60 protein-coding genes and 4 pseudogenes (2 of these 64 cut by a window edge) are annotated in these 56325 nt (G+C 67.1%); 32 read left to right on the top strand and 32 right to left on the bottom strand.

The features are described from left to right. A protein-coding gene (locus PV796_RS07585; protein ID WP_274912151.1) for an ABC transporter ATP-binding protein crosses the window boundary here: on the top strand, positions 1–1387 show its 3' portion. It extends 473 nt beyond the left edge of the window; the window shows 1387 of its 1860 coding nt (coding positions 474–1860); the start codon falls outside the window, past its left edge; the stop codon is at positions 1385–1387. Between the two features lie 413 nt (positions 1388–1800). Here PV796_RS07585 and PV796_RS07580 read toward each other — a convergent pair whose 3' ends face one another. The 5 genes from PV796_RS07580 to PV796_RS07560 form a co-directional block, all read right to left on the bottom strand. Further along, positions 1801–2052 (bottom strand): hypothetical protein, encoded by a 252-nt coding sequence (locus PV796_RS07580; protein WP_274912150.1) that lies wholly within the window; start codon positions 2050–2052, stop codon positions 1801–1803. Positions 2053–2109: 57 nt separating this feature from the next. After that, entirely contained in the window at positions 2110–3159 is a 1050-nt protein-coding gene (gene cas1 / locus PV796_RS07575; protein ID WP_274912149.1) for a CRISPR-associated endonuclease Cas1, read from the bottom strand. A gap of 803 nt (positions 3160–3962) precedes the next feature. Further along, entirely contained in the window at positions 3963–4265 is a 303-nt protein-coding gene (locus PV796_RS07570) for a hypothetical protein (RefSeq protein ID WP_274912148.1), read from the bottom strand. Positions 4266–4857: 592 nt separating this feature from the next. Continuing rightward, on the bottom strand, positions 4858–5514 hold the full coding sequence (locus PV796_RS07565) for a hypothetical protein (RefSeq protein ID WP_274912147.1): 657 nt from the start codon (positions 5512–5514) through the stop codon (positions 4858–4860). Beyond that, the gene (locus tag PV796_RS07560; protein ID WP_274912146.1) at positions 5507–5812 is read right to left on the bottom strand and encodes a hypothetical protein; all 306 of its coding nucleotides are present in this window, start codon (positions 5810–5812) and stop codon (positions 5507–5509) included. The genes PV796_RS07565 and PV796_RS07560 overlap by 8 nt, the downstream gene beginning before the upstream one ends. A gap of 174 nt (positions 5813–5986) precedes the next feature. Between PV796_RS07560 and PV796_RS07555 the strand changes: the two genes are divergently transcribed. The 11 genes from PV796_RS07555 to PV796_RS07505 all read left to right on the top strand — a co-directional run bounded on the left by PV796_RS07555 (position 5987) and on the right by PV796_RS07505 (position 14967). Then, on the top strand, positions 5987–6412 hold the full coding sequence (locus tag PV796_RS07555; RefSeq protein WP_274912145.1) for a hypothetical protein: 426 nt from the start codon (positions 5987–5989) through the stop codon (positions 6410–6412). Continuing rightward, positions 6384–7097: an ATP-binding protein gene (locus PV796_RS07550; RefSeq protein WP_274918897.1), complete on the top strand. Its 714-nt coding sequence runs from the start codon at positions 6384–6386 to the stop codon at positions 7095–7097. Before PV796_RS07555 ends, PV796_RS07550 begins: the two co-directional genes overlap by 29 nt. Before the next feature lie 84 nt (positions 7098–7181). Further along, positions 7182–7334 (top strand): hypothetical protein, encoded by a 153-nt coding sequence (locus PV796_RS07545; protein WP_274912144.1) that lies wholly within the window; start codon positions 7182–7184, stop codon positions 7332–7334. Positions 7335–7347: 13 nt separating this feature from the next. Then, positions 7348–8466 (top strand): hypothetical protein, encoded by a 1119-nt coding sequence (locus tag PV796_RS07540; RefSeq protein ID WP_274912143.1) that lies wholly within the window; start codon positions 7348–7350, stop codon positions 8464–8466. A gap of 434 nt (positions 8467–8900) precedes the next feature. Next, positions 8901–9050 carry a hypothetical protein gene (locus tag PV796_RS07535; protein WP_274912142.1) on the top strand — a complete coding sequence of 50 codons (150 nt, stop codon included), beginning with the start codon at positions 8901–8903 and terminating at the stop codon, positions 9048–9050. Between the two features lie 217 nt (positions 9051–9267). Next, positions 9268–9714 carry a hypothetical protein gene (locus tag PV796_RS07530; RefSeq protein WP_274912141.1) on the top strand — a complete coding sequence of 149 codons (447 nt, stop codon included), beginning with the start codon at positions 9268–9270 and terminating at the stop codon, positions 9712–9714. Next, positions 9711–9869 carry a hypothetical protein gene (locus PV796_RS07525; protein WP_274912140.1) on the top strand — a complete coding sequence of 53 codons (159 nt, stop codon included), beginning with the start codon at positions 9711–9713 and terminating at the stop codon, positions 9867–9869. The genes PV796_RS07530 and PV796_RS07525 overlap by 4 nt, the downstream gene beginning before the upstream one ends. Before the next feature lie 486 nt (positions 9870–10355). Beyond that, positions 10356–10721 (top strand): hypothetical protein, encoded by a 366-nt coding sequence (locus PV796_RS07520; protein ID WP_274912139.1) that lies wholly within the window; start codon positions 10356–10358, stop codon positions 10719–10721. 202 nt (positions 10722–10923) lie between these two features. Beyond that, positions 10924–11409: a hypothetical protein gene (locus tag PV796_RS07515; RefSeq protein ID WP_274912138.1), complete on the top strand. Its 486-nt coding sequence runs from the start codon at positions 10924–10926 to the stop codon at positions 11407–11409. A 76-nt stretch (positions 11410–11485) separates the two neighbouring features. Next, the gene (locus PV796_RS07510) at positions 11486–11947 is read left to right on the top strand and encodes a hypothetical protein (RefSeq protein WP_274912137.1); all 462 of its coding nucleotides are present in this window, start codon (positions 11486–11488) and stop codon (positions 11945–11947) included. Between the two features lie 347 nt (positions 11948–12294). Further along, positions 12295–14967, top strand: a complete 2673-nt coding sequence (locus PV796_RS07505; protein ID WP_274912136.1) for a hypothetical protein — start codon at positions 12295–12297, stop codon at positions 14965–14967. Between the two features lie 360 nt (positions 14968–15327). On the opposite strand, the gene PV796_RS42295 is transcribed toward PV796_RS07505, so the two are convergent. From PV796_RS42295 to PV796_RS07495, 3 genes are read right to left on the bottom strand one after another with little or no spacing between them, the layout of a single operon-like run. Further along, positions 15328–15552, bottom strand: a complete 225-nt coding sequence (locus tag PV796_RS42295) for a DUF7848 domain-containing protein (protein WP_446750567.1) — start codon at positions 15550–15552, stop codon at positions 15328–15330. After that, a complete protein-coding gene (locus tag PV796_RS07500; protein WP_274912135.1) occupies positions 15549–15797 on the bottom strand; it encodes a hypothetical protein in 249 nt (82 codons plus the stop codon). The genes PV796_RS42295 and PV796_RS07500 overlap by 4 nt, the downstream gene beginning before the upstream one ends. Continuing rightward, entirely contained in the window at positions 15797–15988 is a 192-nt protein-coding gene (locus tag PV796_RS07495) for a hypothetical protein (protein ID WP_274912134.1), read from the bottom strand. The genes PV796_RS07500 and PV796_RS07495 overlap by 1 nt, the downstream gene beginning before the upstream one ends. Before the next feature lie 438 nt (positions 15989–16426). Between PV796_RS07495 and PV796_RS07490 the strand changes: the two genes are divergently transcribed. Further along, entirely contained in the window at positions 16427–17767 is a 1341-nt protein-coding gene (locus PV796_RS07490; protein WP_274912133.1) for a tetratricopeptide repeat protein, read from the top strand. A 429-nt stretch (positions 17768–18196) separates the two neighbouring features. Here the strand turns inward: PV796_RS07490 and PV796_RS07485 are convergent, their stop codons facing one another. Genes PV796_RS07485 through PV796_RS07475 form a run of 3 tightly spaced genes read right to left on the bottom strand, consistent with a single transcriptional unit; the run spans position 18197 to position 21122 of the window. Further along, the gene (locus PV796_RS07485) at positions 18197–18853 is read right to left on the bottom strand and encodes a LutC/YkgG family protein (protein WP_274912132.1); all 657 of its coding nucleotides are present in this window, start codon (positions 18851–18853) and stop codon (positions 18197–18199) included. Next, positions 18850–20343: a lactate utilization protein B gene (locus PV796_RS07480; protein ID WP_274912131.1), complete on the bottom strand. Its 1494-nt coding sequence runs from the start codon at positions 20341–20343 to the stop codon at positions 18850–18852. Before PV796_RS07480 ends, PV796_RS07485 begins: the two co-directional genes overlap by 4 nt. Further along, a complete protein-coding gene (locus PV796_RS07475) occupies positions 20340–21122 on the bottom strand; it encodes a (Fe-S)-binding protein (RefSeq protein WP_274912130.1) in 783 nt (260 codons plus the stop codon). Before PV796_RS07475 ends, PV796_RS07480 begins: the two co-directional genes overlap by 4 nt. A 266-nt stretch (positions 21123–21388) precedes the next feature. Here PV796_RS07475 and PV796_RS07470 point away from each other — a divergent pair, with 266 nt between their 5' ends. From PV796_RS07470 to PV796_RS07460, 3 genes are all read left to right on the top strand, one after another. Further along, positions 21389–22699, top strand: a complete 1311-nt coding sequence (locus PV796_RS07470) for an MFS transporter (RefSeq protein WP_274912129.1) — start codon at positions 21389–21391, stop codon at positions 22697–22699. 218 nt (positions 22700–22917) lie between these two features. Continuing rightward, positions 22918–23664 (top strand): GntR family transcriptional regulator, encoded by a 747-nt coding sequence (locus PV796_RS07465; protein WP_274912128.1) that lies wholly within the window; start codon positions 22918–22920, stop codon positions 23662–23664. An 89-nt stretch (positions 23665–23753) separates the two neighbouring features. Next, positions 23754–24926 (top strand): adenosine deaminase, encoded by a 1173-nt coding sequence (locus PV796_RS07460; protein WP_274912127.1) that lies wholly within the window; start codon positions 23754–23756, stop codon positions 24924–24926. On the opposite strand, the gene PV796_RS07455 is transcribed toward PV796_RS07460, so the two are convergent. The 6 genes from PV796_RS07455 to PV796_RS42010 all read right to left on the bottom strand — a co-directional run bounded on the left by PV796_RS07455 (position 24854) and on the right by PV796_RS42010 (position 30693). After that, positions 24854–26086 (bottom strand): NAD(P)-binding domain-containing protein, encoded by a 1233-nt coding sequence (locus tag PV796_RS07455; RefSeq protein WP_274912126.1) that lies wholly within the window; start codon positions 26084–26086, stop codon positions 24854–24856. The genes PV796_RS07460 and PV796_RS07455 overlap by 73 nt on opposite strands. Positions 26087–26152: 66 nt before the next feature. Then, on the bottom strand, positions 26153–27358 hold the full coding sequence (locus PV796_RS07450) for an LLM class flavin-dependent oxidoreductase (protein ID WP_274912125.1): 1206 nt from the start codon (positions 27356–27358) through the stop codon (positions 26153–26155). Position 27359: 1 nt separating this feature from the next. Further along, positions 27360–28472, bottom strand: a complete 1113-nt coding sequence (locus tag PV796_RS07445) for an ABC transporter substrate-binding protein (RefSeq protein ID WP_274912124.1) — start codon at positions 28470–28472, stop codon at positions 27360–27362. 118 nt (positions 28473–28590) lie between these two features. Next, positions 28591–29358: an ABC transporter ATP-binding protein gene (locus tag PV796_RS07440; RefSeq protein ID WP_274918896.1), complete on the bottom strand. Its 768-nt coding sequence runs from the start codon at positions 29356–29358 to the stop codon at positions 28591–28593. Between the two features lie 116 nt (positions 29359–29474). Then, positions 29475–30350, bottom strand: coding sequence for an ABC transporter permease (locus PV796_RS07435; protein WP_274912123.1), 876 nt, complete (start codon positions 30348–30350; stop codon positions 29475–29477). A gap of 247 nt (positions 30351–30597) precedes the next feature. Then, positions 30598–30693, bottom strand: coding sequence for a putative leader peptide (locus tag PV796_RS42010; protein WP_342456891.1), 96 nt, complete (start codon positions 30691–30693; stop codon positions 30598–30600). A gap of 303 nt (positions 30694–30996) precedes the next feature. Between PV796_RS42010 and PV796_RS07430 the strand changes: the two genes are divergently transcribed. Continuing rightward, positions 30997–31206, top strand: coding sequence for a hypothetical protein (locus PV796_RS07430; RefSeq protein ID WP_274912122.1), 210 nt, complete (start codon positions 30997–30999; stop codon positions 31204–31206). Between the two features lie 118 nt (positions 31207–31324). Beyond that, positions 31325–31769: pseudogene (locus tag PV796_RS07425) on the top strand (YjbQ family protein). A 133-nt stretch (positions 31770–31902) separates the two neighbouring features. Here the strand turns inward: PV796_RS07425 and PV796_RS42290 are convergent. The 3 genes and pseudogenes from PV796_RS42290 to PV796_RS07415 all read right to left on the bottom strand — a co-directional run bounded on the left by PV796_RS42290 (position 31903) and on the right by PV796_RS07415 (position 32718). Next, entirely contained in the window at positions 31903–32133 is a 231-nt protein-coding gene (locus PV796_RS42290; protein WP_446750678.1) for an integrase core domain-containing protein, read from the bottom strand. Positions 32134–32192: 59 nt separating this feature from the next. Next, positions 32193–32363, bottom strand: a pseudogene (locus PV796_RS42285) (DDE-type integrase/transposase/recombinase); the annotation flags it as partial. Between the two features lie 223 nt (positions 32364–32586). After that, positions 32587–32718, bottom strand: coding sequence for a hypothetical protein (locus PV796_RS07415; protein WP_274912120.1), 132 nt, complete (start codon positions 32716–32718; stop codon positions 32587–32589). A gap of 597 nt (positions 32719–33315) precedes the next feature. Between PV796_RS07415 and PV796_RS07410 the strand changes: the two genes are divergently transcribed. From PV796_RS07410 to PV796_RS07400, 3 genes are all read left to right on the top strand, one after another. Next, entirely contained in the window at positions 33316–33861 is a 546-nt protein-coding gene (locus tag PV796_RS07410) for a GNAT family N-acetyltransferase (protein WP_274912119.1), read from the top strand. Between the two features lie 727 nt (positions 33862–34588). Further along, the gene (locus PV796_RS07405) at positions 34589–34870 is read left to right on the top strand and encodes a hypothetical protein (RefSeq protein WP_274912118.1); all 282 of its coding nucleotides are present in this window, start codon (positions 34589–34591) and stop codon (positions 34868–34870) included. Positions 34871–35232: 362 nt separating this feature from the next. Then, on the top strand, positions 35233–35979 hold the full coding sequence (locus PV796_RS07400; protein ID WP_274912117.1) for a DUF5131 family protein: 747 nt from the start codon (positions 35233–35235) through the stop codon (positions 35977–35979). Between the two features lie 47 nt (positions 35980–36026). Here PV796_RS07400 and tcmP read toward each other — a convergent pair whose 3' ends face one another. From tcmP to PV796_RS07375, 5 genes and pseudogenes are all read right to left on the bottom strand, one after another. Then, the gene (gene tcmP / locus PV796_RS07395; protein ID WP_274912116.1) at positions 36027–37223 is read right to left on the bottom strand and encodes a three-Cys-motif partner protein TcmP; all 1197 of its coding nucleotides are present in this window, start codon (positions 37221–37223) and stop codon (positions 36027–36029) included. A 675-nt stretch (positions 37224–37898) separates the two neighbouring features. Next, the gene (locus PV796_RS07390; RefSeq protein ID WP_274912115.1) at positions 37899–38414 is read right to left on the bottom strand and encodes a hypothetical protein; all 516 of its coding nucleotides are present in this window, start codon (positions 38412–38414) and stop codon (positions 37899–37901) included. Positions 38415–38762: 348 nt separating this feature from the next. Next, positions 38763–39359 (bottom strand): HAAS signaling domain-containing protein, encoded by a 597-nt coding sequence (locus tag PV796_RS07385; RefSeq protein WP_274912114.1) that lies wholly within the window; start codon positions 39357–39359, stop codon positions 38763–38765. Next, positions 39356–39730, bottom strand: coding sequence for a PadR family transcriptional regulator (locus PV796_RS07380; RefSeq protein WP_274912113.1), 375 nt, complete (start codon positions 39728–39730; stop codon positions 39356–39358). Before PV796_RS07380 ends, PV796_RS07385 begins: the two co-directional genes overlap by 4 nt. Positions 39731–40128: 398 nt before the next feature. Further along, positions 40129–40640: pseudogene (locus tag PV796_RS07375) on the bottom strand (transposase); the annotation flags it as partial. Here PV796_RS07375 and PV796_RS07370 point away from each other — a divergent pair. The 4 genes from PV796_RS07370 to PV796_RS07355 all read left to right on the top strand — a co-directional run bounded on the left by PV796_RS07370 (position 40611) and on the right by PV796_RS07355 (position 42987). Continuing rightward, positions 40611–40772: a hypothetical protein gene (locus PV796_RS07370; protein WP_274919403.1), complete on the top strand. Its 162-nt coding sequence runs from the start codon at positions 40611–40613 to the stop codon at positions 40770–40772. The pseudogene PV796_RS07375 and the gene PV796_RS07370 sit on opposite strands and share 30 nt — an antisense overlap. A 244-nt stretch (positions 40773–41016) precedes the next feature. After that, on the top strand, positions 41017–41940 hold the full coding sequence (locus tag PV796_RS07365; RefSeq protein ID WP_274912112.1) for an alpha/beta hydrolase: 924 nt from the start codon (positions 41017–41019) through the stop codon (positions 41938–41940). A gap of 265 nt (positions 41941–42205) precedes the next feature. Continuing rightward, the gene (locus PV796_RS07360) at positions 42206–42850 is read left to right on the top strand and encodes a hypothetical protein (RefSeq protein ID WP_274912111.1); all 645 of its coding nucleotides are present in this window, start codon (positions 42206–42208) and stop codon (positions 42848–42850) included. A gap of 11 nt (positions 42851–42861) precedes the next feature. Continuing rightward, on the top strand, positions 42862–42987 hold the full coding sequence (locus tag PV796_RS07355; RefSeq protein WP_274912110.1) for a hypothetical protein: 126 nt from the start codon (positions 42862–42864) through the stop codon (positions 42985–42987). Positions 42988–43395: 408 nt separating this feature from the next. Here the strand turns inward: PV796_RS07355 and PV796_RS07350 are convergent, their stop codons facing one another. Next, on the bottom strand, positions 43396–43869 hold the full coding sequence (locus PV796_RS07350; protein WP_274912109.1) for a hypothetical protein: 474 nt from the start codon (positions 43867–43869) through the stop codon (positions 43396–43398). Positions 43870–44406: 537 nt separating this feature from the next. Beyond that, complete coding sequence (locus PV796_RS07345; RefSeq protein WP_274912108.1) at positions 44407–44985, bottom strand: HNH endonuclease family protein; 579 nt, start codon at positions 44983–44985, stop codon at positions 44407–44409. Between the two features lie 566 nt (positions 44986–45551). Between PV796_RS07345 and PV796_RS07340 the strand changes: the two genes are divergently transcribed. Next, positions 45552–46360, top strand: a protein-coding gene (locus tag PV796_RS07340) for an IS5 family transposase (protein WP_446750566.1) whose coding sequence is annotated in 2 segments (ribosomal slippage) — positions 45552–45894 and positions 45894–46360 — 810 coding nt in all. Because the reading frame shifts where the segments join, the coding sequence is not laid out codon by codon here. Between the two features lie 50 nt (positions 46361–46410). Beyond that, positions 46411–46614: a hypothetical protein gene (locus PV796_RS07335; RefSeq protein ID WP_274912106.1), complete on the top strand. Its 204-nt coding sequence runs from the start codon at positions 46411–46413 to the stop codon at positions 46612–46614. Between the two features lie 281 nt (positions 46615–46895). Here the strand turns inward: PV796_RS07335 and PV796_RS07330 are convergent, their stop codons facing one another. From PV796_RS07330 to PV796_RS07320, 3 genes are all read right to left on the bottom strand, one after another. After that, a complete protein-coding gene (locus PV796_RS07330) occupies positions 46896–47351 on the bottom strand; it encodes a hypothetical protein (protein ID WP_274912105.1) in 456 nt (151 codons plus the stop codon). Positions 47352–47457: 106 nt separating this feature from the next. Next, a complete protein-coding gene (locus PV796_RS07325; RefSeq protein ID WP_274912104.1) occupies positions 47458–48723 on the bottom strand; it encodes a VanZ family protein in 1266 nt (421 codons plus the stop codon). 241 nt (positions 48724–48964) lie between these two features. Continuing rightward, positions 48965–49405, bottom strand: coding sequence for a hypothetical protein (locus PV796_RS07320; protein WP_274912103.1), 441 nt, complete (start codon positions 49403–49405; stop codon positions 48965–48967). Positions 49406–50353: 948 nt separating this feature from the next. Between PV796_RS07320 and PV796_RS07315 the strand changes: the two genes are divergently transcribed. From PV796_RS07315 to PV796_RS07300, 4 genes and pseudogenes are all read left to right on the top strand, one after another. After that, positions 50354–50770, top strand: a complete 417-nt coding sequence (locus PV796_RS07315; protein WP_274912102.1) for a hypothetical protein — start codon at positions 50354–50356, stop codon at positions 50768–50770. 168 nt (positions 50771–50938) lie between these two features. Then, positions 50939–51019, top strand: a pseudogene (locus tag PV796_RS07310) (hypothetical protein); the annotation flags it as partial. A 59-nt stretch (positions 51020–51078) separates the two neighbouring features. Next, on the top strand, positions 51079–51570 hold the full coding sequence (locus PV796_RS07305) for a hypothetical protein (RefSeq protein ID WP_274919402.1): 492 nt from the start codon (positions 51079–51081) through the stop codon (positions 51568–51570). Between the two features lie 567 nt (positions 51571–52137). After that, positions 52138–53133 carry a hypothetical protein gene (locus PV796_RS07300; RefSeq protein ID WP_274912101.1) on the top strand — a complete coding sequence of 332 codons (996 nt, stop codon included), beginning with the start codon at positions 52138–52140 and terminating at the stop codon, positions 53131–53133. 521 nt (positions 53134–53654) lie between these two features. Here the strand turns inward: PV796_RS07300 and PV796_RS07295 are convergent. Beyond that, positions 53655–54629 carry a hypothetical protein gene (locus PV796_RS07295; protein ID WP_274912100.1) on the bottom strand — a complete coding sequence of 325 codons (975 nt, stop codon included), beginning with the start codon at positions 54627–54629 and terminating at the stop codon, positions 53655–53657. 88 nt (positions 54630–54717) lie between these two features. Continuing rightward, the gene (locus PV796_RS07290; RefSeq protein WP_274912099.1) at positions 54718–55944 is read right to left on the bottom strand and encodes a hypothetical protein; all 1227 of its coding nucleotides are present in this window, start codon (positions 55942–55944) and stop codon (positions 54718–54720) included. A gap of 261 nt (positions 55945–56205) precedes the next feature. On the opposite strand from PV796_RS07290, the gene PV796_RS07285 reads away from it, so the two are divergent. Beyond that, positions 56206–56325 carry the beginning of a hypothetical protein gene (locus PV796_RS07285; protein WP_274912098.1) on the top strand. 483 nt of this gene lie beyond the right edge of the window, so 120 of the gene's 603 nt are visible here — the first part of the coding sequence; the start codon lies at positions 56206–56208; its stop codon lies beyond the right edge, outside the window.

Raw genomic sequence — 56325 nt, 5'->3', positions numbered from 1 at the left:
CAACCTGACCTCCGTCGTCGCCACCGTCGTCGCCATGGTCGCCCTCGACTGGCGGCTGACCGTCGTCTCGCTGCTCCTGCTCCCGGTCTTCGTCTGGGTCAGCCGTCGGGTCGGCAACGAACGCAAGAAGATCACCACCAAGCGGCAGAAGCAGATGGCCACGATGTCCGCGATGGTCACCGAGTCGCTGTCGGTCAGCGGGGTGTTGCTCGGCCGCACCATGGGCCGGGCCGACTCCCTCACCAAGGACTTCGCCACCGAGTCCGAGCGCCTGGTCGACCTGGAGGTCCGCGCCAGCATGGCCGGCCGCTGGCGGATGGCCACCATCGGCATCGTCATGGCCGCCATGCCCGCGCTCATCTACTGGGCCGCCGGCCTGGTCCTCCAACTCGGCGGCCCCGCCTTCTCCCTGGGCACCCTGGTCGCCTTCGTCACCCTCCAGCAGGGCCTGCTGCGCCCCACCGTCTCCCTGCTGTCCACCGGCGTCGACATGCAGACCTCGCTCGCGCTCTTCCAGCGCATCTTCGAGTACCTCGACCTGCCGGTCACCATCACCGAACCCGCCGCGCCGGTCCAACTGCCCGCCCCGCGCGGCGAGATCCGCTTCGAGGGCGTCTCCTTCGGCTACGACCCGGAGGTCGCCCCCACCCTCGACGGCATCGACCTGACCGTCCCGGCCGGCAGCAGCCTCGCCGTCGTCGGCCCGACCGGCAGCGGCAAGACCACCCTGAGCTACCTCGTCCCGCGCCTGTACGACGTCACCGGCGGCCGGGTCACCCTCGACGGCACCGACGTCCGTGACCTCGACTTCGAGACCCTGGCCGGCGCGGTCGGCGTGGTCTCCCAAGAGACCTACCTCTTCCACGCCTCGGTCGCCGAGAACCTCCGCTTCGCCAAGCCGGACGCCACCGACGAGGAGATCGAACGGGCCGCCCGGACCGCCCAGATCCACGACCACATCGCGGCGCTCCCCAACGGCTACGACACCGTCGTCAGCGAACGCGGCTACCGCTTCTCCGGCGGCGAGAAGCAGCGCCTGGCCATCGCCCGCACCATCCTGCGCGACCCACCGGTCCTCGTCCTGGACGAGGCCACCAGCGCGCTGGACACCCGCACGGAACACGCCGTCCAGAAGGCCATCGACGCGCTCTCCGAGGGCCGCACCACCCTCACCATCGCGCACCGCCTCTCCACCGTCCGGGACGCCGACCAGATCGTCGTCCTCGACGACGGTCGGATCGCCGAACGCGGCACCCACGACGAGCTGTTGGCCGCGGATGGCCGCTATGCGGCATTGGTGCGCCGCGATGCCCATGGGTCGGCGCCGCACGTTGTCGGCTGTCCCGCCGTGGGGGTTGCTGTCCTTTGCGCCTGCAGCGCGGGCTGAGTTGTCCGCTGCGCGGGGCTGTCGGGGTGCGGTGACGGGCCTCCGGGGCAGGGCGTTCGGACTGCTTCGCTTTACGTCCGAACGCCCTGCCCCTCCGGCCCGTCCCCTCCCGTGGGATGGGTGAAAAAACGGTGGCTGGTGCCTCCTGCCAGTAGGTCAACTCGGGCCTCTGGGTTGAGTGGTGACCGTCAGGTGACGAGCAACGACCATCACCAGAATGACAGGTCCTGACGGTCAGAGGGCCACGATGGTTAGCCCCCACTCACCCGTCTTCCCACCCACTCACGGGAGGGGGAGTAGAGAGAGACCCCAGATTCTGTCCGATCGTTGCGTACGTCAACGACTCTGGCGCTCCGGGGCATGCGAACGGCCACCCTCTGTGAGGGTGGCCGTTCGGGGTGTGCCGCTTAGGTTCAGTCGTCGTACATGTCGCCCGAGAACAGATCCCGGGCCATGGCGGCGATCACGTCCCGGCGTGTCCAATCGTTGCCGATCGCGGCTTCCGGGTAGTCGGGCGGCAGGCCATCCTCCACCTTCCGAACGATGTCCTCGATTTGAAACGTAATTCCCGTGTCCACTGCGATGGGGGCAATCACGTCTACCGCTGCTTCGGTGCGTCGAATCAAGTCATGCACAAGGGTGTCGTAGTCATCCAAGGCGTTCATTCAAGTACCGTACCGAATCAGGGAGTTACCCGAAGCTGATACGCGTAACCTGCCCACTCAATGTGTAGCTTTGAGGGTCCGCCTTGTGAGGGGCGTCCGCTTTTTGATCTTAGTGTCACACGATTCCGCAAGTATGTGCGTAACGTCTTCAGCGGCTTCGGCTAGCGGCTCCTTGACCGCTTCTCGCGCCTGTTCGATGACTTCGCGATCAAGTGGGCTTCCCACCGTGCATTGACCCTCGTTGGTTTCGTGGAAGTCGCGACGAGTGAAGACTCGTTCTGTGACCAGATCAAGAACCATCTGGTCTACGTGAGGCCGGGCGACTTCCACTAGGTCCAGAGCCATGCTGTGTGACTTGTGTTCCTTGGGGCGGTGCAGCAGCCCTAGTTCCGTGTCGAGTCCTAAGGCGTGGCAGGCTAGCCGTGCTTCGGCGTAGCCAATCGAGTAGCCAAGGTTCAACAGTGCGTTGAACGGGGTTACAGCCTTACGTGGTGTCTTCCCTGCGTACTGCAATGCGGAGGAGCGTGTTTGGAATGTCGTCCAGTGTTCGGGCACGTCGCCACGGAACTTGACCTGGGTGCCCCTGATGCTGGCCCAGTAGTAGCGGCTGGTCTTGGCTTCGATCGCGGTAATTTCGGGGATGGTGTCTACGTCGTGTTGCAGCCGGATCAAGTGGTCTTTGATCCGGGGGTGTCCGCTGACCTCGTACTGTCCGGTGATTTTGCGATCCATGATGTACCGCACGGCTTCGATGCTGCCGAGTGCTTGTGCTCGGTGCAGCCGGCCTTCGTAGTAGGTGTCAGCCGGAGATGTCATAAGGACATCTCCGGCTGGATCGAGCATGATGACGCTGATTCCCACGTCTTTGCACCACTTCATCGCGTCGATGGTGAGGTAACCGTCAACGGCTTTGATGATGATGCGTTTCACTCTCCGTTCGATTCGGGAGAGTTGGTTGGTGCGGCGGTGGGGGCCGAAGCCATCGTGGATGGCCAACTGTCCGCGTTCCACGGTGAGTTTGGCTCCGAAGCCTTCTACGATGAGTGTGGGTCCGATGGTGCGGGGAGCGAAAATCTCGGCCAGTTCGGGGATTTCAGCATCCGTCATGCTCTAATTCTATCGACCATGTCCCCAATTCCGAAGAGTTTTACCCAACTTGGGGAAGCTTCTTTCCTCGCAATCGTCGCCACATGCGACGCAACCGCCCTGCCCTCACGGTAACTGTCTCGAAGTGAGCGTTGCCCTCCCCATCGATGTGCGCCACCAACTTCCCACCAGCGTCGTACACATGCAATGAGTCAAAGGCGCGTTGAGTCCCTTCGCCCCAGGGCATCAGATCAACCCCTCAAGTTCGGTGAAGAGCGTCGCCACGGGTGGATTCACGCCCGCGTCAGTGAGCCACACGAGGTAGAGGCGGGTACCCGGCGGGATGGAAACCTTGTGGTACGGCTCGAATTCTCGTGTGGTGGCGCTCGGCGCCCCGGAAATCATCACGGAGTCATTGCGGAGTTCAAGTGTGGTGTTCGGCGGGATGCCGCTAGGTGGGTTGATCGCTATCCGATAGAAGGACCTGGGCCGGTTGTCCGGCGGGAATTGGATCGCCCAGACCTGTTGTCCGGGTGCGCCGAATGCAGTCCCGTCTACTAGTGAGCCCTGTTCGGTGATTGGCGAAAGACTAGGCACGATATTCCCTCGTTATTGGTCCGGAAACGCGGAACGCCCCGACGCGGGGTCGGGGCGTTGGTGGCGCACGTACTTAACGGAGCATGGCGATTACCTGGGGGAGCATCGCGGCATACTGAGCGGGAATCGGTTGGCGCTCGGTTTTTCCTGTGACTGGATCGACGATTTCGACGCTGAACGTGTCGTCAGCTTCTCGGTACAGCTCTGCCCGCAGGATGAGGGTTGCCTCAACCATTGGACTCACCCATGTCGTGCTCGGCCTTGAACAGGACGCGGTGCCCTTCGGCGGTTTCGTCACGGCGCGTGGCGACGTGGTAGGCGAAGCGGGTGGAGCGGTTGACGTACTGGAGTAGCTTCGCGAGTTCTTCGGCCTGTTCGGCCGTCTCGAACTTTGCGGAGAGCCACGCACCCTTTTGGGCGCTGGCGGAGATGCTTTCCAGTAGCCAGGTGGGGAGGCTGGGGCCGGGGCGTCCCCGACCGGTGGGTACCTCGTTCTCCGGCACGGTTTCGATTGGAATTTCAGACAGCACGTGAATCCCCCATGTACTCGCATTTACTCGAACACGCGTCCAAGTCTAACCCGCCGGTAGCGGGATGTCGCTTAAATAAAACGTGGCCGGTTGACCATGAGTTGGTCAAGGGCCGGGGGCATATGACATTGGCGAACACTATGTTCCCATCCCGTATTCCCGGCCCGTCGTCACAGTTGCCATTCCCGCCCTACGGGTACCTCAGCCACGTGTACGAGCCCGGTGACGTGTCGGGCTTCGCCCAATCCAGTCACGATGAGCGGTTGTGTACCGAAGAGAATGACTTGGTTGTCTTGCCAGCGCATGACGTGTTCTGTCTCGTCACCCCGCTCTATTCCGACCAGCGAGGAGGTTTCGAGAGATTGTGTGAAGACTCGTAGGGGACTGTGTTCATCGAACGTGGCGGACAGGAGCCGCACTGACCAGACGTAGCCGCTTTCGGGGGCACCGACGGTTGCGGGGAGCGGTCCGGAGTAGGGGATGCGCTTGTATCGGACTCCACCCCGCCATGGGCCTAGTTGGTCGGTGAGTACCTGATTTAGTTCATCCTTCGTGAGGAAATCGACCTCTGCCCCTGCCTTGATTCTGAACTTCATAGGTTGTCCTTTGCGAAGAAAACCAGTCCGATGATGAAGAAGACGACACCCACCGCGATGAACGCGACTTTCATGCGATTGGTCCACCACCACGTAAGCAGCGTACCTATTTCCGCGAAAGGCTGTGCAATCATCGCGAACGGCACGGCAATCGCGGAAATGAGTCCGCCTATCCCGAAGTCGAAGAGCCCCGCGTTCTGCGCCGACGTGGCGCCAGGACCGCCCCCTCCTGGCGGTGCTCCGTCGGCGGGTGCGTGACCCCCCAGGGCTCCCACCGTGGCCCTCCAGGCCGCGTGCACGCTCTCGGCGCCCCGGCCGGAGTAGTAGGGCTCTGCGGGGGCTTCAGCAGCCACCGCAGCTTGCTCTGCGGCCCTCTCAGGGTTGGAGCGCCACAGGGACTCGGGCTGTGCTGCGGCTCCCCGCTGGTAGGCACTGAGCATGTACCGAGTCGCCCATGCGGGGTTCTGCGCTTGGGCGGCCGTGACGCCGGGGTGTGCGGGCAGGTGGATCTGGTAGGGCCCGAAGGACGTGCCGTTGTCGCCAACTGCGCCCGGATTCCAACTCGACTCCAGTCGAGAACCAAGCAGCATGGATTCCCGCACGTGGGGGTCTTTGGTGGCGTCAAGGATCGCTTGTACGACGGAGTCAGCCAAAGTAACGGCTCCTACTCGGCGCCTTCGGTTCCTTCTTCCGCTCGGGTTCCGCTTCGGCTTCGGCGGTTTCCTCGGGCGATTCCTTCGCAGTGTCTTCATTTTTCGGGGATTCTGGTACCGCGAAGCCGAAAGCCTTTTTGAACGCCGCCGCGTTTCCCCGGAAAACGATGATCTCCTCCGTTCCGGCATCGTCCACCTGGTCAGCAATCTCTTCGGGTTCGGCCTCGTTCTGTTCCTGTTCTGCTTCCTCCATCAATCGCTTAAGAAGTGCTTTTTCTTCGGCGCTCAAACGTGCCATGGGATTCCCTGCCTTTTCCGGACAGCCGTGGGGCCGTGAGGCACCCTGTGTTTTCTCCCTCTGACCAGCGGAAACGCGGACACCGGCATGGGTGGGTGGGAACACTCCTGCCGATTTCTCGAATTCGCTGGCATGCTTTGAGTGTAAGCACTCGCCGCCCGATCCGGGGGAGCCATGTCGATACCACAAATTGAGTTCGATGTTCTCGAATCAGAGCCGAAAGCAGCACCTAAAGAACCGAAGCCAGGAGAGAAGTCGAAGAAGGGGCGCGGTCGGCGGTCGAATGCGTCGATTGAGGCGGAGATTCGCGACCAATTGCAGGCGTTCATGCAACTCGCTGCTATCTTTTGGGGAACTCGTGACGACGTATGTGCCGGAGTTCTCGGGCAACAGGCGCCTTTGATCGCTGAAGATCTCGCGGCGCTGGCCATGAAAAGCGAATGGGCGCGGAAGTACCTCACGCGGACCGCCGACATGGGCAGGGTAATTCCACTGCTCATGCACGTCACACCGGTTCTTCAAGCGGTGCGGATGCACCACATCACCTCTCGCTTCGAGAACGGGGGTGACGATGCCGCCGGAACGAGTCCCGTGGTCTGAACTCGGGCCCGAGTTCATCGGCTCATGGGGGTGGCCGGGCGGGAAATGGGAGCCTGAACACTTGGCGATTCTCGGGCCGACGGGTTCCGGGAAATCCTTCTTCATGACGCACATCATCGACCAACGGGCCCGACGTAGCGGCGCGAACGCGGTGATTATCGCGACGAAGCCAGCGGATTCGACCATGACGCGACTCACGAGAAGCGGTGAGTGGAAAATGCGTCGCACATGGCCACCGTCCTACGGTGAAGAACGCGTCATATTCTGGCCCAAAGCAACGGGGCTCGCTGAAGGTGTTCAGCAGCAGCGCAAAGCAATCTACGAAGTTCTCGCGGAAACCTGGAAACCGGACGCGAATACCATCGTCGCTTTCGACGAAATCGCCTACGTCGAACAGGACCTACGCCTTCAACCCTTCATCACGAAGTATTGGCGAGAGGCGCGGTCCCTAGGAATCACGATTGTCGCGACAACACAGCGACCTCGGTACGTATCCCGCTACATGCATTCAGAGCCAACCTGGTCAGTCGCATTTCTGCCCAGTGATGAGGATGAAGCAAAGCGAGTTGCCGAGATTATCGGCGGGCGGCGTAAGTACACCGAAGTGTTGATGTCTCTTGAGCCCCGAGAATTCCTCATCATTCATCGCAGAAAAAGGCTTGCGTACATTTCTCGGATCGCGTAGTACCCTGGGCCGCGGGGCCTTCCCTAAAAGTATTTCCCCGGCATTCTTCCGGGCTTCTCTTCGTCATGCAGAACGGAGGTGAATATGCACACGCACTTCAGTGCCATGGCGGCACTCGGCGCCTTTCTCGGAATCGTCGTGGTGGGCACCCTTTGGCGACTCATCGCAGCTCATTTGACGGCGGCCAACAGTTCTTTCGCGAACCACCTCGGTAAGGCAATGGCTTTCCAGTATTGAAAGGATCATTCACATGCCCGCTGCCACTAATGGCGCCAATGGTGCGGCTCCTGGCGCCACGATGAGCGCTACCGGCGGTGTTCCGTTCGTCGTCGGCTCCAACCACTACAGTGAACAGAACTTCCAATTTTCACTGGTTCAGGACTCTTCCGCTCACGAATACGTCCACAACATCACGCCCGGCGGGTTCCTGCGGGGAATCCGCATTCAGGTTAGCAACTCGGGCGGGGCTGGTAGCGCCAAGTACCACGATGACGCGCCATGGTCGATTATCCAGAGTATTTCCCTGGAGAACATCGACGGGTCTCCGATCAAGTACCCGATGAACGGGTTTTCCTGGTATCTCCAGAACAAGTACTGCGCTCCGTGGCACGGCGACCCCGCACGAGGGCCCCGAGCACACAACATTGGGCACTCCGGCGGGAACTTCGGTTTCGAGCTGCGCATGTTCCCCGAGATTCGCGATACGGCCGGGGTCCTGGCGAATACGGATGCCCGTGCGCAGTATCGCATTCGTATCACCATGGCGCCCGCTTCTCAGGTCTACAGCACCGTTCCGGCGACCATGCCGATTACTACCGTCACCGGAGTAATGGAGGCGTGGGCTCAGACGGATACGGCGGACTTGCACGGCAATCCGATCCAGGCTCGGCCCGATGGGTTGGCGGTCGCTGCGATTACCCGGCACCAGATTCTGACGCTCAACGCGGCCGGGGCCGACAACACTTTTCAACTCACCAACACCGGTAACGAGGTACGGTGCCTCATCATTGTGGCGCGTGATTCGAAGGGGGTTCGGCAGGATTATCTGTCGTCCCCGGTACGGTTCCGCCTCGATGACCGTTCACTGTCGGTGTTCTCACCGACCACCATCGTCAACAAGATGACGGATTTCTATCCGTTCTTGTCCAATGGGACGAGTCATCGGGAGACCGGTGTCTACGTCATCCCGCGATTCCGGCGCCCTGGTGACCTTATTGGCGAATACTGGCTTGGCACGTCCAACGCAACTTATCTCGTGATCGAGTCCTCCACACCAAATGACGCCACCAATGTCCCCGGCACTGCTGAATTCATCTCGGATGAAGTCGTGCCTGTGGCACCGGTTCCGGTTGAACTTGAGGGGGTCTGAGAATGCAATACCGACTCGGCGTAGACCTCGGAGGGACTTCCGGAGATATCCCCAACAGTCAGCCGGTCAACAGCCCTAATTTCTCCCGAAAGGGCGGTGTCACGTCCTGGCACCCCACGACGGTCTATCTCGTTCTGCTGGTCCTGGCGGAGTTCGGAACCTATGCCTTTCTCCGTCATGTCTTCCGCAATGCTCACGGGGGTTGATACCGCATGAATAAGCATGTCGTCATCGCGTTCTTTGTCGGGTGGCTGGCCGCACTGCTGATCTCCCCGACCATTCTCATGGCCGGTTTCAAGGGGCTCCGCAGTGGAGTCTAGGTTCACGGCCGGTGTCGTGCTCGGGTCGGTCGCCTGCGCCCTCCTGGCGGAGTTCTTCCGCCAGTTCTCGGCACGCCTGCTGATTGCCGAAGCCACTGACCTTTGCCGCCGATCATGGGCGACGTAATCGGGCTGGTCCTCATGGGGGTGGGCGCCATGCTGATTTGGATCGGTGTGCACGGCCACGAAGGAACCATGGCGGAAATGCTCTCCCAGTTCTTCGGCAAGGTGCAGTCAACCGAAAAGGGGGGTGGCGGTGCCTAGCGAAAAGGTCCAACAAGCCGCCACGGTCGCCGCCAAAGTCGCACCGATTCCGACCGTCAAGGCTGGCGCCATGGTGGTTGCAGCGAAGGGAGCCAAAGACCAAGCAGGCGGAAAGCCGCAGGGAAAGGCAAAGGGCGCCGCGGTGCCGAAGGGGTAGGCGCAGGGTAAGAAGTCGCGTATTCCTCTTCCCAAGGCAACGGGGCGCTATCCGCAGGCAGTGAAAGCGGAGTTCCTTGCAGCCCTGATCATCGTCGCACTCTTTCCCCTGGTGGCGAAGAAATTTTCTCCGGTGACGTGGCTGAAACGTCTTGTCGCGGTATGGCTGACGTTCGTATTCCTGATGCTGGCCTCGAAATTCGGAGCCCGGACAGGAAAGGTCGCAGCGGGTCTTGGCGGGTTGATTGTGCTCGGGCTGTTGGTCTACGGAGGGTCGGCCCGGGAAGGGCTGTTGGTCTCCGGCGCCCTGGGGAAACTCGGACAGGCACTTCAATCCGGTGATGGCGGAGCGAATGCGAAGCAATCCAGCGACACCAGGGAGCAAACACTGTTCTCCGGCGTGACGTGGCCGACCAACACCAACAGCGGCTTCGGCACCGGAATGGGAACTCAAGGGAACGGAAGTCAGGGAAATGGAAATCAGGGAAACGGGAGCGTGAGCACGTGAACAAGATCATTGACATTCTTACCGGCGTGATCATCGTCGCCGGAATCATGGTCCTGGTGCGCCCGGGATCGCAGGGGCCCTCACTGGTCAACTCCGTTGGGTCCTCGTTCTCCTCGATGATCAAGGCCGCGACCGGCGGGGGGTCATGGTCGTGATGAGCCACCGCAGCAGCACCCCCTTGCCGTACACCCGGCCCCGCTACGACACGGCGACCCTGCGACGGGGCGACGCGTCCGGCGGACCGCCCGAGAGCGGCCGGATACGGCATGCCTGGGGGCCGATTGAGCGCGTCGGGGGTCCCGCGTTCGCCAACCCCTCAACGGCAACGGAGGAGCGACGCAGGGGGCCCTACTGGCGGGCCGGGAACTATCGCCCTGCTGCCGACCCCCTCAGGTGGACGGACTCGGGCCCGATCCGTGCCGAGCTGCACATGGATACCTTCACCTGGCGCCGTTGGTCGGGAGGGAGTCACCAGGACCGGACGGGGCTCCACACCGGTACCCCCGTCGCGATGAGGGCTGCCAGGACGGCCGGGAGCAACAAGCCCAAGGTGATGGTGCGGCCCCGCCGGAACCGGCTCACGGAGCAGCGCTACCGGGGGCAGACGTACTCGGCGACTACCCAGGTTATTGGGGGTCGTGATGGCTGAACCGATCGACCGCCAGTTCTTCGCTCGTGATCTCGGGCCGTGGCCGATGTGGGTGTGGATTCTCGGCGGGGTCGCAGCGATGTACCTGTGGGAGAGGTTCAAGGGCGGTTCGAAGAAACCTGCTGGTCAGAGCACGCCGGTCACGTCCGGCAAGCAGGGCCAGGACGTGAACCTCGGGGCCACTCCCACCGCCCAGGTCCCGGCGGTGTTCGTGCTCCCCCAGGGGGTCACCACGGATGACGCGATGCGGGTGCAGGGTGGTGGTACGGGCAACTCGGGCGCCAACTCCGGTAACCCGCCAGGTAGTTCGGGGGGTTCGGTCAAGGACCGGCCAGGTAGCGGGGCGACTTCTGCATGAAAAAGTATCTGTTTCTGTTGCGTATTCGCCTCGCAATCCGCATTCATTCGCATCGCAGGAAGGCCAATAGTGCCGGACTTCCGTTAGATTTCTCCGCTATCAATCCGATTTCTGCCATAGAAAAGACGAATAAGTAAACGCTGGCACGGGCCGTGGGCGTATGCCTACAGTTATCGCTCACCAGCAGCACACGGAGGTCAAATTGCCGCGTAAGGCGACGCAAAGCACCGACGTAACCACCGCCCCCGAATCAGGGGCGGCCCGTTTCACCGACGAAGAGATCACTCGAATCCAGGAAGCTGGATTCGAATCCGTCGCATCGCACGCCGCCGACTTCGATAAGTTCTCGGAGTCTTACTCCGTCATCAAGGACAAGCGGGAACTGATCGCGGTTCCGTTCGTCTCACTCGAATGGCAATTCAACGAGGGGGACAATGGAGAGTTTGTGTCAGCGGTCATCATGCGGCGGGATAACTCCCTTGCTGTCCTCAACGACGGCGGCACCGGGATATACCGTCAGTACAAGCAACTTACCGAAAGCATCGGACGCCAACGCGGGCCGATCATGCACAAGGACGGGTTGCGAACCTCCGAATACTGGTTCAACCCCGACACCGGGGCGATTTCCCGAAAGCGTCCGGACAGTGAGGGCGACTGGCGGAAGGCGACCACCTTCTACCTGACCTGATCTCGAAGAGCTGGTGGGGCACGCGTCATGGGGAACGTGTGCCCCACCTTTTTCGTAGCTGAAAGGGGGCGCTCAAGTGGCCAGTCGCCGTGAATGGTCCGCCCTCAGCGACGGATACCGCGCACGGCTCGAAAGGAAAGGCATCGACCGTGCAGCCTACGAATCCGGGGCGTCGCTCAAATCCGCACGTGGTCACCGCGAAACCCCTGAGCACCCACGCGACGCTGCCCGGCGGCCGGCCGACTTCACAGCCTACCGAGTACGCAACGCTAAGAGAATCAACGTTCTCACTGACGCGGGATTACGGCGGGTGCGGCTCGATAAAGCCGACCGGAGCAAAGTCGCTCAACACTGGAACGCGGCCAAGGTGTGGGCTAAGAAAGGTCAAGCCGACAAGATAAATGCGATGGAAGGTGTCACCGTCCAAGACGTGGACACCGGGGAGAACATCCCACTCGCCGAAGCCAGCATGCAGCTCTACCAACTGGCCATCACGGGGGAAATGAACGTCGAATCAATCTATACCCCCACCGCGTGAGGAGAGACGTGCGCTACGAAGAACACCACATAGCCGGACGCCGAAACTCCAACGCCACCATCCGACTATGCGTCGAATGCCACCGCCGCATCACAGCATGCCAGGGCGCACTAGGCGTTCCCCTTTCTGGGACAACCCAGGAAACCCAACGCACCGCCGCCATGGTTCTCGGACTGCTCATCATCGTGGAGACAATCGCGAATGCCTACACCCGACGCATCGCAGAACGCTACGGACTCCGACCCGACACCCGCACTGGATACCGAACCCCTCGCGCTGCCTAAGCCCGAAGACCTCATTCCGACTAAGCCGCGTGTCATCGACGTCATCATTCGGGGGCTCGAACCGTGAGGCACATTCTCGTTTTCGATACGGAAACCACCGCCGACACCGTACAGAACCTCAACTTCGGCGCGTTCCGCATCTACGAACTCAACCACGAAGGGCAGATACTCACCCTGATTGAGGAAGGCATCTTCTATCAGGACGACTTGCCGGAGCGCGATCCGGAAGGGTTCGCGACACTGCGGGAATACGCTGAATCCCACACTGCCCCGATCGACCATCGCATCCTGTCAATATCGATCGCTGATCGGAAGCTGCATTTCCTTTCGCGTTCCGAATTCGTTGAACACTACCTGTGGCGACGCGCCTACCGGTACCGCATGGGAGTAGTCGGCTTCAACCTCCCCTTCGACATTTCCCGAATCGCCGTAGACGTAGGAGCCGCGCGAGGTTTCTACGATGGCGGATTCTCCTTCAAACTCTGGGAGGACAACGACCATTGGCGCCCCAGGTTGCGAGTCAAGCATTTGGACTCGAAGAAGTCGTTCATAGGGTGGGGCACGACTCCCGAGCACAAATGGCGGGGTCTGTTCATCGACTGTCGCACGCTGGCCTTCGGACTGACCAGCACGCCTCACAGCCTCGAATCCGCCTGTCGGGCGTTCAGCGTTGAGGGTAAGAACCCTGTGGTGGAACACGGCGTCATCACCCCGGAGTACATCGACTACTGCCGTGAGGACGTAGCAGCGACCGCCCGCCTTTTCGACGCCATGCTGTCCGAGTTCTACAAGCACCCCATCCCCAAACTGGCCCACCAGGTCTACTCGCCCGCCACACTGGCGAAAGGCTATTTCGAATCCATGGGCATCACTCCGCACATGGGGCGTTCCTCAGTCCCGGACGACGTGTTGGGGTTCACCATGTCCACCTTCTTCGGCGGCCGGGCCGAAGCACGCATCCGACGCACCACGGCTCCCGTCAGCGTTCTCGACTTCACATCTATGTATCCCACCGTCGGTCACCTCATGGGCTTGTGGGACCTGATCACGTCCGCCGACATTCAAGCCGTGGAATTCGATCTCGACCTAAGCAGCGTCGATGTGGACTACTGCCTGAACCCCGATAACTGGCCTAGCTTCGTCGGCATAGCCCAAGTCATGCCGGATAAAGACGTGCTACCAGTCCGCGCGAAATACGGGCCGAACGAGACGCCAAACATCGGCGTCAATTACTTCAGCGCCACCGAACCCTTCTGGTACGCCATTCCCGACGTAATCGCCTCCACCCTCCTCACCGGAAAGGCCCCGAAGGTGCTCAAAGCGTACCGGTTCACGTCGGCCGGCCGCGCCCCCTCACTTCAACCGGTCTCACTCCTGGGACGCATCGAAGTATCCCCGGAAGAAGACTTCTTCAAATACGCAGTGGAGGAGCGCCAACGGGTCAAGAACTCCGACCCCCAATTGGCGGCGCTCCTTAAGACCGTGGTGAACTCCGGAAGTTACGGAATCTTCGCCCAGGTCAACCGCAAGAAATTCGCCCAACCGACACCGGGCAAACTGTTGCACCGTTCCGGAGTAACCCAACGTATCAGCACAGTCAAGGAAACACCAGGCGAGTATTGCTATCCGCCACTGGCGACCATGCCGACTTCCGGGGCGCGGCTCATGCTCGCACTCATGGAAAAAATCGTTCTGGACTCCGGCGGATATTACGCGTTCATGGACACAGATTCCTGTGCGGTAACCGGCACTGATCCCGACACCATCATTGAACGCTTCGACGCACTGAACCCCTATGACCGTGATCTCGTGCCCCACATGCTCAAACGAGAATTTGACGGATACGCCTACGTCGTCAGCGCTAAACGCTACGTACTCACCGATGCGGCCGGGAACATCGTCAAGAGTTCCGAGCATGGTCTCGGCTATCTCATGGCACCGAAGAAGGGAAAGCACAAAGATTGGATTGAGAAACTGTGGCGTGCCATCCTCGATGACGAAGAACCCGAATGGGGAACCCTCCCCGCCCTCATGCCGCACAGCGTTTCATCCTGGGGCCTCTACAACGCCTTCCGCACCCTCAATGCGAAAAAGCCCTACCCGCAGCAAATGAAGCCTTTTAACTTCATGATGATCGGGCAAGTGCAGCCCATGTACCGAGACCCGCAAGGGGGGCTGCTCATCGCGCCCTACGAGTCCGACAGCAGCAAATGGGACCGCGTGACATGGGTGGACAGAAACAACCCCGAGAAGCCCATCAAACGCCCGCCGCTCGTTGTCTTCCAAGACGTCATCGACGACTACGCCGTCCACCCAGAATGGAAATTCGAAGACCTAAGTGGCCAACCCTGCATGCCGCCAATGCGAGGAATACTACGGCGTCAGTGGATTCATGCTCCCAGTGCCACGACAGTAGGCAAGGAATCCAACAGTTTGGAGGGGACGGAACTACTCGACGCCGAAGGAATCGCGCCCATCCTTTTCGGAAAAACCTGGGACGATTGGCTACCACTCATCACGCCATTTGAGGCGCAATGCATAACCGATCGAATCGTCTCCGATCGACAAATGCGCCGCTACCGCAGGGGCGACGCACCCAAACCCAACAAAATGAAGTCAATCATCCAAGCCTGCGCACTCTACGCATGGCGAGATCTGAGAAAGGAACACGCGGATTCAATCCTGAATCTCGACCCGCTACACGTGCTGCAAACCTGGCACCACATCAAACGCTGACAGCAAAGGACCCGCCAGCCCCACGCTGACGGGTCCTTTCGTCGCCTGAATGCTCCGCCAGCCAGGCGACTACACTATAACCGATGATCTTCGCTAATGGCTTTGAGCGGTGGTGCCCCCGCAGTAAGTGCACCGGTACAAGAAAGGACCATCCGGCTGCATGTCGTGATCCCCGCTCGGGCTTTCAGGACACATGAACTGATCTCCTTCAGATTGATGATCATGATGTTGACTGTTCTCGCACTGACGATGACGAGAACGGATACCCCTCATGCGGGGTGATCCCGCCCTTCCCCGGAACCCCAGGAAAGGGCGGGACAACTGTGCGGGCGAGGCGACCAGCAGCGGCCCCGCCCTCGTCTACGTCGCCGGATGCTCCGCAAGTACGGCGACAAAGGACTCCTCCGCCGTTACGTCGAAGTCGGTGTGACCGGTGGCTCCCACGTGCTGAAGACACCAACTCCGGGCGTCATCCTTGGAAGGAGTACCAAGACTGAACTTCGTGCAGTCCCAGCACTTCCCCACGTACGTGGGTCCCGAATTCGCTTGGAGCGTCCATTGCAGGACCCTCCCCGCCCCCGTCATGACGCACCGCCCGGAGGTTCCGACGCTTCGCCGGCCGTGCCTTGTATGGCCTCGATGCAGTCAGCGAGACGCTGCTGCATCTCCTCCAACTCATCGTCAGTCAGGGCGTCCACCCACGCGGAACGGGCCTTGAAGTCGTCCCGCCAGGCGTCGAGTTGGCGGTACAGGTCTCGGTACCTGGCGTGGCGGTTCCACCACTCCTCGATCCACAACCAGGTTTTGACGATGCCGCGTATACCGGGCATCAGCTCTTCTTCTTCCGCTTGTGGACGTGCTTCTCCAACTCCAGCGTGCACATGGCGGCCAGTGCACGCTTCCCGTTCTTCCGGTGCTCGGCTCGTTGCTTCACCAACTCGGCGCACACGTCGCACCCTTCAACCGGCTTCGGTTCCGGGAACGGGTCCGCCAGGTGCACGGGGTCGCTCAGACTGGGCATTAGCCAGCCACCTCCACACCGTGAATCCAACGCGGCCCGGCATCGACTCCGACCGTCGCCAGCCACACCGCCCGCCGCCGGGAACGCTGCAACCGCCGCTCCTGCGGCGTGTCCGGGCGTTTGGTGGTGGGCGGTTGGTTGGTGGACCGGTGACGCCCTTGTGCGGGCAGTAAGACTTTCAAGACCAGTTCGATGATCCACGCGCTATGTTGGCGCATGTCGTCAACCTCCTAGCGGTTGGTGACCATGCCCCGGGGCCGTGCGGACGGTCGCCGGGGTGTCCCGTACCTGGGGCCCCACGTTGGGTGTGGGTGACGCTTTGACGGGTGGTCTGTGCTCGCTCTAGGCAACTCGACTGCCGTGCACAGCGGTACCGTGGCAACGGGAGTGGCTTTTAAGAGCTTTAAGTGCCCGACCAGTCCGAGGAGTTGAGCGCACGTGGGTACGCCTGAACCGAACAGAGGTCTTGAGCGACTGCACCGTGAGACTGGCTGGACGCTCCGTCAGTTCGCACAAGAGGTCAACCGCATCGGCACCGAACGGCGAACGCCCGTGAAGTACCGGGAGCCATCCGTTCACCAATGGCTCAAGGGCCACATGCCACGGGAGGGCACTCGAACACTGATCTTGGAAGCCCTGGCTCGGAGACTTGGTCGCCCTGTCACGCACAGTGAGGCAGGGTTTCCGTCACCCCCAAATCAATCGCATGTCAGTGCGAATTCCGTGGAAGGGCTTGTTGATTTGGGGAGGGAAGACATGGACCCTTCACGCCGCAGCGTTATTGAGGCTGGACTTTTCTCTGTCGCCCTCAACGTGCCAGGCTGGCCTGATGTTGTCGGTCGAATGGAGGCTGTGCAGACGGGCCAGACTCAGCGCGTAGGAATGCCTGAAGTTGAAATGGTCATCGCAATGACCGAGCGAATTTCCGACCTTGATGACCAGTTCGGCGGCCGTCATGCTCGGCCGATGGCGGCGGCGTTCCTCGTGAATACAGTCGCTCCGTACCTCAAGGCCGATGCCCCCGAATCAGTGCGTAAAGCGATGATGTCGGCTGCGTCCGACTTGTGTTACCTAACTGGGTACATGGCCGTTGACGAAGGGGTTCATGGGCTGGCCCAGCAGTATTACGTAAAGGCGCTGGAACTTGCCGGTGCGTCTGAGGATCATTTGACGTACTGCACAACTCTGCGGGGTATGAGTGTTCAAGCAGTAGACCTTGGACACGGGCGACAAGCCATGCGGTTGGCTGATGCCGCCGCGTCCGCATCACCAAATGCCGGCCCAAGGATGCGTGCCTTCCTTTCTGGTCAGCAGGCCCACGCCTCAGCTCAGATCGGTGACAGCGGTAACGCGTTGACGTATATCCGGGAAGCTGAGACAGCTATGGAAAAGGCGGAATCCCGAGCAAAGGCTTTCGGTTCTTACGATCCGTCGTCACTGCTCTACCACGTGAGTCAAGTTCGGTATGAACTCGGCGACACGGTTGGGTCAGTTAGCGCATTGGAGCAGTCGGACCGACAACGGCAGGGTGTGTATCGACGTGCACGTGTCCGCCACCGGTGCACCCTGGCCGAGCGTCAGCTAGAAATTGGACACCTTGAGGCAGCTTGCGAGACCTGGAATCTCGCCCTTGATGACTATCCGAGTGTTCAATCCGGCCGTGCGGACGACCGTATTCGATCTATGTATACGCGAATTCGCCCCCACCTCAAAAACCATGCTGCACGGGAACTTTACGAGCGGGCCCGATTGGTTACCCCATCTGCGTGGTTCGCTTGATGCTTGACGACCCGACGGCCACCCTCCTCACAGAGGGTGGCCGTTCGCATGCCCCGGAGCGCCAGAGTCGTTGACGTACGCAACGATCGGACAGAATCTGGGGTCTCTCTCTACTCCCCCACCCCGGAGGCCCGTCACCGCAGCCGACGGCCCCGCGCAGCGGCCCGGCCCGCCGCAGGCGCCATGGCGGGAAAGCCAGCAACGTGGGCAGCAAGCCCTGCGCAGCGGCCCGGCCCGCCGCAGGCGCCATGGTGGGAAAGTCGGCAGCGTGGGGAGCAAGCCCCGCGCAGCGGCCCGGCCCGCCGCAGGCGCCATGGCGGGAAAGTCGGCAGCGTGGGGAGCAAGCCCCGCGCAGCGGCCCGGCCCGCCGCAGGCGCCATGGCGGGAAAGTCGGCAGCGTGGGGAGCAAGCCCTGCGCAGCGGCCCGGCTCAGCCGGCCGCAGGGCCACTTGCCAAGACGACCTCCAGCGTTCGCGGGCCGTGCACCCCCTCCACCCGGTCCAGCTCGATGTCGCTGGTGGCGGACGGCCCGGAGATCCAGGTCAGCGGGCGCTCCGGGGAGAGCCGCGGCAGCGCCTCCGGGACCGACCCGACCACCTGGTCCGGAACGCACACGACACAGATGTGGTGGTCCGGGACGAGGGTGATCCGGCGCCGGCCCTGGTCCGGACCGCCGTCCAGCACCAGCGTGCCGGTCTCCGCGACGGCCAGCGCGCACCCGGTCACCACGCTGTCCACGGCGTCCAGTTCGCGCGCGGTGTCCGCGGCCCGGTCCGGGACCTGGGCCGCCTCGGCGACGGAGAGCCACCGCGGGTCCAGCCCCGGCGGCACCACCACCGTCCGCGCCCCGCGCTCGGCCAACAGCCGGCCGATGAGCGCCGGCAGGTCGTCGGCGGCGCAGCGGTGCACCACCGCCCGGTAGTCCGCCAGATGCTCCGCGAGCAGTTCCACGGTCTCCTCGGTCGTCCGCGACCCGTGCACCCGGTGGTAGTCGCGGGGGACCGGTGGATCGTAGGGCCCCTCGCCCCGCGGCACATCGGCCAGCGCCCGCCGTACCCGCGCCAACACCACGTCCCTGCTGCTCACTTGACGCCTCCTCGCCTCGACCGGTCGGCTCCGCCCCGGGTGCGTTGCCACCAGTCGCGGAACGACTCGGCGGGCACCGCCGGCAGCGCGCGGGTGTCGGACCAGGCCCGGCCCGGACCCGGCAGCCGCCCGGGATGCAGCCGCCGGGTCCGTGCGGCCAGCCGCATCCCGCCGCGCAGCGCCCCCGGATGATCGAACGCCCAGGCCGCGGCCCGCATCGCGGCCCGCTCCGCGGCGTGGCCCTTCGCCGGCTTGAGGACGACCCGCGCCCCGCGCCGGGTGACCGGGCCGCCCTCCACCACCCGCTCCCGCAGGTGCACCAGCACCTCGGGGATGTCGATGGCCACCGGACACACCTCGTAGCACGCCCCGCACAGCGACGACGCGTACGGCAGCGACTGTTCCAACGGGCCGGTGATGCCGCGTAGTTGGGGTGTGAGGATGGCCCCGATCGGCCCCGGATAGGGGGACCCGTACGCGTGCCCGCCGGCCCGCTCGTACACCGGGCAGACGTTCAGGCAGGCCGAGCAGCGGATGCAGCGCAGCGCCTGCCGGCCCACGGTGTCCGCCAGGGTGTCGGTCCGGCCGTTGTCGAGCAGCACGAGGTGGAAGGTCCGCGGCCCGTCGCCGTCGGTGGTCCCGGTCCAGGTGGTGGTGTACGGGTTCATCCGCTCGGCCGTCGAGGAGCGGGGCAGCAACTGGAGGAAGACCTCCAGGTCCTGCCAGGTCGGCACCACCTTCTCGATGCCGACGATGGAGATCAGGGTCTCCGGCAGGGTCAGGCACATCCGGCCGTTGCCCTCGGACTCCACGACCACCAGCGTGCCGCTCTCGGCGACCATGAAGTTGGCGCCGGAGATCCCCACCTTCGCGGTCAGGAACTTCTCCCGCAGATGCAGCCGGGCCGCCTCCGCCAGCTCGGCGGGGGAGTCGGACAACCCCTCGGGGGCCGGGCGGCCCCAACGGCCCATCTCCCGGCGGAAGATGTCGCGGATCTCCCCGCGGTTGCGGTGGATCGCCGGCACCAGGATGTGCGACGGCAGGTCGTCGCCGAGCTGCACGATCAGCTCCGCCAGATCCGTCTCGTAGGCCCGGATGCCCGCCTGCGCCAGCGCCTCGTTGAGCCCGATCTCCTGCGTCGCCATCGACTTGACCTTGACGACCTCACGTTCGCCGGTCTCCCGGACCAGCCGGGTCACGATCCGGTTGGCCTCGTCGGCGTCCGCCGCCCAGTGCACCCGGCCACCGGCGGCCGTCACCGACTCCTCCAACCGTTCCAGGTAGTGGTCGAGATGGCGGAGCGTGCGGTCCTTGATCGCGGCGCCCGCGGCCCGCAACTGTGCCCAGTCGTCCAACTCGGCCACCGCACCGGCCCGTTTGTCGCGGATGGTGTGGGTGGCGTGGGTGAGGTTGGCCCGCAGCCGGGTGTCCCGGGTGGAGAGTGCCGCGGCCCGCGGGAACGCCGGCATGCCGAGGAAGCTGCGGCTCATCGGACCCCCTCTTTCGCGGCCCCACTGCGCTGGGCATCGGCCTCCGTGCTGGCCAGGATCTCGGCCAGGTGCACCGGGCGGACCGGCGATCCCTGCCGGGTGAGCATGCCCCCGAGGTGCAGCAGACAGGAGTTGTCCACCGTGCACACCGCCTCCGCGCCGGTCCCGGTGACCGCCCGGACCTTGTCGGCGCCCATCGCGGCCGACACCGCCGGGTTCTTCACCGCGAACGTCCCGCCGAACCCGCAGCACTCCTCGGCGCCCGGCAACTCCTTGAGCGTCAGCCCCCGCACCCGCTCCAGCAGCCGTCGCGGCCGGTCGCCGAGCCCCAGCAACCGCAGCCCGTGGCAGGTCGGGTGGTAGGTGACGGTGTGCGGGTAGTACGCGCCGACGTCGGTCACCCCCAGCACGTCCACCAGGAACTCCGTCAGCTCGTAGGTCTTGGGCACCGCCCGCGCCGCGGCCCCGGCCAGCTCCCTGCCGCGCCCCTCCGCCGCGGCCCGCGCCGCGATCCGCGGGTAGTTGTCCCGCACCATCGCCGCACAGGAGCCGGACGGGGTCACCACGTACTCGTAGTCCGCGAACGCCCGGTCGAAGCGGCGCACCAGCGGCTCGGTGGCGTGCCGGTAGCCGGTGTTGAACTGCGGCTGGCCGCAACAGCTCTGCGCATCGGGGAAGTCGACCTCGACGCCCAGCCGCTCCAGCAGCGTCACCACCGCCTGCCCGGTCCGTGGTCGGAGCGTGTCGTTGATGCAGGTGACGAACAGTGCTACCCGCACGGTGTGCCTCCTCGCTCTCCTCCCGGCGGTCCCGCCGGCGGTCGGCCGGTACCGGGCCGCGGCGGGCGGGCCACCGCCTCGGGGGCGGCGCGGGCCGGGTGTTGCCGCCGCGTTGCCGCACCGTTGCCGGCGCCTTGCCACGGTATGACGGCCACGACGCCACCGCCGCACCCCTGGCGTACAGCCGCCTCGCCGGTACATGATCACCTTTCGGGCCATCCTGCCCCAGCAGCAGGCCGAGGAGAAGAACCGGGGGTTCACGGACCATGTCGAACGCACAGCCCATAGCGGAGGACCGGGCGCCCGGCGGTGCCCGCCCGCCGTCGCGCACACGGCAGTTGGCCGCCGCCTCCATCGGCAACGCCGTGGAGTGGTACGACTGGTACGCCTACTCCTTCCTGGCGGTCTACTTCGCCGACCAGGTCTTCCCCAAGGACGCCGGCAACTCCCTGGTGCCGCTGCTGTCCACCTTCGCGGTCTTCGCCGTCGGCTTCTTCATGCGCCCGGTCGGCGGGCTGCTGATGGGCGCGGTCGCCGACCGGCGCGGCCGGCGCACCGCCCTGACCCTCACCATCCTGCTGATGGGCGGCGGCAGTCTGCTGGTCGCGCTCACCCCCACCTACGCGGCGACCGGACTGCTCGCCCCGGTCGTGCTGGTCCTCGCGCGGCTGGTCCAAGGGCTTTCGGTGGGCGGCGAGTTCGCGGCCTCCACCACGTTCCTGGTCGAGTCCGCCGGGCCGGGCCGGCGCGGCCTGTTCTCCAGCTTCCAGTACATCTCCACCACCGTCGGCCAACTGCTCGCCTCCGGCGTCGGCGCGCTGCTCGCCGCGCTGCTCACCGACGACCAAATGGGCCGGTGGGGCTGGCGGATCGCCTTCCTCGGCGGTGCCCTGCTGAGCCTGCTCGGCCTGTGGATCCGGCGCGGCGCCCGGGAGACCCTCACCCCCGTCCAAGACGGGGAACCGGCCGACCGCCCCGGCCTCTTCGAGGCCCTGCGCCGCTACCCCCGGCAGTCGCTCCTCATCTGCGGCATCACCGCCGGCGCCACCCTCGCCTACTACACCTGGACCACCTACCTGCCCACCTACGCCCAGGTCAACGCCGGTTTCGACAAGGGCGACGCGCTCCTGGTCGGCACCCTGTCGCTGGCCTTCTTCGCGGTGCTGCAACCGCTCGGCGGCCTGCTCTCGGACCGCATCGGACGCAAGCCGCTGCTGCTCACCTTCGCGCTGGGCTTCGCCGTGCTGGCGGTGCCGCTGCTCCACCTGGTCACCGACGCGTTCGCCTCCCTGCTGCTGGTGCAGTGCGTCGGCATGGTGCTGCTCACCGGTTACACCTCGATCGCCGCCGCGGTGAACGCCGAGATCTTCCCGGCCCGGGTGCGCGCCGCCGGCATCGGCTTCCCGTACTCCGTCACCGTCGCCCTCTTCGGCGGCACCGCCCCCTACGTCGGCACGTGGTTCAAGCAGGCCGGCCACCCGGACCTCTTCCCCTGGTACGTCTCCGCGCTCTGCCTGGTGTCCTTCGTCGTCTACCTGATGCTCCCGGAGACCGCGCGGCGGCCGCTGGAGCGCTGAAGGGCCCGTCACACGCGGAGGGCGCCCGCGGCCTCGGACAATCTTGTCAGACAAGAAGCGTTGGAACGGGGCCGCGCGCACCGGGTCGGCGGGGCGCCAGCAGGGCACCGATCGATGCGAAACTCCTCTCGTGGCACGGGGCGTAGCCGTCCGGTGCGGCGCACGCGGACGGCCTGCGAGCTCGGCGGCCGGTCCGACCACGGATTCGGGAGAGGGATATGGCTGCCGGACAACCCCAGCGGCGACGGCCCGTCGTCGCGCTCTACGAGCGGATGGTCGAGGCCATCCGCGCCGGCACCTACCCGCCGGGCTCCACCCTGCCCACCGAGCCCCGGCTCGCCGCCGAACTGGGCGTCGGCCGGCCCGCGTTGCGCGAGGCGCTGATCCTGCTCCAGGAGGACGGCGTGATCACGGTGCGGCGCGGGGTGGGCCGCACGGTCAGCCGCCATCTGCCGCCGCGCGGCTTCGAGTTCCTCAAGCCGGTGGAGCAACTGCTGGGGGAGGGGCGGCAGACCGCGACCGTGCCGCTGGCCCGGACCCGCGAGGAGCCCACCGACTTCTCCACCCAGCACCTGGTCCTGCCGGCCCACGGCGAGGTGCGCTTCTGGGAGAGCGTGATCGAGGTCGACGGCGTGCCGGTCTGCCTGACCCAGGAGTGGGCCGCGGACGAGACCGTCGCGGAGCTGCTGCCGGACGCCGTCGCGGCGTTCGACGGGCCCGACGGGCGGACCTCGTCGATGCTGCGGCTGCTGCTGGACGCCGGGCGGGGGCTGCCGCTGACCGGCGGCAGCACCATCGTGGCCACCACCCTCGGCAGGCAGCGCGGCGCCCAGTTGGGCCGCCCCGCGGACACCCCCGGCGTCCTGGTCACCCAGGTCGTACGGCTCGACCGCACCCCGCTGCTGGCCGCCAAGCACATGGTGCCGCCGGGCGCCCCCGCGCTCCCGGTGTGGCAGGCGCGCTGACGCCCCGGAACCCCCGCAGCACGCCCGGCCCGTTCACCCGGCGATACCCGGTCGCCCGGTGGCGGCGGGACGTGTCATACTCGCGCCCCATGACGTTGTCTGACAAGTTGCTTGCCCCGCAGTCCACCGATGTGCTCGCCCCGGAGTGGATCCGCCGCGCCCCCAAGGTGCTGCTCCACGATCACCTCGACGGTGGCCTGCGTCCGGAGACGATCATCGAGCTGGCCGGCGCCCTCGGCTACCGGGCGCTGCCGAGCACCGATCCGGCCGAGCTGGCGGCCTGGTTCCGGGACGCCGCCGACTCCGGTTCCCTGGAGCGGTACTTGGAGACGTTCGCGCACACCTGCGCCGTGATGCAGACCGCCGAGGCGCTGTACCGGATCGCGGCGGAGTGTGCCGAGGACCTGGCCGCCGACGGCGTGGTCTACGCCGAGGTCCGGTACGCCCCCGAGCAGCACCTCACCGGCGGCCTGACCCTCGACGAGGTCGTCGAGGCGGTCAACGCCGGCTTCCGCGAGGGGGAGCGGCGCGCCGCGGCGACCGGCCGGCGGATCCGCGTCGGCACCCTGCTGTGCGCCATGCGGCACGCCGAGCGCGCGCGGGAGATCGCCGAACTCGCCGTCGCCCACCGCGACCGCGGGGTGGCCGGCTTCGACATCGCCGGCGGCGAGATCGGCAACCCCGCCGCCCGGCACGCCGACGCCTTCGACTACCTCCGCAGCCAGGGCGCCCGGGTGACCATCCACGCCGGCGAGGCGGTCGGCGCCGAGTCCATCCGCGAGGCGGTGCTGCGCTGCGGCGCCCACCGCATCGGCCACGGGGTCCGGATCACCGACGACATCGCGGTCGACGCCGACGGCAACGTCACCCTCGGACGCCTCGCCTCCTACGTCCGCGACCAGCGGATCGCGCTGGAGGTCTGCCCGACCTCCAACCTCCAGACCGGCGCCGCCACCAGCTACCCCGAGCACCCCATCGACCTGCTCCGCCGACTCGGCTTCCGGGTCTGCCTCAACACCGACAACCGCCTGGTCAGCGGCACCACCATGACGCGGGAGTTCCAGCACCTGCAACGGACCTTCGGCTACCGCGCCGCCGAACTGGAGGAGTTCACGCTCAACGCCGCCAAGGCCGCGTTCCTCCCCTTCGACGAGCGCACCGCCCTGATCAACGAGGTGATCCGCCCCGGCTACGCCAAGCTGCGGGCGGCCGAGCTCAGCCGCGTCCCGGTGGGGGAGTCGGCCGCCGCCCCGGCCGCGTAGCCGGCACCGCCTCCCCGAAGCGCGCGGGCCGGGCCGGGACCGGGGTCCTCCGGGCCCCAACTCCCCTGCCCGGGCCCCGGCGGCGCGGCCTCCGTCCCCGCAAGCAGCCGCCGAATCTCCCGGACCGCGGCCCGCCCCGCCCGGTTGGCGCCGATGGTGCTGGCCGAGGGCCCGTAGCCGACGAGGTGCACCCGGGGGTCGCGCTCCGCCCGCGTCCCGGCCAGCCGGATGCCGCCGCCCGCCTCGCGCAGCCGCAGCGGCGCCAGGTGGTCGAGGGCGGCCCGGAACCCGGTCGCGTAGAGCAGCGCGTCGGCCTCGACGGTGCGGCCGTCGTCCCAGGCCACCCCGTCGGGGGTGATCCGCGCGAAGAGCGGGAGCCGGTCCAGGACGCCGCCCTCGCGGGCCCGCCGGACCGTCTCGGTCATCGCCAGCCCGGTCACGCTCACCACGCTGCGCGGCGGCAGCCCCTGCCGGACCCGCTCCTCGACCAGTGCCACCGCGGCCCGCCCCTCGTCCGGCCCGAACGGCCCGCTGCGGAACACCGGCTCCCGCCGGGTCACCCAGGTCGTCGCCGCCGCGACCGGCGCGATCTCGATCAACTGCTGGACGGCGGAGGTGCCGCCCCCGACCACCACCACCCGGGCGCCGCGGAACTCCTCCGGCCCGCGGTACTGCGCGCTGTGCAACTGCCGCCCGCGGAAACCCTCCTGGCCCGGGAACCGCGGCCAGAACGGCCGGTCCCAGGTCCCGGTCGCGTTGATCACGGCCCGCGCCGCGTACGTCCCCCGCGAGGTCTCCACCCGGAGTCGGCCGTCGCCGGCGTCCCGCACCGCGGTGACGCTCACCGGCCGGTGCACCCGCAGCCCGAAGCGCCGCTCGTACTCCGCGAAGTACCCGGCGATCACCTCGGCCGACGGCCGCGCCGGATCGGCGTCGGTCAGCGCCATGCCGGGCAGCGCGTGCATGCCGTGCACCGTGTCGTAGGTGAGGGTGGGCCACCGGAACTGCCAGGCGCCGCCCGGCCGGGGGGAGTGGTCGAACACCACGACATCCCGGTCCGGGCGGTAGCCGCTGCGCCGCAGGTGGAAGGCGGCCGCCAGCCCCGCCTGCCCGGCGCCGATCACCACGACCTCGACCTCGCGCACCCCGATGTGGTTCATGTTTCTACTAACTCGCGGTGGGGCCGGGATCTTCCCGCTCGACCCCACCGCTCGCGCGGCGCCCGGTCAGCGTCCGCCCGACACCAGCAGCGGAGCGCCGCCCGGAGCCGACGCCGGCCGCCCGTTCGCCGCCGGCACCCCGGCCAGCGGCGACGGCCCGGCCTCCAGCAGCCCGCGCGCGGCGAGCTCCGGCCGGACCCCCTCCCCGAACCAGTACGCCTCCTCCAGATGCGGGTACCCGGACAGCACGAAGTGCTCGATGCCCAGCGCGTGGTACTCCTCGATCCGGTCCGCCACCTCGGCGTGACTGCCGACCAGCGCGGTGCCGGCGCCACCGCGCACCAGCCCCACCCCCGCCCACAGGTTCGGCGAGATCTCCAGCTCGTCCCGCGAGCCGCCGTGCAGCGCCAGCATCCGCTGCTGCCCCACCGACTCGCTCTTGCCCAGGGCCTGTTGGGCGGCCGCGATGGTCTCCGGATCGAGATCGTCCAGCAGCCGGTTCGCCGTCGCCCACGCCTCCTTCGACGAGTCCCGCGCGATGGTGTGCAGCCGGATCCCGAACCGGACCGTCCGCCCCTCCCGCTCCGCCAACCCGCGGATCCACTCGACCTTCTGCCGCACCTGCTCCGGCGGTTCGCCCCAGGTCAGATAGACATCGACGTTCCGCGCGGCCACCGGCCCGGCCGCCGGCGAGGACCCGCCGAAGAAGATCTCCGGCAGCGGGTCCGGCGGCAGCGCCGTCAGACCGCCCTCGACCTGGTAGTGCTCGCCCCGGAAGTCGAACGGCACCCCGCCCCACACCCCCCGCACGACCTGGAGGAACTCGTCGGTCCTGGCATACCGTTGATCGTGGTCGAGGCGGTCCCCGAACCGCCTCTGCTCGGTGGAGTCCCCGCCCGTCACCACGTTCAGCAGCAGCCGCCCCCGGGAGACCCGTTGGAACGTGGCCGCCATCTGCGCGGCCAGCACCGGCGAGATCACCCCCGGCCGGAACGCCACCAGGAACTTCAGCCGCTCGGTGACCTGGGACAGGGCCATCGTCGTCAGCCAGGCGTCCTCGCACCACGTACCGGTCGGGGTGAGCACCGCCTCGAACCCCAACTGCTCGGCGGCCTTGGCGATCTGCGCCAGATACTCCACGTCCGGGGCGCGCACCCCGCTGACCGGGGTGATCCGGTCCCGCCGGATGCCCCCGTCGGTGTACGCGTGCCGGTCGACGAGCGTCCGCCCGTCGCCGCCGGTCGGCAGGAACCAATGCAGGTGTACGGACATATCACTGGGCCTTTCCATAGCTACGCGGCGCCGTATCCGAAGGCGGCAGACCGCCGTTGAAGCGGGGATCGACCAACTCCCCGAAGTCGAAGGCGCGCGGGATCAGCTTCAACTGCGCGAAGGTGTCGACGATGTGTTGCTCGGAGGCGACCGCCCCCTTGTCCACGGCGACCGGAACCGCCGTTGCCCGGGTGCATCGGACCGCGTCCAGCGCCACCTTCTCCGGCAGCCCGGTCGCCGTCGCCCACGCCTTCGCCCAGGCCGACGGGTGCCTGAACACCCAGTCCTGGGCCCGCCGCAGCCGCGCCGTGTAGTCCTTCAGCGCCGCCGCCTTCGCCGTGTCGTCCAGCGCGGCGGGCGCCGCGACCTGGAAACTCAACCCGTTCACCAAGCCCTGACCAGTCGTCAGGACCCGCGCGTCCGCCTGGTCCAGCGCCTGCGCGGTGTACGGGTCCCAGATCGCCCAGGCATCGACCTTCCCCCGGGTGAACGCGGCCAACGCGTCGGCCGGTTGGAGGTAGTTGAGCGTGACGTCCTTGGGGGACAACCCCACCCGCTTCAGCGACGAGACCAACTGGAGGTGCGCGGAACTGCCCTGCGCCACCGCGATCGACTTCCCCTTCAACTGTGCGGGGGAGGTCAGCGGCGAACCCTTCTTCACCAGGATCGCCTCGCCGTCCGAGCGGCTGTGCGTCCCGGCGATCACCTTGATCTTCGAGTGCGCCGCGCCCGCGAAGACCGGCGGGGTGTTGCCGACCGCCCCGACGTCCACCGCCCCGGCGTTGACCGCCTCCAACAGTGGTGGCCCTGACGTGAACGTCGACCACTTGATCTTGTAGGGCAGGTCGGCCAGCTCGCCCGCGGCCCGCAGTATCGCCTCCGAACCCCCCTTCTGGTCACCGACGTTGAGCGTCAGCGACCCCTTGCCGTCGGTGTGTCCGCCGACCCCGTCGGCGTGCGTGGCACCCCCACAGGCGCTCAGCAACAGGGCGAGGGGGAGGGCGGCCAGGCCGAGGGCCCGTCGTCGGCGGCCCGGTGTCCGCCCGGTCGTCTGTCTGGTGGTCTGTCCGCTTGTCGGTCTTCCCGTCCGTCGGGTCGTCGGTGCCGGTGTCATGGGCGGTGTGGGTTTCATGGGGTGTGGGGTCCGTTCTGCCGTTCCGTGCAAGGGGGATGGGGGGCTGCGTTGGCGCTCGCGGTTCAGGCCGGGCCCGTGCCGCTGGGGGCCTGCGGGCTCAGACGACCGCCCGCTTCCGCGACTCCCGTGGCCCGCGCGGCGCCCCGTCCTGGGCCGCGCCCTCCGCCGGCGTCGGCGGCGCACCCGGCCCGTCGTTCTCGTCGGCCACGCCCAGCCGGCCCAGCAGCCGGGCGCGCAGCTCCGCGAACCGCGGGTCGGCGACCTCCCGCGCCCGAGGCAGCGACACCTCCGTCTCGTACGCGATCCGGCCCTCCTCCATCACCAGCACGCGATCGGCCAACAGGAGCGCCTCCTCCACGTCATGGGTGACCAGCAGCACCGCGCAGCCCCGTTCCCGCCACAGCTCGGCCACCAGCCGCTGCGCCGTGATCCGGGTCAGCGCGTCGAGCGCCCCGAACGGCTCGTCGAGCAACAGCAGATCGGGATCGCGCACCAACGCCCGCGCCAGCGAGGCCCGTTGCGCCTCACCCCCGGACAGCGTCTTCGGCCAGGCATCCGCCCGATGCCCGAGCCCGACCTCCTCCAGCGCCCGTACCGCAGCATCCCGTCGGGGTCGCCCGGGCAGCCCCAACAGCACGTTCCGCCAGACCCGCTTCCACGGCATCAACCGCGGTGCCTGGAACGCCACCGCCCGGCGCCGCGGCACCAGCACCTCGCCCCCGATCTCCCGGTCCAGCCCGGCCAACACCCGCAACAACGTCGACTTCCCGCACCCACTACGCCCCAGCAGCGCCACGAACTCACCGGCACCGATCTCCAACCCCAACCCATCGATCACCCGTCGCCGACCGAACTCCCTTACCAGTCCCCGTACATGGACCGCGGGACCGCGGGACCCCGAACGCCCCTCGGTACGGGCGACGGGGCTGCCGGGAGCGCCGGAGGTGTCGGGGGTGCTCGGAGTGCCGGGGAGGCGGGGACTCACTGCCCCGTGAACGTCGGTCGCCACTGCAACAACAACCTTTCGAGGGTGCGGACGAGGAAATCGGCGAGCAGCCCGAGGACCGCGTAGACCACCAGACAGACCACGATCACGTCGGTGCGGAAGAACTCACGTGCCTGGTTCATCAGAAAGCCCAGCCCGTCGTCGGCGTTGACCTGCTCACCGAAGACCAGCGCCAGCCAGGCGGTCGCCAACGAGTACCGCAACCCGGTCATCGCGCCCGGCAGCGCCCCGGGCAGCACCACGTGCCGGATCAGCCCCCACCGACCCAGCCCCAGCGAGGTCCCGGCCTCCACCAACTGCGCATCCACGCCCCGGATTCCGGCGTACACGTTCAGATACAGGTGGAACGCCACCCCGACCGAGATCAACGCGATCTTCGGGGCCTCCCCGATCCCCAGCCAGATGATGAAGAGCGGAATCACCCCCACCCACGGGATCGACCGCAGCATCTGCACCGTCGCGTCGACCAGGTCCTCACCCAGCCGCGACAGCCCCGACACCAACGCCAACGCGACCCCGACGACCCCGCCCAACACCAGTCCCACGACGACCCGTTGGAGCGACACCCCCATCGCCGACGGCAGCGTCCCGTCCGCGACCATCCCGCCGGCTGTCCGCGCGATGTCCACCGGCGACGCCAACATGTCGGCCGGCAGCGCCCCGCCGGAGCTCAACGCCTGCCACAACACGACCAGTCCGACCGGCCCCACGGCCCGCCGCACCCACCGCGGCACCCCACACCGCCGCGCGGACACCGGCACCACCCGGGACAACTCGACGGCACCGCCCGTCGCCCCCGACACCCCGACCGGAACCCGCCCGGCCACGGCGACCTGCCCATCACCGCTCATCGACAACCCACCCACTCACACGGGCGCCGGACCCACGCCGCACCGCACCGCGACACCACGCGCTCCCACGCAGCCATCACGCCCGGCACCAACGCACCCGACACCAAACGAAGGAACCCCAACGGACAGACACCCAGGGGGAGTTAACCCACCGGAAGCCCCCAGCCGGGACCCCCAACGACAGGCCCAACACCAGGAACCCCAACACCAGGAACCCCAACGCCAGGAACTCCGACAAGAACGAACGTCAGTAACAACAGTGGCCGCGGTGACGACACGCGGCGGACGCCACCCGCAGCAGGTCGATGTGACCGCGCGTGGTGAGCAGGGCTGACGTCAACATGCCGACGAACGTAGCCGGGTCCGCGAACCAGGGTCAAACCCCCGTCTCGCCTGCTGGACCTTTGTTTCCACGGCATTGCCGGCCCATTGCCCGCCCCGCCTCACAGTCAACTCCCGTACGTGACGCGCCTCTTCCACTTAAGGCCCCGGTGTGCACGGCGAGTGAAGAGACTGGCGATTCACGCCCCACGCCCCCCGCCACAGTGCAATCTGGACCATGACGGGGGTCATTCAAGGGATTCCCGTCGCACTGTGCGCCCTGCGCGGTGCCCTTCATCACCACAGGAAGAGGATGCTCGCCACCATGAGCAACACCCCCGGCATTGAGACCCGCGAAATTGCCGACGACGACCTCGACAACGTCGCGGGTGGTCTCTCCGTCAGCGGTTCGCTGGACGGCCTGACCGCCAAGTTCGCCCCGGGCCCCAACGGTGTGCCCGTCCTGACCGGCGGCTCCATAAAGTCCCTCAGCATCTCCGTCCAGGACATCCCGCTGGGCCCGATCGGCGGCTGAGAAACACCACCACACGTCGGCCTTCAGCACCCGTCAAGGGTCCTGAAGGCCGACGTTGTCGTATGCCCCGACACCCGTCGCGCCCTTTTCGGGAATCTTGACTTGAGAAGATCGCCCCATGCCCGAAAACTTCACGACACGAGAACTCGACATCCGAACCGGCTCACGGGAAACCGTCTACGACCTGACCCGCGCGTGCGAGTCCTTCCTCCGGGACGCCGCCCACGGACGGGACGGACTGCTCAACGTCTTCACCCCGCACGCCACCATGGGCGTGGCCCTCCTGGAAACCGGCGCCGGCAGCGACGAGGACCTCCTCTCCGCCCTCCACGACCTCCTCCCGGCCGACGACCGCTGGCAACACCGCCACGGCACCCCCGGCCACGGCCGCGACCACGTCCTCCCCGCCCTCGTCCCACCCCACGCCACCCTCCCCGTCCTCGCCGGCCATCTGGCAATTGATCTGCTTGGTCGAGTCGAGGGTTAGCAACTTGGACAAGTGTGGGGCACGCCTCCGAGGAACTCTGCTGGCGTCTTCGACGTGTATGTCGTATCAGAGCTGAAGAGTCTGGCGAAGCCGGATCCGGCGGTTACTGGCTTGTCCTAGAACGTATCGGGCTGCCCGCCAAGCGATAGGCCTTCGCGGACGATCAGGCGGTGAGCGCTCCGCTTTGGCGGACACGTTGGTCGTGTCGGTCAGGCCGTGATAGCGGCTTCGTATTCGGCGGGACTGCGGTAGCCGAGGCTGCCGTGCAGACGACGCGAGTTATACCAACCCTCGATGAAGTCGAAGACCGCCGTTCGGGCTGCGAGTGCACGGCTGGGCCATGGGTCCGTTCCGAGCAACTCCCGTTTGATGGTGGCGAAGAAGGATTCGGCGAGCGTGTTGTCCCAGCACTGGCCGGTGCGGCCGACCGAGAGCCGGATCCCGAACTGTGCACTGAGTAAGGCGAATTCGGCGCTTGTGTACAGCCCCGGTGGGAGCGAAAGGCCGCCCCACAGGCCGGACGACGCTGCCGATAGGCGGCCCTGAGGGCGTCGGAGACCAGCTCGGTCCGCAGGTCGTCGGCGGTGGCCCAGCCGATCATCCGCCGGGAGGTGATGTCGATGACCGTCGCCAGGTACAGCCAGCCCTCGTCGGTGGGGATGTAGCCCACCGGTGCGCGATCGGCCGCCGTTCACGGGTTCGTGCCGAATACGGCGGCAGCCGGGGTACGCACCAGCGCATCGACCGGAGAGTCGTAGAACAGCGCGAGCATCTGGCGCGCCATCACGCCAGGTGGCACGACGCCGGGTGGGGTGGCCTCGGCGAGAGCCGTCAGGGCAGCGTCGGCCCTGGCGGGGAGGGGCCCGATGCGCCACACCGCCTGTTCGACCTCATCAAGAGCGGGGGTAGATCGGCTCGGCGCGGATCAGCTGAAGGGCCAGGTGCGCGGCGCGGCGCCAGAACACCACCGCCCTCTCCGGGGCGTCGCACTGGTTCAGCGCCACAAGGCCTCCCAGGAGCGGCACCCACCAATCGAATGCGCCTGTCGGCCCGGGCCGACAGGTGATCGGCGCGGGCAGCGCGGACGTCGGTAGTGCCCGCCGCCCGGTGTCCTCCACCTGCCACCCGGCCGGCCACCCTGCTTCGGCGGCAGCGAACGCCACCACAGACCCCGATGATGCACGGCGGGCGCTCTTCGCGTACTGGACCCTGGAGTTGTCCGCCCTGCTACGGAGCGGCCCGTCCAGCCGTGCCGCGCTGGCCCGTCTCGTAGCGGCCGTCGACGGTGGCCTTGGGAGCGAACTCCGGGGCTGGGCGCTGCGGCAGACGAACACAGCCCGAGACTCCGGAACCGTGTTCGCCGTGTAGCGCGGAACTCAACATGCGTACGGCACCAGGCACCTTGACGGTGCGTCACATGCCGCGCAGGAGGACGGAACGCTCACATCCTGACCGCGCCAGGCCCGGCGACCGGGTGCGGGATCAGTGCCCCATATGACGAGGGACTCCGGCTGCTCATCAGCGAACGGAAGTCCCGAGCCCCGCACCGCGGTTCCCAGCGAAGTTCGGGTGGGCGCCCCTTGAGCGCCGTCAGGTGGGGCGTGTTTGCGACACTCGTCTTCATGATCAGTAGCAACGTCCCGGGGTTCACTCAGATCGTCAGCCCTCACAAGATCACTGGCGAGCTGAAGCAGGCCCTCGTGGATTGCTGGACCGAGGTGAGCAATGCGGGCGGGGCGGCCGGGTTTCCCTTCCCACCGGTGGACGTGGCCGAGGTCATCGCCGCACTCGACCGCATCATCGAGGATCTTGCCCCGACGACCAGCCGCCTGCTGATAACCCTGGCCGACGACACCGTTGCAGGCTGGCTGAACATCCGCCGCGACCCTCATCCGCTGATCACGCACTGGGGCACGCTTCACCACGTGCAGACCCGGCTCAGCATCCGGGGCCAGGGCGTAGGCGCGGCATTGATGCGTCGGGCCCATGAGGTCGCCCGTGACGAGATGGGTCTGGAGCAGCTGCACCTCGCCGCACGCGGTGGTGTCGGACTGGAAGGGTTCTACGGCCGGCTCGGCTGGAAGGAGATCGGCCGGTGGCCCGGCGCTCTACGGCTGGCCACCGGCGACGATCGCGACGAGGTCCTCATGGTCTTGTCGCCCCTGTGACACCCGCGCCGTACTGGCCCCAGTGCGCGCAGGGTTGTTCATGCCGCGAGGAGTTCGGGGCGTTCGACGTCCCTCATGTGCTCCCAGCTGCAGCGCGGTCAACCGGCGTGCACGCCGGTTGAGCGCACGTTGCTGTCTGGGCGGGGGCTACGGCACGTCCGTTGGTCACGTGGTTCGCCGCGGCGACGAGCCACGTGCGGAAGTCCAGGGCGAAGGCGCGGCGTTCAGAGTGCGAAGTCCGTCACGGAGAAGGGCGGAGAGGCCGCATCCCGGGGGGGGTGTGACGTTGGGTCAGGCTCAGATGCCGTCAGCGGGAGCTTTTCCTCTCCCCGCCTCCGGCACTGCATTCCGGGAGGCGGGGAGAACGCACCGGAGAAAATGCGTATGCCGCAAGCCTCGCCGTAGATGACGCGCTCGGCAACTTCGAGGGCTGCTCTTGTGGACCGTTCGAAGCAGGACGCACGCCGTGGCCGCTTTCGTAGCGTTGGCGGCCGGAAGGCTGACTGGCGAGGGAGCCCTCGGCCGGTGGTGCTCCGCACCGTCCTCTTGGAAGCGACGGACGGCTACCGAGCGGCAGTTGTACCCGGAGGTGACGGCCAGGGCGTGGGCACGCGAGCGGGAGTGGTAACGAGTCCGCGCTTGGCAAGCGGTCGTCGCAGCCCGCGCCGAAGCCGCGGCTGAGCGGTTCGAGGGCAACGTCTCGGTCGATCCTCCGCTGGCCCCGGTCGTGTTGCCCGCGCCCGCCCGCCGGCCCGGCCCCGTCGTGGAGCCGGAGTTCGAGGACATCGATGACGACCAGGAGATGGTTCTCAGGGACCTGACCTGCGAGCAGGTCCTGGACCGGCGCAACCGCACCGCCGCCGACCACCAGATCGTCCACGACCACATCGCTCGGTACGGCGAGCACTCAGCGCAGCGCCTGTTCACCAGGGCGTTCGTCGCAACCGTGCAGCGGCTGCCAGGCCTTGGCGACCTCGACCTTAGCTACACCCCGTGGGGGCAGGCATGAGCGGCGAAGCGATGTCCGGGGGCGGTCCGACCCACGGGTACGGCGCTCCGAGAGGGAGGTGGCGAGAAGAAGGGCAGCGGCCGGGAGGCACCCAGCGGCATCACCCGCGAGCCGGTTGTGCAGTGCGCCGGGAGGGGCGTGCACCGATGGTGCGGGCGGCGTATCGACCGTGGTCGACGGCAAGCACTAGGTTCCTGCATGGCTGAATGGAAGGTTGGAGACGTGAGGTTACGAGAGTCGATCGAGGGCGTGCGGATACCAGCACTGCTGGCGGGGTGTCCTGGCCTGAGGGGCATCGTTAGGCAGCGCACGGCGGCCGTTGTGGGGAGTGCGGCCGTGTACGTGAGTGTGGGAGGAGACCGGTGAGCGACCGCAGTTCGATCGAGTGGACCGAGGCGACCTGGAATCCGACGACCGGCTGCGACCGGGTCTCTTCCGGCTGCGACAACTGCTACGCCCTGACCCTGGCGAAGCGGCTGAGGGCGATGGGCGCGGCGAAGTACCAAAACGATGGTGACCCGCGTACGTCCGGGCCCGGGTTCGGAGTCACGCTGCACCCGGACGCCCTGGACGTCCCCTACAGGTGGAAGAGTCCGCGAACCGTGTTCGTGAACTCCATGTCCGACCTGTTCCACGCGAAGGTGCCGCTCAGCTTCGTCCGACAGGTCTTCCAGGTCATGGCCGACACTCCGCAGCACACCTACCAGGTCCTGACCAAGCGCGCCCGGCGCCTGCGGCAGGTCGCCCCGAGGCTGGAGTGGCCGGCCAACCTCTGGATGGGGGTGTCGGTGGAGACCGAGAAGGAACTGACGCGCGTCGATGATCTGCGCCAAGTTCCCGCGGCTGTGCGGTTCCTGTCCTGCGAGCCCCTGCTGGGCCCGCTGCCCGGCCTGCGCCTGGACGGCATCCACTGGGTCATCGCCGGCGGCGAGTCCGGTCCCGGGCACCGGCCTCTCGACGAGGCATGGGTAACCCAGATCCGCGACACCTGCCAGGACGCCGGCGTCGCGTTCTTCTTCAAACAGTGGGGTGGCCGCACCCCGAAGACCGGCGGTCGACTGCTGGAGGGGCGCACCTGGGACCAGATGCCGCTGCCGACGGCGGCCTGACCGACCACTTGTTCGTTGTGGCCGGCCGCAACAGGCCGGCCACACCCTCAAGCGGCGAGGTTCCCGGGGGAGACGGTGATCTCCCGAACCTTCTTCACACCCACCCCGTTGCTGGGCGTCCTGCCCTGCTCGTGCAGGAGCCGTACGGCCTGGCGCACCACCGGCTCGGTGACCTGCCCGTAGTAGGACCCGAAGACCTCCAGGGTGTGGTCGACCACCTTGATGGGGCGCCTGATCCGCGCCAGCAGCGTCGCCAGATTCTCAGCGATCGCCGGCACCGCCTTAGTCTCGACTTCCTTCGGATCCGGGCGAGTGACCGAGGCCACGGAGAACAGCGCACCATCATCGTCTTCACGGTCCTCGAGCGTCTGCCACCACGTGGTACGCGCCCGGGCCACGGTGTCACCGAAGACCCACAGGCCGTAGGGGCTGCGGGTGGCGAACACCAGCCGGTACACGGCCCGTTTGCGTGGCGAGTGCGACACCGGCACCGACTGCACGAGCATCCCGGTGCGCCGCGCCAACCGGCGGGCGTACTCGGCCGCCACGGCCTCGATGGCGTCTTCGGCCGCGCCGGCCTTGCCGCGGGCGGCCACGGCGTCGGCGAAGTACTCCCGCCACCAAGTCCCGCCACACACGTCGTCGAACCGTTGAAGGGACTTCTCGTTGCCCTTGGGGGAGCGAACGTGTCCGCCCAGGCGCCAGACGGCCATCATGCTGAAGTTCATCAACAGCTCGGTCGCCGGACGCTTCTGCGGGCGCTTGCGCGCCAAGACGTCGACGAGACGGTCCTGCGGCAGGACCAGCCCGCACGGGTCCAGGAACAGGAACAGCGGTTCCCTCACGGCGCGCGCGACGACCTGGTCGAGCACGCCGTCGACCTCACCACGATGAGCATGCGCCCTGACACCGCGAGCCAGGTAGTGCTGCACGACCGCTTGTAAGCGGTCGAACGAGCGTGCCTGGGGCTCGGAGAAGAAGCACTCCAGCGTGAGCCCAGGCCTGCCGCGCAGGTACGAGGCCACCCTCAGAGCGATCTCCGCGGACGCCGGCGCGCCGTTCTCGTAGCGGCCTTCTCCCGCGTACCCGTCGAGGTAGACCACGCGCTTGTCGTGGGACTGAGTACCCGTCATTCCCCCGAACTGCGGCAAGTACCGCTTGAGAAGATCGTGTTTGAACACGCTGGGCAGCGCTTTGTCCGCCCAGTAGCCCCCGCCCGTACCCGACGACATCGCAGCCCCCACCATCCAGCCGTATCGGTCTGATCACAGATGGTGAGTCACGATGCAACAGTCAGACAAGACCGCCGGCGACCAGAGGCAGCAGAATGCCTCCGGCTAGCTGGCGGCCAGATCCACCACACCACCAGCACTCCGGGTACGTGAGTCGCCGCTCGGGCCGAAGTGCCACCAGTGAGCCGCGAGTTGAGTTCGGACCTCGTCCCAACGCGGGTGGGAGGATCCGAAACCGACCGCCGGCTTTCAAGGACACCATCATCGAGGGCAGCACCGGCCAGCCGTGCCGCTCTCATTGGCTGATCGCCGTCTGGCTCCGAGCAGGCGGCTGCGGAACCCTGAGCATGGTCCGTAGCGATGGTTCTCGGGGGTGTGGTGGACTTCGAATTCGAGTGCGGGTGGTGCGGTACCGACTGCGTCGTCTACGGCGAGCCGACCGGGTTCTGGCGCGAGCTGTACAGAGTGCCGGACGAATGGGACTGCTGGAACTGCGACGGCACAAACATCACACCAGACCCGCCGTGGACACCAGCCGACTAGTAGCGAGCATTCCGCCTCCCTGCGCTCGGCGCGAGTTCGCGACATGGGATGCAACCTTGCGTTGGCCGGGAATCAGAGCGGGGTCCTCAGCCGTCGCCAGCAGATGACGGCACAGCCGAGGGTGATGCTCCGCGACGGCGCCTCCTACGAATCCCCGCCTGCCGCGGCGGTCAGCCGAACTCCGAGAGGATCCGCCAGCAGCACCACACGATCAACCACGGGGTCGAACCCGAGCACCGGGTTGCCCCGGTCGCCCTGTCCGGTCATCAGCACGGGCCTGCCCAGCCGGCGCCCGATCGTTCCGAGGAGGCCGCACAGGACATCCACTCCTTCCTGTCCCTGCAACTCCCGCAGGTCGACATCGAAGTCGACCTCACCGGCCGACATCGGCCAGAAGTTCACCTGCACATTCGTGACAGGCCATACCTTCAGCACGGCCGTGTCCGCGTCTGTGGGCCTCGACAACACCTCCTGCGCCGGAGGCAGGGGCATCCGAACGCAGCCTTCCGAGTACCCCCACGTCCATCCGCTCGACCGGACCAGGTCGAACACCGCCTGCCAGTCATCGACCGAGGCGTCGGTCACGGACACATCAGGCAGAGCACCCATCAGCTCAGGGTCGAAGAAGTCCCTGACGTCATCCCACAACAGATCCGGCATGCCGCCATGCTGCCCGTCCACCCGCCCAAACGCAGCTCAATTCCTTGACGAACCCCACAGCGGCCTCCCGAGCTCGAAGCAAGACCGGCGGCGTTCCTACTCTCCAAGGCCAGCAGCAGTTGTCTCAAGGCTGGCGGACCCGACCATCCGGCGGCCGTCGCCACGGAGTGCGAGGCCGAGGTCGCGCCCGGTCCGCCGGGGCGGGCGCGAGCCGCCGGGCCTCGGGTTGTGAAGGGCGCACTGGTCACGGGCCTCGTTGTGCGAGCAGACGCCGGCGAAGGCGGTGGCCACGCACAGTTGGGCGCCAGGTCGATGTACTGGTTGACCTTGATGTGCTGTCGGTCGCGCTCAGACGCGGCGGGCTCGCCAGAGCCATGCTGCCGTGCCGGCCATGAGGGCGAGCACTGCCAGGTTGGTCAGGAAGGCCGGGGTGCCGGCTGTTGGGCCGCCGCCGGAGAGGTTCGCGGTGGCGATGATGGCGGTCGGCACGACGGCGGCGAGCAGGACGCCGGTGGTCTTTTGGACGGCAGTCCAGTGCGCTGAGGTGCACAGGAATATCACGCCGGTGATGCGGAACAGGAAGCAGATCAGCGGGCCGGGTTGGGCGGGGAAGACCATGACGAAGGCCATCGTGAGGGGGAGCATCAGGAGCGGGACCAGGGGGTGCACCTTGCCGCGCCGGGCGGGTGCACCGTCACTGCGAGAGGTCGAGGCCGCGGCGGTCCCGTTCCCTGCCTCAGTCAGTGCCGTTGCCGCGATCGTGCGGGGGTCTCCCAGCTCCGCCAGGACCTTGCTGATCGTCGCATGGGGGCGTTCGGCGCGTGTCACCTCGATGTGTTCGGCGAGGTCGGCGAGGAGTTCTTGGCGGCGGTCGGCGGGCAGTGCGCAGGCTTCGCGCTCGACGGCGGAGAGGTAGTCGCGTACGGGGTCGGCGGGGGTCTTCACGTGGGATCTCCGGTGGGGGGATTGGGGTTGGTCAGGAAGGCGTCGACGGCGTTGCGGAATCCGGGCCAGAGGCGGGTGAACTCGTCGAGTGCGGCGCGGCCGTTGTCGGTGAGTGCGTAGTAGCGACGGGGCGGTCCGGAGGCGGACTCCTGCCAGGTCGTGGTGACCAGGTCGTCGCGGCGAAGCCGGGAGAGCAGCGGGTAGACCGTGCCCTGGCTGGTGGCCAGGGCGCCGGAGTCCTCCAGCGCGTGGAGGAGTTCCACGCCGTAGCGGGGGCGGTCCCGCATCAGGGCGAGTACGCAGTACTCCAGGACTCCCTTGCGCAGTTGGGCGGCTGCCCGGGCCTGCTTGGTCGAATCACCTGGTTCCATGCATTGCATGATACCTGGCGAGGCAAGTGGCTGGAGGGAGGGGATGTGGACACGCAACTGCCAGCGTCGGTCCGGGAATTGCACGGAGCCATGCTCGGAACCTGTGGAACGGGGAGAACGCGGAGGGCGTACCTTCCCGAGTGATTCCCTGATGGTCTCCGAGTAGGCCCACGTACGCACGGGTGGTGGAGGAGGCGTCGTCTGCCTGGGCATCGGCGTTGAGGAGACATGCCGTGCCGCACCGTGCACTGGCTCGCCCGACTACCCCGCACCGCCTCGTAACCCGTGCGCGGCGGCGTTCCTCGGAAACGGCGTCGCGTGCAGGTACATCCGACCCCCGCGGACGATGCGAGCGGGCCCGGACCAACCGGGACGCTGTTGGTTTATTCGGCTCTTGATCACTTCGCCCCGTCGAGCGTCAGCTCGACGGGGCGAAGTGCTGCGAAGTGACGGGTGCGGGTGCGGGCTCGGGGTGTGGCGGTGAGGTGGGCATCGATGCGGGCGAGGTTGATCGCGGCGCCGGCGAGCTGGTGCTGGAGGCTGGTCTTCGTCAGTCCGCGATAGCGGGATCTGCGCAGGCCGCAGCGCCCGACAGCCTGGGAGATGGTGCCCCGACGCCGGCACGGATCTTGTATCGCTCTTTCCAGGCGTCGGTTTGCTGCTCGGCTCGGGTAGCGCGGAGGGTGTCGTGGTCGGCCTGTTGCTGGCGGAGCATGAGCTCACGGCGGCGGCCGGTGGTCGAGGTGACGCATGAGCGCAGGTCAGGACAGGGACCGCAGCGGCTGACGGGGAACCTCACCTGGATGACCGCCAGCCCCTTGGAATCGGTGCGGGGATACCAGTTCGTGGCGGTGACATCGTTGGGGTAGGTGACCTGACCGTGTTTCCAGTCGATGGTGAACGCGTCCAGCTTCCCGACACCTTCGACAAGATCCCGGAGACCCTGAACACGGCGTCCAAGAAGGACATCGTCAGCCGCATCGAGCGAGCAACGACCGTGCGCGAGTGGGCGGAACGGATGGCTGCCGACGAAGACTCGTGACGCCCTTGGGTAGCGGGCAGCCTGCTGGACAGTCTGAGGAAATGACATCGATCCGAGACAGCCGCTGGCCGGCGCAGCAGGCGCTGGGGTGTGTCGGTACGGTCTGCCAGTTCTCCGATGCGCATGTGAGCGAACCTGCTGCGTCAGCGTTTGACCTTCACATTGATGTGAGTGTTCGAGGCTCGTGGTGTCCGTCGGCAGTCGGCACGAAGCCGCTGTTCGCCTGTGCGTGAGGAGGACCGTTGTGGTCTCGATACATGTTTCTGATTTCTACAAGGAGTGGGCGACCCGCAGTGGTGATGTCATCGACGCGGCTGCGGGGGAGGGGCCTGGCTCCCTTGAGGATGTCCGGCTCGCTTACCGGAAGTTCTTCCAGGACAGCTTTCCCGCGCCGGACGGGGTGGCGTTCCACGCGGTGGACGCCGACGGCGTCGCCGCCGAGCGCGCGATCACGGCAGGTGCGGTCAACGGCCGTTATGTGGTCTACCTCCACGGTGGCGCGTACCTCGCGGGCGACCCGCAGGGGTACCGCGGGCTGGTAGGCCACTTCGCCCGGCGCCTGCGCGCGCATGCACTCGTGCCGGACTACCGGCTGGCGCCCGAGGCTCCCTTTCCGGCCGCGGTCGAGGACGCGGTGACGGCCTACCGCTGGTTGCTGGAGCAGGGCGTGGAGCCGGAGAACGTGGTGTTCGCCGGTGACTCGGCCGGTGGCGCGCTGGCGGTCAGCGCCCTGGTCGCGGCCCGCGACCAGGGTCTTCCGATGCCGGCGGCCTCGATCGCGTTCTCGCCCTGGGCCAACCTGGAACACACCGGGGCCACGATGTTCACCCTCGACGGCGTCGACCCGTCCGTCGGCCGGGAGGGGCTGCGCCGCGCCGCGGGAATCGTCCTGGGGCGGGCTCCGGCGAACAGTCCGCTGGCCTCGCCGGTTTTCGCCGACACCCGCGGTCTGCCTCCGGTACTGATCCAGATCGGGGGACACGAGGTGATGCTCAGCGACGCCCTCCGGCTCGCCGCCAAGCTGGCGGAGGACTCCGTGCCCACGCGCCTGGACGTCGCCCCGGAGGCAGGGCATGTGTGGCATCTCCTCGTCGGGCATCTCCCCGCTGCGGACAAGGCCGTCTCCGACGCCGTCGCCTTCGCGCAGGAGCATCTGACGGCGGAGTGAGACGCGGACGGTGGGCCCGGGCTCCGAGCGGGCCCGGGCACACCGCCACGAAGCCGCCGCGCCGGAGCCTCGGCCGTGCCGTGACCACCAACGCGGTCGGCCGCCCGGTGCCGACCGGCCGCCTCAAGACCAGGCCCGTCTTGGTGATCCTGCTGTCGGCTGTGCTGCCGCTCTCTGCCGCCCTTGCCGTCCACCTGGCGCCACCGCCAACCCGCTGGCCGACCCCACCACCCGCGGGCTCCATCTCGGTTGCGGCGCGGCCCTGTTGAACCTCCGTGTCGCTTCGGCGCACGCCGGCCACCACACCGTCACCGCGTTGCTTCCGGCCCCGCACACCCCCATGCTCCTGGCCTCCCTGCGGTTCGACGTGCCGTACGGGCGCCTGGAGGCGGGTCTCTCCGGTCTCCACGACGCGATCCGCGTCCGGCACACCAGTCGCTACCCCTCCTCCGAGCGGCCCATCCCGGAGAGCCACCGCGCGGCCCTGGTCGAGGCCGCAGCCGGGGAAGGGGCCCGGCCGGCTTTCCTGACCACTCCCCACCGCGAGGCGGTGCCCGACCTCGTCCTGGACGCCGAGGGGCTACCACCGCATGGACGACGGCCGGGAGGCCGAACAGCGCGGCCGGACCCGCGACGCCCCCGTCGCATCACCCGCGGACGGGATCCCGGAGTACGCCTTCGGCCCCGCCAAACACGGCGGCGCCGCCCGATGCGGGACTTCGCCGGTCGCCGCCCGATCCCCGGACACCCCTACGCCGACTTCGAGAAGCGCCCGCAGCTCGCCTCCCTGGGCACCACCCACGACGGCCCGGCCGACTGGCTGCGCGCGGGCCAGGCACTCGAACGCGTCCTGCTCCGCGCCACCCGCCAGCGGCTCGCCACTCCCTTCGCCGCCCAGCCGCTGCAATGACCCGACCTGCATTGGCTGTTGCGCGACCCGCGCTCCGCGCCGGCCACGTCCAGATGATCCTGCACTTGGGCTACGGCCCCTACGGCCCGAGCACACCGCGCCGATCGGTGGACGAGGTCCTGACGATCACGCCGTGAGCGTCGGGACACCAACGCACGCCGGGCCGGCGGTAGTTCGACTCCACGGCCTGCGCCGCCGCCCCGGGCTCAGACTGGCGCGCACTGGTTCAGTCTCCTGTCGTGCCGGACCTGCACGATCCAGGTCGCCGCAAGTGCTCCTTGCGTCAGCGTCCACATGGGAACGCCTTCCGCGCCCGACCCCGTTCGGCGATGTCCCCGAGTTATGTTTTTCGTGGTCCTGCGAGAGGGCCGCTGGCCTCCAGGCCCAATATGCCTGTGTCCCCCTGTCGTTGGCACCGGCTGGGAACTGATCTCGATCGAGGCGGGAACTACAACGGTCGGCGTGGCGCATCGCTGCAGGCCAGCGAATTCCGTCGGTTGGCCTGCGCGGAGGTGTTGCCGGCCGGGCTCCAGCACGGGGGCACGTCACCAAGCAAGTCGGTATGAGTGGAAGCCGTCTTCGTCCTCGGCGGTCCTGGCGCTCAAGCGGGTGGCGAGGCCCTCGGCGAGGCCGGGCTCAGCCGGGCCCCACTCCATGGAGGTGTAGCCGGCCTGCCGGGCCTGCCGCGCTCCTGCGTCCGCGAGGGTGGTCAGGTCGTCCACGTCCGCTGCCGAGGCGGGTGAGGCGGTGATGTATCCCGTGGTGATCCGTTCACGTTCCTGCTTGGCCATGATCCACTGAAGGACCGCCCGGCCCTCGTCCTTGTTGCCGTTAGCGCTGCCCGCGAAGAACACCACCCATCCGACCAGTTGGCCGTCCCGCCGCCCGGCGAGGACTCCCGCCGGCGCCGGCCACGGCTCCGTACTCAGCTCCGGTACCGGCACGGACGTCGGCGCGTACAACTCCCGGTACAGCGCCGCCTCGCCTGCCCCCAGGGCAATTTCCTCCACAACCAGCACACAAACCTCCCAAACATCATGTATCCGGGTGGGGAGACGCCCCCGCGCCCAGCGAGGTTGAGTACAGCCCGCCGCTGAGCGCGAGCCGATGGGCCTCAAGGCCGCGATTGGCGCGCTGGTCACCGAGCGCGCGTCGGAACTCCCGGCCGCCGGCGCCTCGTTGCGCGAACGGTGGGCGGCCATCGCCCCCGAACTGGCCACACCGTCATCCAGTGCGGCGGGGGTTGGCGCCGACTCTGTGGCGGGTCGGTCGGGGGCCCGTCGACAGCCAGGACGAGGCCAACGTCGAAGTGACCGGCTCGCCCGGCGGCTGCATGAGCAGATGCGGCTCGGCAGTCCGATCGCGGACCCGGTGGACTGGCTGATCAGTCGGGTGCTGCCGCGCCGGCAGGACGGCGCTGAGCCGCGGTGCGCGGACCGGCAGCCCGACCGTCGTGCGCAGCACCGCGGCGGTCGCGGCCTCGTGACGGAACCAGGTCCAGCGGGGCAGGTCCCCTCATGGCGTGGTCCACGCCGTCACGAAGTGGCCAACCGAGCTCACGGCTTGAGCGCGACGCCGGGCGAGGATTCGGTCGGGAGTTGCTGGGCGGGGCACGCGGCCAGTGTCTTCATCGCGCTGCTCTCGGCTGCGGTGACCCACAGGTGGTACTTCTGCTTCACGGCGATCTGCCGGGCGACGTAGGTGCAGTTGAAGGCTTTGTTGGCTGGTAGCCAGGAGGCGGCGTCCTTGTCACCCTTGCCCATGTTCGCTGGGCCGTCGGCGGCGACGAGGTTGAGGGGGTCGTTGGCGAGGGCTTCGCGTTGGGCTTGGGGGAGGTGTTGGGCGCCGGTTTGCCAGGCGTCGGACAGGGCGACGAGGTGGTTGATCTGCACGGCGGAGGATTTCGGACCGCGGTGGAAGGCGATGGTCTTGCCGGTGTAGGGGTCGGCGAGGGTGCCGGAGGCGACCGTGCACTTCGAACCGCTCGTGAACTTCACGGCCGCCAGGTCGCGTTTGAGGATGTCGTCGCGGGTGTCGCAGTGGTTGTGTCCCCCTGAGGCTTCTGTGTTGTCCGTCCAGGCGGCTCCGAAGTTCTTGACATGGTCGTAGCCGGCCTTCGACGCCGCGGCTTTCACGGAAGTCCGGCCAACACGGCTGTGAGGGAACCGGCCTTGGCGTCCCCGGCCTGCGACGAGGCGGCTGAAGGGGACGACTTCGCATCAGAGGAATCGTCATGCCCTGAGCAGCCCGCCAGGGCGGCAACTAGCGCAATCGCAGTAGCAACAGCACGAGAAGCAGAGGCGATGCACCACTGGTACGGGAGAGATTTCACGAGGGCAGCTCTCCCCTCGGCCAGCCGCCTCCACGAGTTTCCGTCACCCGTAGGTGACGTTCCGCTTCACCAGTTCCACCCGTGGGCCTGGGAAAGAAGATCGCTCCTATGCCCTCTGCGGCGCACATTCGGTGATCGCGTAGGCGGGAGCGTAGCTCTGCTGGGAACAGAACGCCGGGTGCGATGGGGCCGGGCTGTCAGGCTGCACTCGTGGCCCTCGACGATGCCTGGACGCCGGTTGGGCCGAAACCACCTCCGAGCAGACCAGGGAGGCTGCCGTTTTCCGGTGCTGGCGGCCTCGGGACCGGCCCCATCCCACCGCACTCTAAGACGTCGTTTCTTTTGGGCTTATTGGTCGTTGGTCAGGCCATGACGGATCTGGTTGAGCGGTTGGTGCCGGAGGAGTTATGGGTGCTGTTCCGGCGCGTGGTGCCGCCGATGGAAGTGAAGCGTCCGCAGGGCGGGGGCCGGCGCCGGGCGGGTGACCGCGAGACTCTGGCCGCGATCGTCTTCGTGGCGACCTCGGGCTGCACGTGGCGGCAGTTGCCGCCGGTGTTCGGGCCGTGCTGGCAGACCGTCTATCGGCGCTTCGCCCGGTGGAGCAGGGACCGGGTCTGGGCCCGGCTCCACCGGGTCATCCTCGACGAGCTCGGAGCCCGCGGCGAGGTGGACTGGTCGCGCTGTGCGATCGACTCGGTCAGTGTCCGGGCGGCAAAAGGGGGCCACTGACAGGACCGAATCCGACCGATCGCGGCAAGAGCGGATCGAAAATCCACCTCATCACCGATCGCAACGGGCTGCCACTGTCGCTGGGTATCTCCGGGGCCAACATGCACGACAGCCAAGGGCTGGAGCCACTGGTCCGCGGCATCCCGCCAATCCGTTCCCGCCGCGGACCGCGCAGGCGCCGGCCGGCGAAGCTGCATGCCGACAAGGGCTACGACTACGACCACCTGCGCAGATGGCTCCGCAAGCGTGGCATCCGCCATCGCATCGCCCGCAGGGGCATAGAGTCCTCCACACGACTGGGCCGACATCGTTGGGTGGTCGAGCGAACCGTGTCCTGGCTGGCCGGCTGCCGTCGACTCCACCGCCGCTACGAACGCAAGGCCGAACACTTCCTCGCCTTCGTGGGCATAGCCGCAGTCCTCATCGGCTACCGCCAACTCACCAAGTGAAACAACATCTAAACCGCCTGTGGCACAGCACCCCCGCCTTCCGCCGATGGATGCAAGTGGCCAGTGCGGCCTGGGGGATTGCCTTCCTCATCGACGCCGTCGCGCGCGTGGTGATGGCCTCCGCTCTCCCCATCGACAGTGTGCCGTCGCTCGGTGTCGTGGTGCTGGCCGTCCTGCTCGGCAAGGCACAGACCCTCGTGACGGTGCACGGCCGCCGCAGCGGCGCCCTCGCCCTGTTACGCGACCGCGGCTGATACCACCGCGCACCTTCGCGAGCGCCACACACCGCCGGTGGCGGCGCATATTCGGTGGGGTAAGAGTGGCATTTCTTTGGATTCATAGCTGCGAATGGGCCTGTCAATTTACATAGTTGACAGGCCCATTTGCTGGTAATTCATACTCGCCGAGCGTGAGTTCACCCTGCAGTGTGTGGAATCTGCTTAGCCTCCGCGTGTGGATGCTTTGGGGGCTATCGCCAAGGATGTGCGGCGCTTGGTGAGCTCTTCCTCATGCCCGGCGGTCTGGATAGTCCGTGTTAGCAGCTGGCGACCGGGGTCTGGAACGTACCCTGGCCGTTTACCTTCAGCAGCCCAACGGTGGGTGCGCAGCGGAAGCTTGAGTCGTAGGACGTCCAGGAGCTGGTCTTGGTGGTTCCCGCGGACTGTGTGAAGGTGCTGCCCCAGTGGTTGGTGCCTCGGTTGCTGTACCCCAGCTGACCCGTGATCTTGCCGCCGCTGACCTTCTTGTAGCTCGTTTCGATTCTCACGTTGGCGCCGAGTATCTTGCTGTGGAAGACGGCACCGCTGCTCAGGGAGGTGCATGCGTTTCCGCCTCCGGGCCGTCCGTCGCCGGGGCAGCCCGCGGCGTACAGGGTCGGCGAGCCAGCCGACGGTGCGGTGGCCGCGTGAGCGGCCGTGGTGGTACCCATCGCGGTCACGGCAAGGGCGACAACAGCCACGGAGCGAGCGGCCTTGGTTGCCGAATTACGCATCTTGAGTCTCCTGTTGACTTGGCGTTCCTTTTCAAGGACGCGGGGATTCGTTGGGTATCAGTGAGTCTTCGCTTCTTTCCTGTCACGAAGACCTGCAGGGGTTGGCTTAGTTGACGGTCGTTTCCACTGCGCCGTCCTCTTCTGAGTCCGGGGTGTCGATCTTCTGCTTTCTGCTCGCCCGGGGATCGACCTTTCCGGAGTTGGCATCGACGTAGACCGGATCCAGAATGACGCTCTTGTCGTCGGCCTCGAAGGCGGTCATCCACTGCGCCCGCCACTGGCCGTCGCGTTGGACGGCGAGCAGTTCGCTCTCCGTGGCGCGCACGTTGTGGGCTCCCTTGGGGAGTTCCATCGAGTCGAGGGCGGCGCGCTGGGCTGATTCCTTGTCGACCTTCACCGGGGGAAGGTTTTGGGGATCGTCCGCGCTGCGGACGAGGAGTTGGGAGACCCGCCCGGCGGTGTTGACCTGGACGTCCAGGCGCATCGGCATCAGCACGCCGTTGCTGCCGCGGCGGCGCCAGCTGACGATCCATCCGAGTTCCGCTCGATCGCCGACGGGGTAGACCTGCGGCTCGGCATCTTTGAGCTCGCGCGGGTAGTGCTCATCGGCGTAGCGGTGGGCGATGGACAGGGCGTCCTTCTCGCCGGCGGGGGTGTGGGTTACGTCGGGCACGGGGAAGCTGGCCGAGGTCGTCTCGCTGGAGCTCTCCAGGCTGACGTTGAGCTGGGAGGCGTCGGGCCAGGAGAGCTCGGCGGAGCCGCTGTCCAGGGCGATGAGCAGGTTGTCTGGAGCGTCGTCAACTCCCGGTTGGAGTTGGACGTTGCTGATGGTGTAGCGGTCGCCGAACGCCTGGTGGATGGCCTTCTGGGCTACCCTTCGTTCCTTGTTGCCCGTGAGCTGGAGACTGGTGGCGTCGACTGCCGTCGGAGTGATCCAGAGGGTCCAGGCGACTCCGGCGACCACGAGAAGCACGGCGGACGTGAGTGCGGTGGCACGAGCGTGCTGCTCCAGGGGCGTCACGGGGCGCCGCCGGAGCCGTAGCAGGGCCCAGGCGAGCAGGGCGCCGGCAATACCGCCCAGCGAGTTCATCTCCAGGTCGCTGCTGTCGCACCCGCGGTGGACCCACGGGAGCAGGGTCTGCAACAGCTCCGTAGCCAGGGACAGCAGGACGCTTCCGGCCAGGACCGGGAGGAGCGATCGCAGCGCCATCAGCCCGAAGAAGCCGATGGGCAGGAAGAGGAGCAGGTTGAGGAGACCTTGCTCGGTGGCGAACGGCTCGACGACGTTGCGGTTGATCACGCAGCTGTGCGTGCCGTCGTCGGTCGAGGCCCCGCTGGGCAGGAAGAGGGTGAGGGCCAGCTCGGCTGACACCGCGGCACCGAACGCCGCGTGGGCCCAAGGGCGTCTGCCGGCACGGTGAGTGAGCCAGAAGCAGGCCGCGGCCACCACGAGGATGGCCAAGGGCGCTGCAACGAGGAAGCCCACTTGGTCTTTGAAGATGGCGGAGAACACGGAACGGTGTCCTAATCCAGGGGAGCAGGGGAGAGGTCTGTTGCCGGCGTTCGGGGGCCGTCCGGGAGCGGATCTGGAAGTGGTTGGCCGGCGATCACGATCAGCTGGTGCAGTTGGCCAGCGGTGTCTGGTAGGTCTGCTGGCCCTTCACCTCCAGCAGCCCGACGGTGCTGGAGCAGTAGGTGACGCCGCTCCAGCTGTAGCTCTTGGTCGTGCCGCCGCCCTGACTGAACCAGCTACTCCACTTCGTGGTCCCGGCCCGGTTGAAGCCCAGGCGCGCCGAAATGCTCGAACCACCGGTCTTCTTGTACGAGGTCGATGCCTTGTCGTTCGTGTACTTCTGGTGGAAGAGGGCACCGCTGCTCAGCGACGTACAGGTGTGGTTGCGGGTGAGGTGCCCATCCCCTGGGCATCCGGCGGCGTAGGCAACCGCGTTGCCCGTGCCGGAGAGGCTTTCAGCGTGGGCGAGGGGCGTCGTCCCCATCGCCACCAGCGTCACTCCCGCCATTGCGGTCGTGCGTACGAGTTTCTTCACGTTCATCGCAGATGCACTCCAGACGTCACAGCCGGGCTGTGGATGGCCAGTTCGGTGCAGGAGGCGCGCGTGTGTGTGCGTAACAGCCAAGGCGTGCGCGGGTGTGGCCCGTCCCCTGCGGGCGCCACCGAAGCGGATCGAGTGCCCGTTCGATGTGGCACCCATGAAATTACGAGGGGGTTTGCGTGATGTACAGCCAAGTTGACAGCTTTAGGTCGACTTGAGGTCGTTTTGAACTGGTCCGCGACGGCAAGGCGTTGGCGCTCGCCAGCAAGGTTGGGGTGCCGCGGTGACCGCACCCGCCGAGCCTTGGGGGCGACGGGTGGCCTGATCTTTTCGGTCAATGGGTCGCAAAGAATGCTTGATGATTTCTTGACCTACACTCCGTCGCCTTCGCTCAGCGAGCGCCCCAGCACGCGTCCCATCGGGGTTGTGCGACCGAGAGCCCCTAACGGAATGCCCCGTCCTGCCTTCCGTTTCCTGGTGGCTTGGTCCGGCCGCGTATGCCGGCGGAGGTGCGATTGCCTGGGCGTCCGCTCCCTCACACGCGGTGGCCGCCGCGACGAAGGCCGCCGACGCTGCCCGGGAACGCACCGCGCAGTACCTCCTGGCGACGCGGCTGGAGCAGCTGCGCGAGCAGACGGCCGCCCGCACCGCGACGGCCGTGAGCCGCTTGGACTCGGCACCGCGACCGGCATGATGATGACCGAACGCGGCATGGTCGCCCCGGCCGCCGGCGGCAGCGTCCTCGCCCTGTTCGCAGCATCCTCGCCGCCGTCGCGCCTGAACTCGCCGGGCACGTCCAGGCGGTGGAGTTCGACGTGGACACCGGCCGCCTGGACGTCGTCCCCGACGCCCCCGCATACGGCACCAAGCTGCGTTGAAGCGCACCGAAGCTGATCACCCAGGCCCGACAAGCAGGTCCAGCGCGCGAACGTCCGCACCTTGCACGTCATGCCACCCGCGCCCGGCACAGTCGGCTCCGCTGCGGAAGCCGCCGGCCTGGACACGAAGCCGACCGCGCCCGCCGGGCCGGTGAAGACCCGGGAGACCGCCTCGGACGGCTACCACCGCGCCCTCGCCGCCCACCGTGAAGCCGTTCCGCCGCCCCTGATGGACCCGGCCACCGCAGAAGCGACGCAACGGCAGACCAAGGCGATGCGCGAACTCAGCCGCCGTGCATTCCCCGAGCCGAAAGCGGATCCGGACGATGCACCAGCCCCGATCAAGGCGGTCCAGGCCCAGCACCGTCGCCAAGCCGCGGCGACCGAGGCCGCGGCGCTGCGCCGTGCCCGAGCCGAGCGTGCCGCCCAGCAGGCCGGGACGACGCCCGTTGTCGCGCGGACTCCTTTGCTGCGCACGACGGCTTGAGCGGCGGCGACATGTCCGGGGTCGACCTGGCCAAGACCGTGCTGCGGTGCGATGCCGGCGCGGTTGCGATCCTCAGCTGGCGGCAGCTGACACTTCAACTCCGCGGGAGCGCGACGGTGTTGTCAGTGGTGCCCACTACGGTGAGAACGACCTTGAGAGGAGGGCCGAATGAAGACCGAGGTGCTGCGCGCCTTCCGCTTCACCCTGGCTCCCTCCTCCGTCCAGGAGCAGAGGCTGCTGCGGTGGTGCGGCAACGCACGGCTCGCCGTCAACTACGCGCTCGCCGCGAAGAAGCAGGCGCACGAGCAGTGGCGAGCGAAGGTCGAGCGATGGTCGCCGGCGGCATGCCGGAGGCGGAGGCGCGGAAGCACACGAAGGTCCCCATCCCGTCGAAGCCCACCGTCCAGAAAGCGTTCGTCACCGAGCGCGGCGACACCCGCACCGACACCGAGGGCGTGTGCCCGTGGTGGCACGAAGTCAGCACCTACGTCTTCCAGTTGGCGTTCATCGATGCGGATCGGGCCTGGAAGAACTGGCTGGACTCCCTGTCGGGCAAGCGGGCCGGCCGACGGGTGGGGTACCCGCGGTTCAAGAAACGGGGCAGGTCCCGCGACTCATTCCGGCTGCACCACGACGTCAAGAAACCCGGCATCCGCCTGGCCACCCACCGTCGCCTACGTCTGGGCTCGTTCGGTGAGGTGCGGCTGCACGACTCCGGCAAGCGCCTGTACCGACAGGTCGCCCGTGGCGAAGCCGTCGTGCAATCGGTGAACGTCTCCCGCAGTGTCTTCCCCACGTGAGTGGGGGTGTTCCGCGGCTGGAGACCGTGCGCGACGCCGAGGACCTGTCTTCCCCACGAGAGTGAGGGGTACCAACGACATTAGGTTCATGCCGCCCTTGGTCTGGTGACCGCCCGCACTGTGAGCTGGCTCAGGCTCCAATACGGTCGAGGGGGGTTGCGGTCTCATGAGCCGTTCGTGGAGGAACTCTTCGCCACGCTTCTCGCTACTGGTGCTTGGATCCACCAGGGCGCGTCCATGACGACGCCACCGCTGTGGCTAGCTCCCCGCGACGAAGGCCGGTGTGCGATCTGGGCGGGGCCCAGGGCGTCATCACGTCCGGTTGCGAAGCTTTTTCGCCAGCCATCCATCCTTCGGACCGAGCGGGCGCGAGAACCTGCTTGTGGGGGCGCAGGGCATGCATCTAGCCTGTGGGCAGGAATGGAGCCTGGGACAGTACCTGGGCCACCCCCCCAGTCATCTTGAGGTACGGAGCGTCGGAACGCGCCCTCGCCCCCACCTCCTTCCACACCCCTACGTACCCACCCTGTCCGGCTGTCGTCTGCCGGACAGGCGAAAGGCGTCCCCTTGACCGTCTACTCTCAGCACGCCAACCGTGGGAAGACTCAGATCCTGGCGACCTACCAGGGACCGGACGGCGTCGTGTCCAAGACTGTGACGAGTCTTGGCGACTCTCGCCTTGCGGTTCCGATCGTCGACGCTCTCAATCGGGTCTCCGCCTTCGCTACCGTCCCTGTCAGCATTCACGACCGCCGCGAGCAGCGTGTGGACTACTACCCGCACAAGCATCTTGCAGCGCTGACCGACGCTGCTGCCCGGGCCGCTCTTCTCACCGGTGCCCACAGTCTTTGGTATGAGTACGTCTGCCTGCGGCTTCACCAGGCCCTCGGTGATCTGGAAAGTGCCTTGGTGGCATTGCCCGACACGGTCAGTAGAGCGATCCGTGCCGAACTGGAGCTAGAAGAAAACGAGTTGCGCATGGCACTCGACGATTTCTCGGGGGCTTCCTCGGAGGATGAGCCGGAGATCGAACGCCGCTGGGAGTTCGGCCATCCCTTCGTGAAGTACGACGACGGAATGGACACGATGAGCGACGAGACGCGCGAACAGCTCGATCACCGTGAAACAGGTTTCACACCTGAGGAGCGGGAGAAGGCCGCCGCTGACCTCCGGGTGCTGGTCACGGCACACGCCCAGGGCGGCGGCATGTGGGCTTCCCTGGATGACCCCGGTAGAGAGATCTTTGCGGAGCCGTACGACTCTGACGGCTTCTACCTGACGGTCCAAGCGCCGGAACCCGGCGATGACGACGCTTCATGGGAGATCGAAATCGGCCATTGGGAGCCGGACGATCCCGACGAAGAGTACGGAGACCACAGCAGTGCGACAGGCAGCCCCGTGATCGGCTGTGCACTTCCGGTTGCACCGAGCGCCGACGAGATCGCCCACTTGTTGCAGTCCGTGGACGAGAAGCCGCTGCTGCTTGCTGAGTGGGCCGAGGCGCCAGTGGGAGCGGTGCTCGCAGGGACGACGATGGTAGTGACCAAGCGCTACGACTCCTGATCGGGTGGCTGGCAAGGTGTCGTAATGCCAGTACGGCGGACCAGCCACGGCTGACTTCTGCACACCTCGCTGGTGCTCCAGCCGCCGTGGTCATCCCGGAAGGTGATGACCACGGCACCGGCCTGGTGCGCGTCGCATTCCGGCTAGCCTGGGTTGCCCCAACGGAGCCTCGCGGGCATCAACGTGGACAGCCCGCTGCGGCGGGTGCGGTTGAGTTTCTTCGGGTGACTGTCTTTCGAGGTGTGGCTTTGGTGGTCGGGGGTGCCGTGGCGGTTTTCGAGCTGGTGGGGAAGGGCGCCTGTCTGGGGGCAACGATGCGAGGGGGAGGGGCAGTTGGCCGCTGGGGCGGAATCGGATGCGGCGAGCTCTCGTGGGCGGACCTGGCAGTGTGGCTGACGGCGGTGATGGCCTGGTCGTCAGGTGCGGTGTTGGTGGTGAGCAGACGGTATTTCGCGTTGTCCGAGCCGGTGTCCACGGGGGACACCGGCTCGGTTGCTCCGGTTGTCGCGAGAGTGGCCAACTCACCGTTGGTCGCCGTCTGTTGGATTCGGCTCCGCACTGTTGTCGGGCGTGTAGGTCGCCGGTGGATCGAACCGGCGTCGTAGGTCCTCGGCCGTCTCGTACCGGTTCTGCTGCGTGATGATGTCGGAGATCTGTTTGGCCAGCATCGTCCGCCGGTCGTCTCCGTCCGTGAATCCCATGGCATTGAAGAAGCCCGCGAGATGGTCCGCAGCCGTCCGTTCCTGTGGGGCGGGAGCCGGGTCCTCTTTCAGGAGGTCCGGGGTGATCGGCTCGTCGGCCTGCGGCGACACGAGGTTTTGGAGTCGCTCGGGGATGTCGGTGTCGTTGGCCGCGGAGGTGAGTCGCGCGAGCAGGGCGAGGTCCGTCACGGTCTTTTCCACGTGCTCGTCGTTCTTGGCGAGCCACCAGACCACGGCGCTGCCGGTGTCCTTCAGTACGTCCTCGCCCAGGTACTGGCGCTTGCTCTGCTCGTACTTGCGTTGGTGTTCCCAGACGGCCTTGTCCTTGCGCACGTCGGCGAGTCTGTCCAAGCGCTCCTGGTCCTGTTCCAGCAAGGTGAGGCTGATGTGCTCAGCCATGGCCTGGAGGTGCCCCGTGGGGTCCGGGTGCATACGGCTGAGGACACCGCTGAGTTCGTGCTGAACGAGGGAGGCTTGGCCCGGTTGCCGTTTCTCGGTCACGGCGCGGGCGCGGTTCAGGACTGCTTCGACGGCGAGCCCCGCCGGATTGAAGACGGGGTCGTTCCTGGCCGATTCGAGGAGATACCAGCGTACGGTCGCCGAGAACACGAAGTCGTAGTCGTCCCAGTGGCTGGGCAGTGCCACTCGGCTGATGTGGTACTCCGTGCGTTCCACGGGGGCGCCGTGAGCTGTTTGGTGAAGCTGCACGGGATGGAGCCGCGGCGAGCTGAAGCGATGCGGAAGGCGGCTGCGGGGACGCCGAGGAGCAGCACTGCCAGTGTTGACCATGCCCATGTGGGCCACCGTTGTGTCAGGCCGACGATGGTCAGGAGCAGGCCGCATAAGACGGTGAGGAAGACGGTTGTCGTCCTTCGTGCGGTCGTCATGGTTGAGTCCCCTTGGCCGATGCCGGAGGTGGGGCGGCTGGGTTGAGGCCCTGAGCCACGCCGATCTTGTGGAGGAGCAGTTCGGTCGTTTCGGCGGAGCGGGCCGGGCCTCCCGGAGCGGTGCGTTCGGCTTCGCGGGCGCTCGCGTACAGCGCGGCGAGGACCTCACCCCGTCTTTCCCCGCACTGCGCGGCCGCGCGGACCAGGATGTCGAGCAGAAGCTCACCGCGGTGGCCGGTGCTGTCGGCCGCCCGGTGGAGCCAGCGTGCCGCGTGCGACTGCCATGCCGCCCGCGGCAGTTCGGCGAGCACGGCATGCCAGCAGGTCGTCAGGGAGTGCCTCACCCCATTCTCCTCCACCAGTGTGCGTGAGGTGTCGGAGGAGTCCGTCAGCGGCTCCGGATCGCAGATTCGCAGGAAGATGCTGAGGTCGGGCGAGGTGAGGTCGTATCGCGCGAGGCGGTGGAGCAGCCTTCGGCGCAGCCGACGGCTGCCGGCCACCAGGTCGTGCAACGCCTTCAGGGCGGGTTGCGCCGGGGCGCTTTCGCGCCGGGCCAGGTAGTACAGCCGGAGCAGCGCCTGATCAGGATGGCTGGCCGCGAGGACATCGGCGCAGATCCGGACGAGTACCTCGGCGAACTCTCCCCTGAGACGACCGTGAAGACACCACTGATAGATCCGTTTCCGGAACTCCCTGCCGTGTGCCGGATCTTCAAGACCACGGGTGAGCGCCTGGAAGGCGGCTTCCAGCCGCGCTCTGCTCGGCGCCTCGGTGCTCCATCGCTCGGCGAGAGACGCCAGACCGTCCCCGCGCCCGGTCCGCAGGTACTGGCCCGCCAGATGTGTCACCAGACCGTCCCGAACGGCGGGGACGACATGCGGGTCGTGCAGGTCCACGACGCTCGCGGCCCATGTGCCGAGGTGGGGCCGCAGATCGGGCATGTGGTCCCAGAAATGTGCGCGGACGGCCGATTCGTAGTCCAGTTCCGCGAAGCGCACGTGACCGCCCGGCCCGGTGTCGGCGGAGATCTTCGCGAGCCGCTCGGCGAGGTCCTTGCGCTGGAGCAGCGGAACCTCGTCCGACGGGGAGCGGAGCGTGCGCAGCAGGAGCTGGGTCGCGCGATGGATGACATCGGCGTGTGCCCCGGCGATCGATGCTGTTTCCCGTTTCCTTCTCCGAGGGCGCGGCGCGGCATTCGTGGGGCCTGAACTTGTGCCGTTCACGGGCCGGGCGTGACACTCCCCGCCGGTCGGCGCCAAGTCGCCAGGCTCCTTGCTCAGTTGGGACCGTCGATGGGCATCGGACTGGCAGGCGGGCCGCCGCCTTCCGCTGGCCGGGTGTGGTGGGTGACGTCGGGTGCGTCGTGCGGTGGCTGTGCTGTGGGCGGGGGGCGGGCGAAGGTCGGGCGGGTCTCGGGTGGGGGGTTCCCAGAGGGGGGTCGCACGAGTTCGCTGGAGGGGTGCGGCGGTATGGGGGTGAGAGCGATGGATGTCAATGGTGCGGGTGCGCCGGTGGTGGCGGCCGTCGGGGTGGTGGGGACCTTGCTGTCGGCCCTGCTCACCCAGCGGGCGGCCGAGCGCAGTCGGCGGCGTGAGCAGGAACGG

Origin of the sequence: Streptomyces sp. WZ-12 (assembly GCF_028898845.1) — a bacterium.
GTDB lineage: Bacteria > Actinomycetota > Actinomycetes > Streptomycetales > Streptomycetaceae > Streptomyces.
This window is presented reverse-complemented; position numbering and strand designations above follow the sequence as displayed.

Coding starts and splice junctions, on each gene's coding strand:
- PV796_RS07390 (WP_274912115.1), bottom strand. CDS start 38,414: ATGCCGGATCTGTTGTGGGATGACGTCAGGGACTTCTTCGACCCTGAG.
- PV796_RS07580 (WP_274912150.1), bottom strand. CDS start 2,052: ATGAACGCCTTGGATGACTACGACACCCTTGTGCATGACTTGATTCGA.
- PV796_RS07460 (WP_274912127.1), top strand. CDS start 23,754: ATGACGTTGTCTGACAAGTTGCTTGCCCCGCAGTCCACCGATGTGCTC.
- PV796_RS07470 (WP_274912129.1), top strand. CDS start 21,389: ATGTCGAACGCACAGCCCATAGCGGAGGACCGGGCGCCCGGCGGTGCC.
- PV796_RS07380 (WP_274912113.1), bottom strand. CDS start 39,730: ATGGAACCAGGTGATTCGACCAAGCAGGCCCGGGCAGCCGCCCAACTG.
- PV796_RS07410 (WP_274912119.1), top strand. CDS start 33,316: ATGATCAGTAGCAACGTCCCGGGGTTCACTCAGATCGTCAGCCCTCAC.
- PV796_RS07450 (WP_274912125.1), bottom strand. CDS start 27,358: ATGTCCGTACACCTGCATTGGTTCCTGCCGACCGGCGGCGACGGGCGG.
- PV796_RS07550 (WP_274918897.1), top strand. CDS start 6,384: ATGCCGCCGGAACGAGTCCCGTGGTCTGAACTCGGGCCCGAGTTCATC.
- PV796_RS07520 (WP_274912139.1), top strand. CDS start 10,356: ATGGCTGAACCGATCGACCGCCAGTTCTTCGCTCGTGATCTCGGGCCG.
- PV796_RS07500 (WP_274912135.1), bottom strand. CDS start 15,797: ATGCCCGGTATACGCGGCATCGTCAAAACCTGGTTGTGGATCGAGGAG.
- PV796_RS07555 (WP_274912145.1), top strand. CDS start 5,987: ATGTCGATACCACAAATTGAGTTCGATGTTCTCGAATCAGAGCCGAAA.
- PV796_RS42295 (WP_446750567.1), bottom strand. CDS start 15,552: ATGACGGGGGCGGGGAGGGTCCTGCAATGGACGCTCCAAGCGAATTCG.
- PV796_RS07495 (WP_274912134.1), bottom strand. CDS start 15,988: ATGCCCAGTCTGAGCGACCCCGTGCACCTGGCGGACCCGTTCCCGGAA.
- PV796_RS07535 (WP_274912142.1), top strand. CDS start 8,901: ATGGGCGACGTAATCGGGCTGGTCCTCATGGGGGTGGGCGCCATGCTG.
- PV796_RS07335 (WP_274912106.1), top strand. CDS start 46,411: ATGCAAGTGGCCAGTGCGGCCTGGGGGATTGCCTTCCTCATCGACGCC.
- cas1 (WP_274912149.1), bottom strand. CDS start 3,159: ATGACGGATGCTGAAATCCCCGAACTGGCCGAGATTTTCGCTCCCCGC.
- PV796_RS07435 (WP_274912123.1), bottom strand. CDS start 30,350: ATGAGCGGTGATGGGCAGGTCGCCGTGGCCGGGCGGGTTCCGGTCGGG.
- PV796_RS07430 (WP_274912122.1), top strand. CDS start 30,997: ATGAGCAACACCCCCGGCATTGAGACCCGCGAAATTGCCGACGACGAC.
- PV796_RS07465 (WP_274912128.1), top strand. CDS start 22,918: ATGGCTGCCGGACAACCCCAGCGGCGACGGCCCGTCGTCGCGCTCTAC.
- PV796_RS07455 (WP_274912126.1), bottom strand. CDS start 26,086: ATGAACCACATCGGGGTGCGCGAGGTCGAGGTCGTGGTGATCGGCGCC.
- PV796_RS07330 (WP_274912105.1), bottom strand. CDS start 47,351: ATGCGTAATTCGGCAACCAAGGCCGCTCGCTCCGTGGCTGTTGTCGCC.
- PV796_RS07315 (WP_274912102.1), top strand. CDS start 50,354: ATGCCACCCGCGCCCGGCACAGTCGGCTCCGCTGCGGAAGCCGCCGGC.
- PV796_RS07320 (WP_274912103.1), bottom strand. CDS start 49,405: ATGAACGTGAAGAAACTCGTACGCACGACCGCAATGGCGGGAGTGACG.
- PV796_RS07295 (WP_274912100.1), bottom strand. CDS start 54,629: ATGGGCATGGTCAACACTGGCAGTGCTGCTCCTCGGCGTCCCCGCAGC.
- PV796_RS42010 (WP_342456891.1), bottom strand. CDS start 30,693: ATGTTGACGTCAGCCCTGCTCACCACGCGCGGTCACATCGACCTGCTG.
- PV796_RS07540 (WP_274912143.1), top strand. CDS start 7,348: ATGCCCGCTGCCACTAATGGCGCCAATGGTGCGGCTCCTGGCGCCACG.
- PV796_RS07445 (WP_274912124.1), bottom strand. CDS start 28,472: ATGACACCGGCACCGACGACCCGACGGACGGGAAGACCGACAAGCGGA.
- PV796_RS07480 (WP_274912131.1), bottom strand. CDS start 20,343: ATGAGCCGCAGCTTCCTCGGCATGCCGGCGTTCCCGCGGGCCGCGGCA.
- PV796_RS07545 (WP_274912144.1), top strand. CDS start 7,182: ATGCACACGCACTTCAGTGCCATGGCGGCACTCGGCGCCTTTCTCGGA.
- PV796_RS07560 (WP_274912146.1), bottom strand. CDS start 5,812: ATGGCACGTTTGAGCGCCGAAGAAAAAGCACTTCTTAAGCGATTGATG.